Annotated in this window: 52 protein-coding genes and 1 pseudogene (1 of these 53 running past the window's edge); 22 read left to right on the forward strand and 31 right to left on the reverse strand. The window is 72.7% G+C overall.

Annotated elements, in window-relative coordinates:
• Both ADK64_RS43000 and ADK64_RS15850 read right to left on the reverse strand, forming a co-directional pair.
• Positions 1-1,726, reverse strand: a 1,726-nt coding sequence (locus ADK64_RS43000; RefSeq protein ID WP_053659350.1) for an RICIN domain-containing protein, incomplete at its 3' end; no start/stop codon positions are given.
• 292 nt (positions 1,727-2,018) lie between these two features.
• Positions 2,019-2,918 (reverse strand): helix-turn-helix domain-containing protein, encoded by a 900-nt coding sequence (locus ADK64_RS15850; RefSeq protein ID WP_053659352.1) that lies wholly within the window; start codon positions 2,916-2,918, stop codon positions 2,019-2,021.
• A gap of 87 nt (positions 2,919-3,005) precedes the next feature.
• Here ADK64_RS15850 and ADK64_RS15855 point away from each other — a divergent pair, with 87 nt between their 5' ends.
• A complete protein-coding gene (locus ADK64_RS15855; protein WP_053659355.1) occupies positions 3,006-3,821 on the forward strand; it encodes a phytanoyl-CoA dioxygenase family protein in 816 nt (271 codons plus the stop codon).
• Positions 3,822-3,842: 21 nt separating this feature from the next.
• On the opposite strand, the gene ADK64_RS15860 is transcribed toward ADK64_RS15855, so the two are convergent.
• On the reverse strand, positions 3,843-4,811 hold the full coding sequence (locus tag ADK64_RS15860) for an aldo/keto reductase (RefSeq protein ID WP_053659357.1): 969 nt from the start codon (positions 4,809-4,811) through the stop codon (positions 3,843-3,845).
• A gap of 140 nt (positions 4,812-4,951) precedes the next feature.
• Between ADK64_RS15860 and ADK64_RS15865 the strand changes: the two genes are divergently transcribed.
• The gene (locus ADK64_RS15865) at positions 4,952-5,824 is read left to right on the forward strand and encodes an endo alpha-1,4 polygalactosaminidase (RefSeq protein ID WP_053659359.1); all 873 of its coding nucleotides are present in this window, start codon (positions 4,952-4,954) and stop codon (positions 5,822-5,824) included.
• Between the two features lie 157 nt (positions 5,825-5,981).
• The gene (locus ADK64_RS15870; RefSeq protein WP_053659361.1) at positions 5,982-6,833 is read left to right on the forward strand and encodes a hypothetical protein; all 852 of its coding nucleotides are present in this window, start codon (positions 5,982-5,984) and stop codon (positions 6,831-6,833) included.
• A 44-nt stretch (positions 6,834-6,877) separates the two neighbouring features.
• Here the strand turns inward: ADK64_RS15870 and ADK64_RS15875 are convergent, their stop codons facing one another.
• Both ADK64_RS15875 and ADK64_RS15880 read right to left on the reverse strand, forming a co-directional pair.
• On the reverse strand, positions 6,878-7,411 hold the full coding sequence (locus ADK64_RS15875; RefSeq protein WP_053659363.1) for a flavoprotein: 534 nt from the start codon (positions 7,409-7,411) through the stop codon (positions 6,878-6,880).
• 25 nt (positions 7,412-7,436) lie between these two features.
• Positions 7,437-7,895 carry a nuclear transport factor 2 family protein gene (locus tag ADK64_RS15880; protein ID WP_053659365.1) on the reverse strand — a complete coding sequence of 153 codons (459 nt, stop codon included), beginning with the start codon at positions 7,893-7,895 and terminating at the stop codon, positions 7,437-7,439.
• A gap of 94 nt (positions 7,896-7,989) precedes the next feature.
• Between ADK64_RS15880 and ADK64_RS15885 the strand changes: the two genes are divergently transcribed.
• On the forward strand, positions 7,990-8,586 hold the full coding sequence (locus tag ADK64_RS15885; RefSeq protein WP_053659367.1) for a TetR/AcrR family transcriptional regulator: 597 nt from the start codon (positions 7,990-7,992) through the stop codon (positions 8,584-8,586).
• Here the strand turns inward: ADK64_RS15885 and ADK64_RS15890 are convergent.
• From ADK64_RS15890 to ADK64_RS15900, 3 genes and pseudogenes are all read right to left on the reverse strand, one after another.
• On the reverse strand, positions 8,561-8,761 hold the full coding sequence (locus ADK64_RS15890; protein WP_053659369.1) for a ferredoxin: 201 nt from the start codon (positions 8,759-8,761) through the stop codon (positions 8,561-8,563). The two genes, ADK64_RS15885 and ADK64_RS15890, sit on opposite strands and share 26 nt — an antisense overlap.
• 12 nt (positions 8,762-8,773) lie before the next feature.
• Complete coding sequence (locus ADK64_RS15895; RefSeq protein WP_053659371.1) at positions 8,774-10,003, reverse strand: cytochrome P450; 1,230 nt, start codon at positions 10,001-10,003, stop codon at positions 8,774-8,776.
• A gap of 247 nt (positions 10,004-10,250) precedes the next feature.
• Positions 10,251-10,653, reverse strand: a pseudogene (locus ADK64_RS15900) (nuclear transport factor 2 family protein).
• 209 nt (positions 10,654-10,862) lie between these two features.
• On the opposite strand from ADK64_RS15900, the gene ADK64_RS15905 reads away from it, so the two are divergent.
• Both ADK64_RS15905 and ADK64_RS15910 read left to right on the forward strand, forming a co-directional pair.
• Complete coding sequence (locus tag ADK64_RS15905) at positions 10,863-11,312, forward strand: nitroreductase family deazaflavin-dependent oxidoreductase (protein WP_053659372.1); 450 nt, start codon at positions 10,863-10,865, stop codon at positions 11,310-11,312.
• 183 nt (positions 11,313-11,495) lie between these two features.
• On the forward strand, positions 11,496-11,798 hold the full coding sequence (locus ADK64_RS15910; protein WP_053659490.1) for a DUF4235 domain-containing protein: 303 nt from the start codon (positions 11,496-11,498) through the stop codon (positions 11,796-11,798).
• Positions 11,799-11,836: 38 nt separating this feature from the next.
• Here the strand turns inward: ADK64_RS15910 and ADK64_RS15915 are convergent, their stop codons facing one another.
• Positions 11,837-12,301 (reverse strand): pyridoxamine 5'-phosphate oxidase family protein, encoded by a 465-nt coding sequence (locus ADK64_RS15915; RefSeq protein WP_053659374.1) that lies wholly within the window; start codon positions 12,299-12,301, stop codon positions 11,837-11,839.
• A gap of 44 nt (positions 12,302-12,345) precedes the next feature.
• Entirely contained in the window at positions 12,346-13,065 is a 720-nt protein-coding gene (locus ADK64_RS15920) for a TetR/AcrR family transcriptional regulator (RefSeq protein ID WP_053659376.1), read from the reverse strand.
• Positions 13,066-13,190: 125 nt separating this feature from the next.
• Between ADK64_RS15920 and ADK64_RS15925 the strand changes: the two genes are divergently transcribed.
• Both ADK64_RS15925 and ADK64_RS15930 read left to right on the forward strand, forming a co-directional pair.
• Complete coding sequence (locus ADK64_RS15925; protein WP_053659378.1) at positions 13,191-14,693, forward strand: APC family permease; 1,503 nt, start codon at positions 13,191-13,193, stop codon at positions 14,691-14,693.
• Between the two features lie 33 nt (positions 14,694-14,726).
• Entirely contained in the window at positions 14,727-16,352 is a 1,626-nt protein-coding gene (locus ADK64_RS15930; protein ID WP_053659380.1) for an amidohydrolase, read from the forward strand.
• A 10-nt stretch (positions 16,353-16,362) separates the two neighbouring features.
• Here ADK64_RS15930 and ADK64_RS15935 read toward each other — a convergent pair whose 3' ends face one another.
• Positions 16,363-17,331, reverse strand: coding sequence for a GlxA family transcriptional regulator (locus ADK64_RS15935; RefSeq protein WP_053659382.1), 969 nt, complete (start codon positions 17,329-17,331; stop codon positions 16,363-16,365).
• Between the two features lie 71 nt (positions 17,332-17,402).
• Here ADK64_RS15935 and ADK64_RS15940 point away from each other — a divergent pair, with 71 nt between their 5' ends.
• Together ADK64_RS15940 and ADK64_RS15945 are read left to right on the forward strand one after the other, a co-directional pair.
• A complete protein-coding gene (locus tag ADK64_RS15940) occupies positions 17,403-18,353 on the forward strand; it encodes an NADP-dependent oxidoreductase (protein WP_199829628.1) in 951 nt (316 codons plus the stop codon).
• Positions 18,354-18,496: 143 nt separating this feature from the next.
• Positions 18,497-18,877 (forward strand): anti-sigma factor antagonist, encoded by a 381-nt coding sequence (locus ADK64_RS15945; protein ID WP_078992683.1) that lies wholly within the window; start codon positions 18,497-18,499, stop codon positions 18,875-18,877.
• A 109-nt stretch (positions 18,878-18,986) separates the two neighbouring features.
• Here the strand turns inward: ADK64_RS15945 and ADK64_RS15950 are convergent, their stop codons facing one another.
• Both ADK64_RS15950 and ADK64_RS15955 read right to left on the reverse strand, forming a co-directional pair.
• Complete coding sequence (locus tag ADK64_RS15950) at positions 18,987-19,925, reverse strand: ribose-phosphate diphosphokinase (RefSeq protein ID WP_053659388.1); 939 nt, start codon at positions 19,923-19,925, stop codon at positions 18,987-18,989.
• A gap of 42 nt (positions 19,926-19,967) precedes the next feature.
• Complete coding sequence (locus ADK64_RS15955) at positions 19,968-22,379, reverse strand: ArnT family glycosyltransferase (RefSeq protein WP_053659391.1); 2,412 nt, start codon at positions 22,377-22,379, stop codon at positions 19,968-19,970.
• A gap of 258 nt (positions 22,380-22,637) precedes the next feature.
• Here ADK64_RS15955 and ADK64_RS15960 point away from each other — a divergent pair, with 258 nt between their 5' ends.
• Positions 22,638-23,873, forward strand: coding sequence for an RICIN domain-containing protein (locus ADK64_RS15960; RefSeq protein ID WP_053659393.1), 1,236 nt, complete (start codon positions 22,638-22,640; stop codon positions 23,871-23,873).
• Positions 23,874-23,885: 12 nt separating this feature from the next.
• Here ADK64_RS15960 and ADK64_RS15965 read toward each other — a convergent pair whose 3' ends face one another.
• The gene (locus ADK64_RS15965) at positions 23,886-24,131 is read right to left on the reverse strand and encodes a hypothetical protein (RefSeq protein ID WP_053659394.1); all 246 of its coding nucleotides are present in this window, start codon (positions 24,129-24,131) and stop codon (positions 23,886-23,888) included.
• Positions 24,132-24,196: 65 nt separating this feature from the next.
• Here ADK64_RS15965 and ADK64_RS15970 point away from each other — a divergent pair, with 65 nt between their 5' ends.
• Positions 24,197-25,264, forward strand: a complete 1,068-nt coding sequence (locus ADK64_RS15970) for a PHP domain-containing protein (RefSeq protein ID WP_053659396.1) — start codon at positions 24,197-24,199, stop codon at positions 25,262-25,264.
• A gap of 133 nt (positions 25,265-25,397) precedes the next feature.
• Here the strand turns inward: ADK64_RS15970 and ADK64_RS15975 are convergent, their stop codons facing one another.
• The 4 genes from ADK64_RS15975 to ADK64_RS15990 all read right to left on the reverse strand — a co-directional run bounded on the left by ADK64_RS15975 (position 25,398) and on the right by ADK64_RS15990 (position 31,650).
• Entirely contained in the window at positions 25,398-26,276 is an 879-nt protein-coding gene (locus ADK64_RS15975; protein WP_053659398.1) for an alpha/beta fold hydrolase, read from the reverse strand.
• A 125-nt stretch (positions 26,277-26,401) separates the two neighbouring features.
• Positions 26,402-27,691 carry an ROK family transcriptional regulator gene (locus ADK64_RS15980; protein ID WP_053659399.1) on the reverse strand — a complete coding sequence of 430 codons (1,290 nt, stop codon included), beginning with the start codon at positions 27,689-27,691 and terminating at the stop codon, positions 26,402-26,404.
• A 75-nt stretch (positions 27,692-27,766) separates the two neighbouring features.
• Positions 27,767-28,213 carry a hypothetical protein gene (locus ADK64_RS48650; RefSeq protein WP_053659401.1) on the reverse strand — a complete coding sequence of 149 codons (447 nt, stop codon included), beginning with the start codon at positions 28,211-28,213 and terminating at the stop codon, positions 27,767-27,769.
• Between the two features lie 257 nt (positions 28,214-28,470).
• A complete protein-coding gene (locus ADK64_RS15990) occupies positions 28,471-31,650 on the reverse strand; it encodes a cytochrome P450 (protein ID WP_053659403.1) in 3,180 nt (1,059 codons plus the stop codon).
• A gap of 270 nt (positions 31,651-31,920) precedes the next feature.
• Between ADK64_RS15990 and ADK64_RS15995 the strand changes: the two genes are divergently transcribed.
• Positions 31,921-32,562: a PAS domain S-box protein gene (locus tag ADK64_RS15995; protein WP_053659405.1), complete on the forward strand. Its 642-nt coding sequence runs from the start codon at positions 31,921-31,923 to the stop codon at positions 32,560-32,562.
• 326 nt (positions 32,563-32,888) lie between these two features.
• A complete protein-coding gene (locus ADK64_RS16000; RefSeq protein WP_053659406.1) occupies positions 32,889-33,383 on the forward strand; it encodes an FBP domain-containing protein in 495 nt (164 codons plus the stop codon).
• Positions 33,384-33,629: 246 nt separating this feature from the next.
• Here the strand turns inward: ADK64_RS16000 and ADK64_RS47305 are convergent, their stop codons facing one another.
• A complete protein-coding gene (locus ADK64_RS47305; protein ID WP_053659408.1) occupies positions 33,630-34,007 on the reverse strand; it encodes an erythromycin esterase family protein in 378 nt (125 codons plus the stop codon).
• A gap of 206 nt (positions 34,008-34,213) precedes the next feature.
• Here ADK64_RS47305 and ADK64_RS47310 point away from each other — a divergent pair, with 206 nt between their 5' ends.
• The 4 genes from ADK64_RS47310 (at position 34,214) to ADK64_RS16025 (ending at position 38,317) form a co-directional block, all read left to right on the forward strand.
• Positions 34,214-34,384 carry a hypothetical protein gene (locus tag ADK64_RS47310; protein ID WP_234384596.1) on the forward strand — a complete coding sequence of 57 codons (171 nt, stop codon included), beginning with the start codon at positions 34,214-34,216 and terminating at the stop codon, positions 34,382-34,384.
• 284 nt (positions 34,385-34,668) lie between these two features.
• Positions 34,669-35,922, forward strand: coding sequence for an FUSC family protein (locus ADK64_RS16015; protein ID WP_199829629.1), 1,254 nt, complete (start codon positions 34,669-34,671; stop codon positions 35,920-35,922).
• Positions 35,923-35,967: 45 nt separating this feature from the next.
• Entirely contained in the window at positions 35,968-37,008 is a 1,041-nt protein-coding gene (locus ADK64_RS16020; protein ID WP_053659412.1) for a hypothetical protein, read from the forward strand.
• A gap of 106 nt (positions 37,009-37,114) precedes the next feature.
• The gene (locus ADK64_RS16025; protein ID WP_199829630.1) at positions 37,115-38,317 is read left to right on the forward strand and encodes a lactonase family protein; all 1,203 of its coding nucleotides are present in this window, start codon (positions 37,115-37,117) and stop codon (positions 38,315-38,317) included.
• On the opposite strand, the gene ADK64_RS16030 is transcribed toward ADK64_RS16025, so the two are convergent.
• Complete coding sequence (locus ADK64_RS16030) at positions 38,285-39,010, reverse strand: DUF2470 domain-containing protein (protein WP_053659414.1); 726 nt, start codon at positions 39,008-39,010, stop codon at positions 38,285-38,287. The two genes, ADK64_RS16025 and ADK64_RS16030, sit on opposite strands and share 33 nt — an antisense overlap.
• Positions 39,011-39,091: 81 nt before the next feature.
• Entirely contained in the window at positions 39,092-39,697 is a 606-nt protein-coding gene (locus tag ADK64_RS16035; protein WP_053659416.1) for a TetR/AcrR family transcriptional regulator, read from the reverse strand.
• 132 nt (positions 39,698-39,829) lie between these two features.
• On the opposite strand from ADK64_RS16035, the gene ADK64_RS16040 reads away from it, so the two are divergent.
• Complete coding sequence (locus tag ADK64_RS16040) at positions 39,830-41,401, forward strand: cytochrome P450 (protein WP_053659418.1); 1,572 nt, start codon at positions 39,830-39,832, stop codon at positions 41,399-41,401.
• Here ADK64_RS16040 and ADK64_RS16045 read toward each other — a convergent pair.
• From ADK64_RS16045 to ADK64_RS16085, 10 genes are all read right to left on the reverse strand, one after another.
• Positions 41,363-42,247 carry a pentapeptide repeat-containing protein gene (locus tag ADK64_RS16045; RefSeq protein ID WP_053659420.1) on the reverse strand — a complete coding sequence of 295 codons (885 nt, stop codon included), beginning with the start codon at positions 42,245-42,247 and terminating at the stop codon, positions 41,363-41,365. The two genes, ADK64_RS16040 and ADK64_RS16045, sit on opposite strands and share 39 nt — an antisense overlap.
• A gap of 10 nt (positions 42,248-42,257) precedes the next feature.
• Positions 42,258-42,392, reverse strand: a complete 135-nt coding sequence (locus tag ADK64_RS48430) for a hypothetical protein (RefSeq protein WP_267888551.1) — start codon at positions 42,390-42,392, stop codon at positions 42,258-42,260.
• Positions 42,389-43,690, reverse strand: coding sequence for an alpha/beta fold hydrolase (locus tag ADK64_RS16050; RefSeq protein ID WP_053659422.1), 1,302 nt, complete (start codon positions 43,688-43,690; stop codon positions 42,389-42,391). Before ADK64_RS16050 ends, ADK64_RS48430 begins: the two co-directional genes overlap by 4 nt.
• A 119-nt stretch (positions 43,691-43,809) precedes the next feature.
• Complete coding sequence (locus ADK64_RS16055; RefSeq protein ID WP_053659424.1) at positions 43,810-44,835, reverse strand: LacI family DNA-binding transcriptional regulator; 1,026 nt, start codon at positions 44,833-44,835, stop codon at positions 43,810-43,812.
• A 57-nt stretch (positions 44,836-44,892) separates the two neighbouring features.
• Positions 44,893-46,254 carry a BNR repeat-containing protein gene (locus ADK64_RS16060; RefSeq protein ID WP_053659426.1) on the reverse strand — a complete coding sequence of 454 codons (1,362 nt, stop codon included), beginning with the start codon at positions 46,252-46,254 and terminating at the stop codon, positions 44,893-44,895.
• Complete coding sequence (locus tag ADK64_RS16065; RefSeq protein WP_053659496.1) at positions 46,251-46,571, reverse strand: L-rhamnose mutarotase; 321 nt, start codon at positions 46,569-46,571, stop codon at positions 46,251-46,253. The genes ADK64_RS16060 and ADK64_RS16065 overlap by 4 nt, the downstream gene beginning before the upstream one ends.
• A gap of 17 nt (positions 46,572-46,588) precedes the next feature.
• On the reverse strand, positions 46,589-47,668 hold the full coding sequence (rhaS, locus tag ADK64_RS16070) for a rhamnose ABC transporter substrate-binding protein (RefSeq protein WP_053659428.1): 1,080 nt from the start codon (positions 47,666-47,668) through the stop codon (positions 46,589-46,591).
• A 50-nt stretch (positions 47,669-47,718) separates the two neighbouring features.
• A complete protein-coding gene (locus tag ADK64_RS16075) occupies positions 47,719-48,708 on the reverse strand; it encodes an ABC transporter permease (protein ID WP_053659430.1) in 990 nt (329 codons plus the stop codon).
• Entirely contained in the window at positions 48,701-49,771 is a 1,071-nt protein-coding gene (locus ADK64_RS16080; RefSeq protein WP_053659433.1) for an ABC transporter permease, read from the reverse strand. The genes ADK64_RS16075 and ADK64_RS16080 overlap by 8 nt, the downstream gene beginning before the upstream one ends.
• Positions 49,768-51,285 (reverse strand): sugar ABC transporter ATP-binding protein, encoded by a 1,518-nt coding sequence (locus tag ADK64_RS16085; protein ID WP_053659434.1) that lies wholly within the window; start codon positions 51,283-51,285, stop codon positions 49,768-49,770. Before ADK64_RS16085 ends, ADK64_RS16080 begins: the two co-directional genes overlap by 4 nt.
• A gap of 273 nt (positions 51,286-51,558) precedes the next feature.
• On the opposite strand from ADK64_RS16085, the gene rhaI reads away from it, so the two are divergent.
• The 3 genes from rhaI to ADK64_RS16100 all read left to right on the forward strand — a co-directional run.
• Positions 51,559-52,719 (forward strand): L-rhamnose isomerase, encoded by a 1,161-nt coding sequence (gene rhaI / locus ADK64_RS16090; protein WP_053659436.1) that lies wholly within the window; start codon positions 51,559-51,561, stop codon positions 52,717-52,719.
• A 133-nt stretch (positions 52,720-52,852) separates the two neighbouring features.
• Positions 52,853-54,892, forward strand: a complete 2,040-nt coding sequence (locus ADK64_RS16095) for a bifunctional rhamnulose-1-phosphate aldolase/short-chain dehydrogenase (RefSeq protein WP_053659438.1) — start codon at positions 52,853-52,855, stop codon at positions 54,890-54,892.
• On the forward strand, positions 54,889-55,784 hold the 5' portion of the coding sequence (locus ADK64_RS16100; protein ID WP_053659440.1) for a rhamnulokinase. Its footprint extends 553 nt past the window's final position; 896 of the gene's 1,449 nt are visible here — the first part of the coding sequence; it begins with the start codon at positions 54,889-54,891; its stop codon lies off the right edge, out of view. The genes ADK64_RS16095 and ADK64_RS16100 overlap by 4 nt, the downstream gene beginning before the upstream one ends.

Below are 55,784 nucleotides of genomic sequence, written 5' to 3' on the forward strand. Positions count from 1 at the left end.
CCTTGGGGGTGGGCGTCGCCCGGGGGGTCGCGGGCCGGGAGGTCGCGGCCGGCGAAGGGCCGCTGTCGCTGTCCCAGTTGACGTTCTGCATCTGCAGCTCGGGCCGGGCCGTGTCGACGGTCCAGCGCTGGTCGGTGCCGGTGGCGCGGTCCTTGAGCACCAGGGCGCCGGAGCCGTCGGTGGCGGCCGGGGTGAGCGCCAGCTCCTGGTTCCATCGGGGCACGAGGACACCCTGGAGGGTGAAGTCGTAGCGGATGTTCCGGGCGGCGGCGCCGGTGGCCGAGCAGGGCGCGAGCTGGACCGAGTAGCCGAGGTGCGAGTCGAGACACAGGTCGGGCGCGGCGGAGTTGCGCAGCAGTCCGTCGGTCTCGTACGTCCACTGCTGGCTCGGCGTCGCACCGCAGGTGGCGAGTTCGGTCTCGGCGCCCTTGACGGCCTTGCCGCCGACGACGCCGACGCACAGCCCGGAGGCGAGGTTGTGCAGCCGCCCGTGCAGCGCGCCCTGCCCGGCGGCGCTCGCACCGGCCCAGGACGCCCCGGGACTCGAACCGCCCCTGCCCGGCGCCCGGGAGGAGCTGCCGCCCCCGGCCGGGGCCGCGCCGCCGCCGGAGTCGAGCGCCGACCACACCACCAGGGGCAGGACGACCAGTGCGCTGACGGCCCCGACGGCCAGGGCGAGGTGACGGCGCCGGGCGCGGCGGGCGGCCCGGTGGGCCGAACGGCGGGAGGTGACGGGTACGGCGGTCGCGGTGGTGGCGTCGGGGCGGTGCGCGGACGCGGCGGGGCCGCGCCGGCGCGTGGACCGTGGGGAGGCTCTGCGGCCGGTGGGCGCGGCGCAGCCGTCGCCGTCGGCGGGCTCGGCGAAGGTGAAGGCCTCGCCGGACGGGGGTGCCACGGACGCGGGGTCCGGGGCGGGTGCGGGCGGTTCCTCGGTGCGGTTCGCCCGGGACTCCACATAGGCACGGGCGCCCCAGCCGAGGACCGCCTCGGCCAGCGTGAGCCCCAATCCGCCGTTGAACGCCGCGAGTTGGTCGGCGGTCCGGCGGCAGTGGGTGCAGCGGGCCAGATGCCGGCCCAGATCCGGGTCCAGGTCGACACCGTCGCGCCGGAACGTGACGTCGAGCATGCGCAGATAGCGCTGGCACTCGTCCTCGGGGGCGAGTTCGCGGTGGACCTGGAGACACTCCTCGCGCAGCCGCTCGCGGGCCCGGCGCAGTTCGACGCGGATGTCCTCCTCGTCCAGGCCGAGCAGGACCGCGGGTACGAGGAGCGGCTCGGCCTCGACCTCCGCGTGCCACAGCACGGCGCGGGAGGTCTGGGGCACCCGCTGGAAGGCGCGGGACAGCAGCCGTCGGCCGGGCGGCGGCAGCAGCCGGGCGGCGGCGCGCTCACCGGTGGCGGCGGACCGCAGCTCCGGGTGGAGGAGTTCCCGGCGGCCGTCGGTGTCCCACTCGGCCGCGATCCGGCGGACGGTGACCAGCACCTGCGGGCGCCAGGCGGCGCTCGGACCTGCCTGCCGGAGCGAGGCGCCGAAGAGCCGGGTGAAGGCGGCGGTCGTGAGCATGCCGGCGGCGCGCGTGCCGTCCGTGCACAACCGGGCGTAGGCGAAGGCCGATTCCCAGTGCCGGTCGAGGAGTTCACCGACGGGATGGAGCGCGGGAGTCACCCCGGTCCACTTCCTCAGTTCGGCACTCAGTCGCTCGTCCGACAGGCCTGCCTCATTCACGGCCGCATTCCTCCAGAAGCGATTCGGGATAGTCCATACCAACGAGTATGGGGAGGTGATGGGGCAGCTCGAACGTCCACCTGAGGCGGCTCTTTTGAAGCGTGAGGGGTGTACGGGGAGCGACCTGACGCATGCAGCGGGGAAAGTATTTGCCTGCACGCCGACAGCGCACACTTTTGCACAGCGCGGCACTTTGGAACAAGGGATCTCACGCTTTTCTGCATTCCGCACGGAAGGTCTTCTATTGACATTTCGTCAAAGAAAGCAGGCCGGGGTAAACCATTTCCTCCCCTTACCGCCGTCCACCCGCCCGGTAGGCGCCGGGCGGCACCCCGTAGCGCTCCCGGAAGACCCGGCTGAAGTGGTGGGGGCTCGGGAATCCGGATGCGGCCGCCACCCGCTCCACCGTCAGGTCGGTGGCCCGCAGGAGCCGGGCCGCTTGCCGCAGCCGGGCCTCGCGCAGGGCCCGCATCGGGGACCGGCCGGTGCGGAGGGTGAAGAGGTGCGCGAAGCGGGACGGTGACAGCGCGACGCTCTCGGCGAGCGAGCGCACGGTGTGCGGTGCGCCGGGGTCGACGGCGATCAGCTCCTCGGCACGGCGCACCCGGGCATCGGCCTCCGGTGCGCACACGGGAGTCCGGGCGCCGAGGACGGCGAGCAGGACGGCTTCCTCCAGCGCGCACAGCGCCAACTCCCGCTCCGGACCGCCCGCGGCCACGACCACCGGCTCCGGCTCGCGCGGCACGCCGGGAGCCGGTCCCCGGGCGCCGGCGAGCATCCGGTCGAAGGCCGCCGCGATCCGGTCGTGCAGGGCGCCGGAGACGGACGGCACGGCGTACAGACCGTCGCCCACGGCGTACGGGGCTAGCCAGGAAGTCCAGGACGGACGGGCCTGGCAGTGCGTCCACCAGAACCGCCAGCGCCCGGCGCCGGGCGCGACCGTGTAACGGTGGCCGGTGCCGGGCGCGAGGACCACCAGATCCCCGGCACCGGCCCGGGTGCCGGCGGTGCCCTGGCGGAGCAGGCCGTGCCCGCCCGTGGTGAACGTGAACAGCCAACTGGCCGACCCTCCGGGCCGGTTGACCGCATAGCCCGGACCCTGGTCGTAACGGCCGGTCACCACCAGTCCGGGCGGCGGGGAGGGATCACCGGCGGCAGCCGTCCCGGGCAGTTCCTCAGCACGCACAGGCATCCTCCCGCCGGACGCGCCACCCTAGCGTGGCGGACACGTGACCATCGGACTCCCGTCAGGCTTCCACCGAACATCAGGAGCGAACACATGACAGCCACGGACAACGGCGCCATCCCGCCCGGGACACTCCGGCAGCGGTTCGAGGAGGACGGATTCACCGTCGTACCCGGCCTGTTCACCCGGGTCGAGACCGAGCGGCTTTGTGCCGTCTTCGCGGCGCTGCACGCGGCCGGTCCGGTGCCGGGGCACTTCGCTCCCCGCCCGGCCGACCCGGACCCGCTGCACCGGTATCCCCGGGTGATGCAACCGCACGAATTCAGTGCCCCGGCACGGGAGTTCCTGCTGGACGCCCGGCTGCGGGCCGTACTGGAGACGCTGTTCGGCGAGGAGGTGCTGGCCGCACAGAGCATGTTCTACTTCAAGCCGCCCGGGGCACGCGGGCAGGCGCTGCACCAGGACAACTTCTATCTGCGCGTCGAGCCGGGGACGTGTGTGGCCGCGTGGGTGGCGTGCGAGCCGATCGACCGGGACAACGGCGGTCTCGAAGTCGTCCCGGGCACCCACCGCATGGACCTGTTCTGTCCGGAACTCGCCGACGAGGGGCGGTCGTTCGCCCGCGAGTACGTCCCGCCGCCGACCGGACTCGCGCCGGTGCCGGTGGACCTGGCGCCGGGGGACGTACTGTTCTTCAACGGCAGCCTGGTGCACGGCTCCGGGCCCAACCGCTCCGGCGACCGCTTCCGGCGCTCGTTCATCGGGCACTACGTGGGCCGCTCGGCCGAGCGGATCGGGGCCCACTACCGGACCGTGACGATGCGTGGCGAGCGGGTGCCGCTGCCGGTGAGCGAAGGGGCTGGACCGTGCGGTACCGAGTTCGTACCGCACGCGGGCTCCGCCGGTTAGGCCGTACCCCGTCGGGGCGCTTCAGTGACCGCTGATCGCCCGTGGCGTGTACGGCTGCTCCAGTTCAGCCAACTCCTTCTCGCTCAGCTCTAGTTCGACCGCCGCCACCGCGTCCTCGATGTGGTGCGGCTTGGCCGCGCCCACGATCGGGGCCGCCACCGTGCGCTGACGGAGCAGCCAGGCGAGGGCCACCTGGGCGCGGGGGACGCCGCGTGCCTGCGCGATCCGGGTGACGGCCTCGACGATCGAGCGGTCGCTGTCCAGGTACAGCCGGCCGCCGAAGTTGTCGTTGGCGCTGCGCCCGGTGACCGTGCCCCAGTCGCGGGTGAGCCGGCCACGGGCGAGCGGGCTCCACGGCAGCACACCGACACCCTGGTCCGCGCAGAGCGGCAGCATCTCCCGCTCCTCCTCGCGGTAGAGCAGGTTGTAGTGGTTCTGCATGGACACGAACTTCGTCCAGCCGTGCCGCTCGGCCGTGTACTGCGCCTTGGAGAACTCCCATGCGTACATCGAACTCGCCCCGATGTAGCGGACCTTGCCCGCCTTGACCAGGTCGTGCAGCGCCTCCATCGTCTCCTCGACGGGAGTCGCGTGGTCGTAGCGGTGGATCTGGTAGAGGTCCACGTAGTCGGTGCCGAGGCGGCGCAGGCTGTGGTCGATCTCGGTCATCACGGCCTTGCGGGACAGCCCGGCCCCGTTGGGACCCGGCCGCATCCGGCCGTTCAGCTTGGTGGCCAGCACGATCTCGTCGCGGTTCGCGAAGTCGCGCAGGGCCTTGCCGACGATCTCCTCGCTGGTGCCGTCGGAGTAGACGTTGGCGGTGTCGAAGAAGTTGATGCCCGCCTCCAGCGCCTGCCGGATGAGGGGACGGGACGCCTCCGCGTCGAGGGTCCACTCGTGGACACCGCGGTCGGGCAGACCGTAGGTCATGCAGCCCAGACAGATCCGCGACACGTCCAGGCCGGTGGAACCGAGCTTCACGTACTGCATCGTTGCTGCTCCCGCCGTCGGAAACGATGGTCACGAACGAGCCTACGACGTGACCGGGCACCGACTTGACGATGAGAACACGCGGGCGATTTGATCCTGACACGTGCCGCGCCGCCCGGCGTGGGCAGGATGGAGCGGACTTGCCCCCCACGGGTGTTCTCCGCGCCGCGGGCTCCCGAAGGACCGCCGGCGCCCTGGCAGCGACCCTGATCGTCACCGTGTCGGCCCTGGCCGGCTGCACCGCCGGCGGTTCCGGCGACGCACCCGGCAAGGACGCGGGCGGCTCGCCGACGCGGGGCACCGCGGTGCGGCTGCCGCCGCGCCATGCCGGGTTCGACTACCAGATCGGCGGCGCGTATCCGCCGCCGAAGGGGGTGCGGATCGTCAGCCGCGACCGCTCCGACTCCCCCGCACCGGGCCTGTACAACATCTGTTACGTCAACGCGTTCCAGGCCCAGCCCGACGAGCGCTCCGCCTGGCCGGCCGATCTGCTGCTGCGCGACGCGCACGGCAAGGCCGTCATCGACGAGGACTGGAACGAGCAGCTGCTCGACATCGGCACCCCGGCCGGACGGACGCGGGTGGCCGCGCGGGTGAACCGGTGGATCGACGGCTGCGCGCGCAAGGGCTTCGACGCCGTCGAGCCGGACAACTACGACAGCTACACCCGCTCCCACCACCTGCTGACCGCGTCCGACGCGACCGCGTTCATGACCCTGCTGTCCCGGCACGCGCACGCCCGGCACCTGGCCGTCGCGCAGAAGAACACCGCAGAACTGGCCGGTGCGCACGAGCGGGCCGGGCTGGACTTCGCGGTGGCGGAGGAGTGCGGCCAGTACGACGAGTGCGGGGTGTACGCGAAGGCGTTCGACGACCGGGTCCTGGACATCGAGTACACCGACAGCGGTCTGCGCTCGGCGCTCGCCCACTGGGGGAAGCGGCTGAGCATCGTGCGGCGGGACCGGGACGTCACCACTCCGGGCAGCGCGCACTACGTCCGAAAGGTGCGCTAGCCGGGGTCCCTCCGGGGAGCTGCCGAACGGGTCGGGGCGATTGCTGCCCTCAGGTGACCGTCCGGCGTGGGAGCCGACGGATCGTCGTACTGTCGGCTCATCCTCGGCGGCAGACGACCGGCATCCGGCCGGTCACGGCCGCCTCGGAGGAATCGCGGTGCCGACACGTTCCACCACGCTCAGAACACTGGCCGGGGCAGCGCTGCTGCCCCTGGCCCTCGTCACCCCCGCCTGGGGCCAGACCGCCGCCGCCTCGGCACCCGAGACACCGGGCACACTGTGCGCGGCCGCGGGCACCCTGCACGGCTCGCACGGTGAGCAGGCCCAGGTCAGCCTGTGCGCGGACAGCGGCTCCCCGCGGCTGAACATCACGGCCCCGGCGGTCTGCCAGGGCGCCGCCGCCAAGGTCCAGTACGTCTGCCGTACCGAGGGGACCTGGGAGGTGCACCGCGCCGGCAAGTCGCTGGGCACCGGGTCACTGCCCGGCTCACGGCTGTACGCGGGTCCGGGTGCGTACGAGATCTCCGCCACCGTTCGGGTGCGGTCGGTGCCCGCCGGGGTCGACCTGACGGGCAAGGTGCGGGCCACCGTGCCGCTGACCGCGCCCCTGACGAAGGCCACGCACGTCGTCACCGCCGACAACCCGGTGCTGCGCCGCAACGCCACGACGACGGTGACGTACACGATCCGCCGCGACAGTGACCAGGGCGACGGAAACGCGCGCCTGGGCATGATCGGCGAGGAGAAGAGCGGCGTGCAGATCCGCAGCGCCGACCGCCGCTGTGTGAACCCGCTGGTGGGCCGGTACCCGGCGAACACCCGGCTGGCGCACGCCCTGGACTGCACGGTGACCGAGCTCCAGCCCGGCCACCCGGAGAAGATCAAGGTCCGGGTCACCGTCGGGGCGAAGTGCTCCACGGTGGTGTCGAAGCTCGGCTACTGGGTGCCGCAGGGCCAGAGCATGTACACCGGGGCCATGCTGGAGGGTCCGAAGCTGACCTGCCGCTGAGCGCTCCCTGGGCAGTGCCGCGAGGCGAAGGGGCGCGGCACTGCTCAGAGCGGCCGGAGCAGGTCCAGTGCCCGCTCCCAGGCGAAGTCCGGCCGGCTGCCGTCCGGCCGGACTTCGCCGTTGTAGGGCTCACCGAAGCGGACGCCCATCGCGTGCAGGCGGGCCAGGCTGTCCCGGTAGGCGGGATGGGCGGCCAGGGCGTCCGCCACACAGGGCAGGACCGCCATGGGTATGCCCAGGCCCGTGGCCTCGCACAGGGTGCCGAGGGCGAGCGTGTCGGCGATGCCGGCCGCCCATTTGTTGACGGTGTTGAAGGTGGCGGGCGCGACCGCCACGGCGTCCGGCGGCGGGAACGGGCGCGGGTCGGCCGGGGAGCGCCAGGCCGACCGCACGGGACGGCCGGTCCGCGCCGCCACGGCCCCGGTGTCGAAGAAGCCGCCCATGGCGACCGGTGTCGCGATGACGCCGACCTCCCAGTTCCGCTCCTGCGCGGCGGTGATCAGCCGGTCGACGCCGGAGGCGATGCCTGCCGCGCAGACGACGACGTAGAGGAAGGGCTTCGCGGCCTGTCGAGTCATCCGGGAACCCTACTGAAGGCGATCCCTACCGAAGCGGGAAGGTCGCCCCTCGCTCGGCCTCGGGGCGGGGGCCGAAGATACGGCGCTCGCGCTCCTCGATGGCGACGTCGTTGATGCTGGCCTCGCGCCGGGTCATCAGGCCGTGCTCGTCGAACTCCCACAGCTCGTTGCCGTAGGAGCGCCACCACTGTCCGCCGGCGTCCCGGCACTCGTACTGGAAACGGACGGCGATGCGGTTGCCGTCGAAGGCCCAGAGGTCCTTGCGCAACGCGTACTCGTGCTCGCGCTGCCACTTGGCGGTCAGGAACGCGACGATCTCGGCGCGTCCGGTGACGAAGGTGTCGCGGTTGCGCCAGACCGAGTCCCCGGAATAGGCGAGCGCCACCCGGTGCGGGTCGCGGGTGTTCCAGGCGTCCTCGGCGGCCTGGACCTTCTGCGCGGCGGTCCCGCGGGTGAACGGCGGCAGGGGCGGGCGGTCGGCCATGATCTCCTCCTCGGCTGGACAACACTGGAGAACGAACGTTCTCCACCTGGCTGCTACGGTAGGAGAACGACCGTTCTCACGTCAAGGAGCAGAGATGCCGCCGAGGGACCCCGCGCTCGCCCGGGACAAGGCACTCGACGCCGCGGAGGAGCTGTTCTACGCCCGGGGTATCCAGTCCGTTGGCATGGACGAACTGCGCGGCGCCTCCGGGCTGTCACTCAAGCGGCTCTACCAGCTGTTCCCGACCAAGGAGCAGCTCGTCGCGGGCTATCTGGCCCGGCGGGACGAGCACTGGCGCCGGCGCCTCGCCGAGCACGTCGCACGGCAGCGGGACCCGCGGGAGCGGATCCCGGCCGTGTTCGACTGGTTGGAGGAATGGTTCGGCGAGGACGACTTCCGCGGCTGCGCCTGGATCAACGCCTACGGCGAACTGGGCGCCACGTCGGCCCTGGTGACGGAGCAGGTGCGCGCCCACAAGGAGGCGTTCCGGAGCTGGCTCGCCGCGCTCGTGGACGCCGCCGGGCTGCCCGCCGCGCTGACCGGCCCCCTGTTCCTGCTGGCCGAGGGGGCCATGGTCACGGCGGGCATCACCGGGGACACACGGCCGGCGGCCGAGGCCCGCGAGGCGGCGCGGGTACTGGTGACGGCCGCCGGACCGGACGGGATCAGCCGACCGTCTCCGACACCTTGATCGCGCCGACCGGACAGGCGCGGGCCGCCTCCTTGACCATCGGGTCGCCCGCACCGTCCTCCCGGCCGGGGAGCAGGGTGCTGAAGCCGTCGTCGTCCTGGGTGAAGACACCCGGAGCGGTGAGGGCGCACTGCCCCGCGCCGATACAGACGTCCCTGTCGATCTCGATGTGCATGAGCTGAGCCTCTTACCAGGTCACGGGGAGTTCCAGCATCCCCTGGATCGTGTCGCCCCGCTTGAAGGGGATCTCCTCGGCCGGCACGGCCAGCCGGAGGCCGGGCAGCCGGGACAGCAGGCTGCCGAGGGCGACCTCCAGCTCGGCGCGGGCCAGGTTCTGTCCCAGACACTGGTGAATACCGAAGCCGAACGCCACGTGGTGGCGGGCGGAGCGGTGGAAGTCCAGGCGGTCGGGGTCCTCGAACTGGGCCGGGTCGCGGTTGATCACCGAGGTCGAGAAGAGCACACCCTCCCCGGCCCGGATCGTATGGCCGGCGATCTCGATGTCCTCCAGCGCCACCCGTTGCAGCCCCTCCGCGATGGAGAGCATCCGCATCAGCTCCTCGACAGCGGCGGGCAGCAGTGCCGGGTCGGCGCGCAGCTCGGCCAGCCGGTCGGGGTGCTGGAGCAGCGTGAACGTGCCCAGCGAGATCATGTTGGCGGTCGTCTCGTGGCCCGCGACCAGCAGGATGACGGCCAGGGAGACGAGTTCGGCACGGTCCAGGGCGCCCTCGCGCAACTGGCGGTGGACGAGGCTGTCGAGGATGCCGTCGCCGGGCTCGGCCGCCTCCGCCTTGTCGTCGATCAGAGCGCCGAGGTACTCCTCCAGCCGCACGCGGGCGTCCTGGGTGACGGCGGCCGTCGGGCCGCGCAGCAGTCTGCGGGACTGCTCCTCGAAGAACTCGTGGTCGGCGTACGGCACGCCGAGCAGGCCGCAGATCACGGTCGACGGCACGGGCAGCGCGAACGCGGAGACCAGTTCGGCGGGCGGTCCCTGGGCGATCATCGCGTCCAGCAGCTCGTCCACGACCCGCTGGATCCAGGGCCGCAGCTCGGTGGCGCGCTTGACGGTGAACGGCGGGATCATCATCCGCCGCTGCTGGTTGTGTTCGGGGTCGTCCATCCCGAGCAGGGCCACCCGACGGTCCCGGACGCCCTGGAAGCGTTCGGTGGGTACGGGGAAGTCGGGACGACGGCGGTCGGCGGACAGCCGGGGGTCGGCGAGCAGGGCGCGCGCGGTGGCGTGCGCCGTGACCGCCCAGACCTCGCGGCCGTCGAAGAGAGTGATGCGGGACAGGGCTCGCCCGTCGCGCAGCGGCTCGTATCCGACAGGGGGGTGGTAGGGGCAGGTGCGGTCCTGCGGGAAGGCGACGGGTTCGGCCGGGGTCGCCGGGACGGTGGTGTCCGTCAGTTCCGTCATGGAATACCTCGCAGACGAAGAAGTGCGTGGTGCCGATCTTCATTAGATGCCCGAGGCACCTATAGGTCCACGCGAAGTTCGGCCACTTCGGTGATCCGTGGGATCTGGCCGAAGAAGAGGGGTGCGAGGGGCTGGAACCGGCCCGATCCGGCGGGACCGCGCCGCGGGCCACCGACGGTGGGTCGGCCCGGGTGGCCGGTCATGACTCCAGAGTACGACTCCGCTCCGGCGTGAAGGCGCGGGCAACTCAGAGGCTGTCCTCGTCCACGTGGTGTCGTACGACCAGGCCGTCCCGTACGGCGAGGTGCGGGGCGAACCGGGCCCTGCAGGCGCGTCCCGTGGGTGCCGCCGTCCGCCGGCCGACGCCGAGGAGCACCGCGTCCTCGCCGTCGGCCGGGATCCGCTCGACGCTCGCGCCCACCCGCTCCGGGCCGTGGTGGGCGGCCGGTTCCCGGTAGTGGGCGGCGGCGTCGGCGCGGGTGGCGGTGCCGGAGCCATGGGACGCCGGGGCGGTTGTGCTCGTCTTCCGGCCGGTCCAGCCGCCGGTCGCAGCCCTGTGCGTACGGCTCGGCGATCCGCTCCGGGTCGCCGGCGGTGATCCCGCGGAGCGGCTGTGCAACGACGGAGCGGGTCGTGTGGGTGACGGACACGGGTGTACTCCTCCCCGACCGGTGCGTGACCGGGGCGGTGCGTGACCGGGGCGTGGTGACCACGGTGCCGTCGGGTGGCGGTGGAGTGCGATGACCTGTGAGGCAAGGGCCGTCCGGGGGAAGGAATCCGCGGTACGGATGATCCGTGCGGCCGCCGGTGTTGGATCCGGTGGCAGACAGACGTTGGACCGACGAAGGGGACGGATCCCATGCCTCTCGAGGGTGAGTACGAGCCCAGCCCGGCGCAGTGGGTGCGCGAGCAGGTCGAGCTGTACGAGAGCTCCGGCGGGACGAAGGGCACCACGCTGATGGACACCGGGATGCCGGTGATCCTCCTGACGACCCGGGGCGCGAAGAGCGGGAAGATCCGCAAGACGCCGTTGATGCGGGTGGAGCACGACGGGGCGTACGCGGTGGTCGCCTCACAGGGCGGCGCGCCCAAGCACCCCGTCTGGTACTTCAACATCACGTCCGATCCGCACGTCGAGCTGCAGGACGGGCCGGTCAGGCAGGACATGCGGGCCCGTGAGGTCACCGGCGAGGAGAAGGCCCGCTGGTGGGAGCGGGCCGTGGCCGCGTACCCGCCGTACGCCGACTACCAGCAGAAGACCTCGCGTGAGATCCCGGTCTTCGTGCTGGAGCCCTTCGACGAGAGCTGATTCGCGCCGGGCACCGGCGGAATTCAGAAAAATCCACGTCGGACACGTGTGAACCCGTTTCCGGGCGGGCACCCGTGCCACAGGCCCCGCCGCGTTCCCCCGTCGCGGCGGGGCCCCTTGGCGAACGGGTGGCCCCGAAGGGCGGCCCGCTGGGCGGGTGGCCCGGCGAGGAAGAAGTCCCCCCTGGCCAAGAACAAGAAGAAGCTGCCCTTCGTCTACCAGCCCATCGGCCTCGCGCTCAGCTGGGTGAGCGGCGCCGTGGCCGGTCTCGCCTTCCACCAGGCGTGGAAGGCGTTCCGGCACGAGGACGTCGCGCCCGACGCCCTGGACCAGGACCGCGGCTGGGGCGAGATCCTGCTGGCCGCGGCGGTGCAGGGCGCGATCTTCGCTGTGGTGCGCAGCGCCGTGGACCGTACGGGCGCGAAGGCCATCGCGCGGTCCACGGGGGTGTGGCCGGTGGCCGGCGAGGGGGCGGGACGGGGGTGAGCCCGCGCGGCAGCCGCACCTCGGCACAGCCCGCGCCCCTACGGGGCGCTGATCCACTCCCCGTCCCTCATCAGCTCCCGCCCCTCCAGCTCGTTCGCCTCGCGCCAGGCCTGGACGCGTCGCGGCAGGATTCTGAAGTAGAGGTAGCGGGTGGCGAGTTGGCGGGGGTCGAAGCCCGTCTTGCCGGCGAAGACCTCCGCGTCCTCCTCGGGGAGGTCCTGCGGGGTCACCGCCTGGGCGGTGCCCTCGATCATGACGACGTCCCGGGTCGGGCCGAGGCCGAGGCGGGCCCGGCCGGTGGCCACGAGATTGCGGCCGGTGGGGCTCCCGGCCGGGGTGGCGATCAGCAAAGTGGCGCCGTCCCACACGAAGGACAGCGGCACGAGATGGGGAGCGCCGGCGTCGGGGGCGGCGCTGGCCACCCAGACGTCGACGTCGTGCTCCAGCCGGTGCAGGGTGTCCTTCGTGCGCTCCGCGGCGGTGCGGGCGGGCGGTGGGGTCATCGCGTACGGCCTCCTCGGGATACGGATCCCGTCCAGTGTGACCGTCAGCCGACCCCGTCCGCACGGAATTGATCAAGGCGTGTCCGCGCGGCCGTCAGGAGCAGGTCGAGGGCGGCCGGGTAGGAACTGGCGCGCATGGTGGACACCAGATGGCGGGAGGTGGCCGCGATGTGCGGATGGGTGCCGGCGGGCAGCCGGCCGTAGGTGCCGCGCCACACCTCCGCCTCGGCCTCGCGCGCGGGCCGGGGCAGGGACGTGCCCGCCGAGTCCAGGGCGCCGAAGGCGAGGGCCTGGTCGATGAACGCGTGGTAGATCCGCGCCGCCTCCGGGTCCGGGAACCCGGCCTCCCGCAGCACCCCGAGACCGGCCTCCACGGCCTGGATCTCGTGCGCCCGGCCGGTGACGCGATGGGCGCTGAGCATGGCGGCCCGGGGGTGCGCGAGGGCGCCGGCGTGCATCCGCAGACCGAGTTCGCGCAGGTCGGCCAGCCAGTCCCCGGTCGGCCGCCAGGAGCGCAGGGTGCGGCCGATCAGTTCGTCGGCGACGGCCAGCATCAGATCGTCGGTGTGCCGGAAGTACCGGTACAGCGAGCTGGGATCGGCTCCCAGGGCCCGGCCGAGGCGGCGCACGGACAGGGCGTCGGCGCCGTGCTCCTCGATCAGCCGCAGCGCGGTGGCGACGATCAGCTCCTCGGACAGGACGACACCCTGCTTGGTGGGGCGCCGGCGCTGCCGGTCGGCGGCCGGTACGACGCGTTCGCTCATGGCGGTCCTCCCTCGGACGTGCCCGGCACCTTATGACAACACCGTTGACCTGTGAAGTGCACGGGCGGTTTCATCTGCGGTCACCGGGGCCGACCAGGCCCCCCGGTGCGAGCGGAGAGCCGGCGATGAGCGAGACCCCCTTCGGTGTGGATCCCCCCGCGCAGCCCGAGCTGCGCAAGTCCCTGAGTGTGCGGGACGGCGTCGCCGTGGCCGCGTCCAGCACGGCCGCGACCACGAGCATCGGCATCGGTCTCGGGGTGACGGCCGGGGTCGTAGGCCTGCATCTGCCGGCGATCATGCTGCTGGCGTTCCTGCCGGTGCTCGGCATCGCGGGCGCCTACTCCCGGCTCAACCGGGTGGAGCCGAACGCGGGCAACGGCTACGTGTGGGTGGGCCGTTCGCTCGGCCCCTGGCTCGGCTTCACGGTCGGCTGGGTCAACTGCGTGGCGAGCGTCGCCTTCCTCGCCTACACCACCGCGGTCACCGGCTCGGCGCTGCTCCAGCTGGCCGGGGAGGCGGGGGTGCACCGGATCGGCTCGCTCGCGCTCGATCCGGGCTCGACGGCGCAGACGACGGCGCTGGGCATCGTGGTGCTGGTCGCCGTCACCCTGACCGCCGTGACCGGCGTACGGACGGCGGCCCGGCTGCAGACCGGGCTGCTGGCCTTCGAGTACGCCGTCCTGCTCGCGTTCTGCGGCTACGGCATCGCCATGGGCCCGCACCCGTTCCGGCTCGCCTGGTTCGACCCCTTCGCGATCCCCTCCGCGTCCGCCCTGGCGCAGGGGCTGCTGCTGTCGGTGTTCTGCTACTGGGGGTTCGAGGCCGCGTTCACCGTCAACGAGGAGGTGCGCGACCCGCGCGACGCCTCGCGGGCCGGGACGATCACCCTGGTGACCATGCTCGGGGTGTTCCTGCTGGGCTCCGTCGCCTTCCAACGGGTGCTGTCCGAACCGGAGTTGGCCGATCATGGCGCGCAGGGGCTGGCGTACTTCGGGGACCGGCTGGCGAGTCAGCCGTGGGCCGTGCTGCCGCTGGTGGCGCTGATGTTCTCGGCGGTGGCCTCGCTCCAGGCGGGGGTCATCCCGACGGCCCGCGGGATGTTCGCGATGAGCCGGGACCGTACCCTCGGGCCGGTGTGGTCCAAGGTCAGCCCCCGGTACGGGACACCGGCCGCCGGGACGCTGCTGATCGGGGCGCTGTCCGTGGCGGTGGCGGTGCTCTCCCTGGTGATCCCGCGCCTGTCCGACATGATCACGGCGACGGTGAACGCGGTCGGGATCGTCGTCTCGCTGTCGTACGCGCTGACCGCGCTCGCCGCCGCCGTGCGCTTCCGTTCCGCGCTGCGCGAGGACTGGCGGCTGGGCGTGCGGGCGGTGGTGCTGCCCACGCTGAGCGCGGCCGCGCTGCTCGGGCTCGGCGGGTATCTCGGCTGGTCCTTCTACAGCTCCGCCGACCATCTGGAGGTCAGCGCCGACAACGGCTGGTTCCTGCTGCTCATGCCGCTGCTGATGATCGCCTCCGGGTTCGTCGTGGCCGCGTGGGCGAAGTGGGTACGCAGGTCGCCGTACTTCCGCACCGGCGAGGGCACCGACGCCGACTCCCGCCAGCTGCTCTCCTCCCCCAACTGACCCACCGAGAAAGCTGATTCCAGGAAAGGCATCATGCACGCTGATCTCCTCTTCACGGGCGGCCCCGTCCTCACCCCGAAGGGCACGGCGGCGACCGCCGTGGCCGTCACGGGTGACCGGATCACCGCCGTCGGACACTCCGAGCTGCACGAGCTCGCCGGGCCGCGCACCGAGGTGGTGGACCTCGCCGGGCGGCTGCTGCTGCCGGGCTTCCAGGACGCGCACGTCCATCCGGTGCCGGCCGGGCTGGAGCTGAGCCAGTGCGATCTCACCGGCGCGAAGACGGCCGGGGAGTCCGTGGCCGCCGTACGCGCCTATGCGGACGCGCATCCCGACCGCACGTGGATCCTCGGCGGCGGCTGGTCGATGGAGGCGTTCGCGGGCGGAACGCCGACGAAGGAGCTGCTGGACGCGGCCGTACCGGACCGGCCGGTGTATCTGCCCAACCGGGACCACCACGGCGCCTGGGTCAACAGCCGGGCACTGGAACTGGCCGGTATCCGCCGGGACACGCCCGACCCGGCCGACGGGCGGATCGAGCGGGACGCCTCCGGTGAACCGAGCGGCACCCTGCAGGAGGGCGCGATGCAGCTGGTCGGCCGGCTGGCCCCGCCCGCCACCGCGGCCGACCGGCTGGCCGCGCTGCTGCACGCGCAGCGGCATCTGCACGCACTCGGCATCACCGCCTGGCAGGACGCGCTGGTCGGGGACTTCCTCGGCATGGACGACCCGGCGGTCGCGTACCGCACGGCCGCCCAGGAGGGGACGCTCACCGCACGGGTGCGCGGCGCGCTGTGGTGGGACCGGGAGCGCGGCGCCGAGCAGATCCCCGAACTCGTGGAGAAGCGACGCGAGTTGAGCGAGGGACGGTTCCGGGCGGGCTCGGTGAAGCTGATGCTGGACGGGGTCGCCGAGAACGGTACGGCCGCGCTGCTCGACCCCTATCTCGACACCTGCGGCTGCGCCACCGCCAATCGCGGCAAGAGCTTCATCGATCCGGCCCGGCTCCCCCAGTACGTCAGCGAGCTGGACGCGCTCGGCTTCCAGTGTCACTTCCACGCGCTGGGCGACCGGGCCGTACGTGACGCGCTGGACGCGGTCGAGGCGGCGCGGGCCGCGAACGGGCCGAGCGACACCCGGCCGCATCTCGCACACCTCCAGGTCGTGCACCCGGACGACGTGCCGCGGTTCGCGCGGCTCGGCGCGACCGCGAACATCCAGCCGCTGTGGGCCGCGCACGAGCCGCAGATGGACGAGCTGACGATCCCGTTCCTCGGCGCCGAACGGGCCGCCCGGCAGTACCCGTTCGGGGCCCTGCTGCGCTCCGGGGCGCGCCTCGCGGCGGGCAGCGACTGGCCGGTGAGCAGCCCCGATCCGCTCCAGGGGATCCATGTCGCGGTGAACCGGGTCGAGCCCGGGGGCGACGGACCGGTCTTCCTGCCCGGGGAGCGGCTGGATCTGGCGGACGCGCTGACGGCGTACACGGCCGGGTCGGCATATGTGAACCATCTGGACGACACCGGCCGGGTGGCCGTCGGGGCGCTCGCCGATCTGGTGGTGCTGGACCGGGATCCGTTCGCCGGTCCGCCGGAGGCGCTGGCCGACACGTCCGTGGCGCTCACCTACGTCGGCGGGCAGCGGGTGTACGCGGCGCGGTGAGCGCGCCGGCTCAGCGGGCCTGCTGGAACGTCCTGCGGTAGGCCTGCGGGGACACCCCGATCGCCGCGTGCAGGTGCTGGCGCAGCGAGGCACCGGTGGCGAAGCCGACCTCGGCGGCGATCCGGTCCACCGGCAGATCGCTGGACTCCAGCAGCTGCCGGGCGCGGACGACGCGCTGCTGGATCAGCCAGCGGCCGGGGCTGAGGCCGACCTCGTCGTGGAACCGGCGGGCGAAGGTCCGCAGGCTCATCCGGGCGTGGCCGGCGAGGTCGGTCAGGGTGAGCGGCTCGTCGAGGCGCCCCAGGGCCCACAGGCGGGTCCCGGCCGTGCTCGCCGCGCCGCTGTCGGGGACCGGCTGCTCGATGTACTGGGCCTGGCCGCCGTCCCGGAACGGCGGGACGACACAGCGGCGGGCGACGGAGTTGGCCAGCTCGCCGCCGTGGTCGGTGCGCACGATGTGCAGGCAGATGTCGACACCGGAGGCGGCGCCGGCCGAGGTGAGCATGCGGCCGTCGGCGACGAAGAGGACGTCCGGGTCGAGGTCCACCCGCGGGAAGCGGCGGCGGAACTCCTCGGCCACCTGCCAGTGCGTGGTCGCCCGGCGGCCGTCGAGCAGACCGGCCTGGGCGAGGACGAAGGCGGCCGTGCAGATCGAGACGATCCGGGCGTCCGGGCGGATGCGGGCGAGGGCCGCCGCGACCTCCTCGGGCAGCTCGGCGGGGATGTGCGCGGGCGGCATCGAGGTGACCACCACCGTGTCCGCCGTCGCGAGGATCTCGGGGCCGTGCTCGACACCGATCGTGAAGTCGGCGTTGGTGCGCACCGGCCGGCCGTCGACCGTACAGGTGAGCACCTCGTAGTGGCCGTCGGCGGCACCGAAGATCCGGCTCGGAATGCCCAGCTCGAAGGGGTAGACGCCGTCCAGGGCCAGGACGACCACCCGCTCGGGGCGCCGGGTGCGCAACTGAAGATCGGACATGGCACGATTCTATCGAAGGTTGGCCATTCTGCCATTTCCCAGCCGCGCGAACCCCGGCAGGCTCGGTGACCATGAGCACTGTGAACACGATGCGAGCCATCAGTCAGGACATCCTCGGCGGTCCCGAGGTACTGAAGGAAGTACAACTGGAGCGGCCCGTGCCGGGCCCCAACCAGGTGCTGGTCCGGGTGCGGGCCGCCGGGGTCAACCCCACCGACTGGAAGCACCGTTCCGGCGGACTGTTCCTGGGCGAGCCGCCGTTCGTCCTCGGCTGGGACGTCTCCGGCGAGGTGGCCGAGACCGGGATCGGCGTGGCCGCCTTCCGGCCCGGGGACGAGGTCTTCGGCATGTTGCCCTATCCCTACGGCGCCGGCTCCCACGCCGAGTACGTGATCGCCCCGGTCCGCGCCCTGACGCACAAGCCGGCCTCGATCGACCACGTCCAGGCGGGCGCGCTGCCGCTGGTGTCCCTCACCGCCTGGCAGGCGCTGACCGAGCACGCGGACGTCCGGCCGGGACAGCGGGTGCTGATCCACGCGGCGGCCGGCGGGGTCGGGCACGTGGCCGTACAGATCGCCAAGGCGCGCGGCGCGTATGTGATCGGGACGGCGAGCGCGGGCAAGCACGACTTCCTGCGGGAGATCGGCGTGGACGAGCCGGTCGACTACCGGACGACCGACGTCACCGAGACGGTCCGGGACGTCGACGTGGTCCTGGACACGCTCGGCGGTGACACCTCCGTCGCGTCCCTGCGGATGCTGCGGCCGGGCGGTGTCGTGGTGTCGATCCTGCCCGGGGGCTCCCCGGAGTTCTTCGACGAGGCCGAGCGGCTCGGCGTACGGGCCGTGGCCATGCTGGTGGACGCCGACCGGTCAGGGATGCGTGCGATCGCGGAGCTGGCGGAGTCGGGAAAGCTGAAGGCGACGATCGCCGGCACGTTCCCGCTGGCCGACGCGGCGAAGGCGCACGCGCTGGGCGAGACCGGCCGGACGACGGGGAAGCTGGTGCTGCTGGCCGACTGAGGATCGTCGCGAAGTCTCCGACCGACAAGCGCCAAACTCGATGACATATGTCAATCGAACATGCTCAAATTCCTTCTATCGAGGGTAGCTTGACGGTCGGGGACTGACCCGGCGGCCGGGCCCGGGTGGGAGGTGAAGCGGTGGTGCCGGACGAGCGTGCACCGTTCCACCGTCACCTGCGCGTGTACGAGCACCGGGCGCACACGGTGCTGGAGCTGCGGGGCGAGATCGATCTCGCCTCGGCGACCGAGATCGGACCGCTGCTGGACCGGTTCACCGGCCGTCCCGGCGTCCGGGTCGTGATCGACCTGCGGCCGGTGGAGTTCTTCGACTGCTCGGGGCTACGGCTGCTGCACCGGGCCCGCACCCGGGTGCTGGGCGGCGGCGGGCAGCTGCACCTGGTGTGCGCACATCCGCTGACCCTGCGGGTCCTCAGGGTCACCGGGCTGTCCCGGCTGCTGCCCGCGCACCCGAGTCTGGACGCGGCCCTGGCCCGGCCCGAGGCCGCGTCCGGCTCGCTGTGATCAACAGCCCGCACCCGGTGGCCACTTGACGATCCGGCTCCGCCGCTGCCGGCCCTCCAGGTCGGGTGGGTGCCGCCGGGTGCCGCGCACTCCTTCCCTTCCAGGCACCCTACGCGTGCTCGAACAGGGCGCTCACCGACTCACCGTTGTGAATGCGCCGCACCGCCTCGGCCAGAGCGGGGGCGATGGACAACACCCTGAGTTTGTCGGTGTGTTCGGCCACCGGCACGGTGTTGGTGCAGACGATCTCCAGGACGTCCGGCTGTTCGCTCAGCCGCTTGAGGGCGCCGGCCGCGAACACCCCGTGCGTGCACGCCACCCGGACCGAGCGCGGCTCCGACTCCCTGAGCCGGTGGAGGAGTTCGAGCACGGTGCTGCCCTTGGCGATCTCGTCGTCCAGCACGATGACGTCCCGGTCGGTGACGTCGCCGATGACGGAGCTGATGCTCACCCGGTCGTCCGCGTAGCGCTGTTTGGCGCCGGCCGCCACCTGCGCCCCGATCAGCCGGGCGAAGGCGGCGGCCTGCTTGGCGTTGCCGAGGTCCGGCGAGACGACCGTGGTGTGGCTCAGGTCGTACCGCCTGAAGTGCGCGGCCAGTTCGCGCAGCGCGTGCAGATGGTCCACCGGCACCGAGAAGAAGCCGTGCACCTGTGGGGAGTGCAGGGTCATGGCGAGGACCCGGCCGGCGCCGGCCGCCACCAGCAGGTCGGCGACCAGGCGCCCACCCAGCGAGATGCGCGGCGCGTCCTTCTTGTCGGAGCGGGCGTAGGAGTAGTGCGGCATGACGACCGTGATCCGGGCCGCCGAGGCGCCCCGGGCGGCGTCGATCATCAGCAACAGCTCCACCAGGTGCTCCTGCACCGGCCGCACCAGCGGCTGGATCAGGAAGACGTCCCGTTCCCGGCAGTTGGCCTGGAGCTGCACCTCCAGGCAGTCGTTGGCGAACCGGCTGACCCGGGCCGGGCTGAGCGGCACCCCGAGATGGGCGCACACCTCCCGGGCCAGCTCGGGATGGGCACTGCCGCTGAAGACGGCGATGTCTCGCACGATCCGCTCCTCGCATGATCGGCACGGGCTGCCGGACTCATGCTACTGGCCCGGTCCGCACCGGTAGAGCGTCTGTGCGGGCGCCGTGTCCCCGGAGCGCCCCGGCAGGGACGCGACCGTGGCGGCGGTGTCCGTGCCGCCGTAGGCCGAGGCCGGGACCTTGGTGCAGGTGGCCTGCACCCAGCCGGTGACCTGCGCGGTGGCCGTCGTCGCCGAGGTCGTCTGCCCGGTGACCGCCTTGCCGCCGCCTGCGGCCCTGCTCCCGCTGTGGCCCGCCGCCCCGGTGGCAACGGGCTGGGCGCCGAAGCCGCGACCGCCGCCCAGCAGCACGTACCGCACCTTGCCGGTGGCGACCAGCCGCTGGAACTGGGCCTCGGTCGGGAACGGCACCCGGCCGCTGAAGCCGCCGAGCGCCATGACGTGGGCGCCGGTCGCCAGGATGTACGGCGCCGCCGTGCTCCAGCCGCTGGTGACGAACACGTATGCGGCGGAGCCCTGGTGCGCGCGGGTGTAGTCGAGCAGCCGGCGCTGGGCCGCGGTCAGCGCGCCGCCCGTGGCGGAGCCGCCGAATCCACCGCCGCCGGCGGACCCGCCCCGGCTCATGCCGCGGGTGCCGCTGCGGCTCGCCCGCCCGAACGTCCCGCCGCCGGCCCACGCCGTCTGCCCGAACCGTCCGGACCCGGTGTGCGCCGTCCCGAGGCCACGGCTCGGACCGGACGGGCCGACCGTGCCCATGACGTTGGTGCGGTAGGAGGGAGTGAAGACCTGCACCGCCCACGCGCTCGGCGCGATGAGCAGGGCCGCCAGGGAGGCGGCGAGTCCGGCGAGCGCGAGCCGGCCGGCGGCGCGCGGCCGTCCCGGCCGGGCGAGGAAGAGCAGCACCAGGCCGGCGAGGCCGAGCACGGCCACGGCGGGCGGCAGCCACGGCACGAACGACGGGAACTGGCCGGCGAGGTACGCGGCCCAGGCCGCCGTCGCCGCCACCGCGCCCGGCAGGACCCAGGCGCGGGGCCCGCCGGCCCGGTAGGCGCGCCACAGCAGCACGGTCCCGGCGCCGGTGAGCGCGGCGAGCGGCACCGCGATCACGCCCATGTAGTACGTGTGCCCGGCGACGCTGCCGGCGCTGAAGACCAGGAAGTACAGGGCGAGCCAGGTGCTCCACAGGATGTACCCGGCGCGCTGCCGGTCGGTGCGCGGCCGTCCCCGGCACCACAGCAGTCCGCACACCGCGACGATGGCGGCGATCGGGTAGAACCAGCCGGTCTGGGAGGCCAGCGACGTACCGAACATCTTCGACCAGCCGTTCTGGTCACCGCCGAACCCGCCGGCGGCCTGGTACCGGGCGCCCGCCCGGGCCGCCGTGGCCCCGGCGGCCGTCGCGCCCCGCGGCTCCCGGGCCGCCCCGGCGCCGTGCGCACTGCGCGCACCGCCCGCGCCGACCGCACCGGCACCGCCGAACGCACCCGCACCCCGGGATCCCGCGCCCCCGGCGCCCATGCCCTCCGCCCGGCCGGCTGTACGACCGGATGCCGGTGCCGCGCCGCCGTGGCCGCCTCCGCCGCCCTGGGTCGCGCTGACGCTGCCCGTGGAGGCCGCGCTGATGCCGAGCGAGGAGAAGCGGGTCAGGAAGTTGTAGCCGACCACCATGCTGAACGCCGAGTTGTTGGTGGTGCCATCCACATAGGGCCGGTCCTTGGCCGGGGTGAGGGTCACGGCGAGCATCCACGACGCCGACACGGCGGTCATCACCACGGCGGAGACGCCGATGTGGGCCAGCCGCCGGCGCAGCGTGAGCGGTGCCGAGATCAGGTAGACCAGCGCGAGCGCGGGCAGGATCACCCACGCCTCCAGCATCTTGGCCTGGAAGCCGATGCCGACCCACACGCCGGCCATGACCAGCGGTCGCAGCCGGCCGGCGTGGGCGGCGCGCTGGGTCGCCTCGGCGGCCAGCAGCACGCAGAGCGTGAACGCGGGGTCCTCGACCGAGGTGCGGAACAGCCCGACCGCGACGGGGGTCGCGAGGAACGCCGTGCCGGCGATCAGGCCCGCGTGCACCCCGGCCCAGCGGCGCACCAGTCGGTACAGCACCAGCAGGCTCGCCACGCCTTCCAGGACCTGGGGCAGGGTCAGCGACCACGGATGGAATCCGAAGAGCCGCGCGGACAGCGCCTGCGGCCACAGGAATCCCGGCAATTTGTCGAGAGTGATGGAATTTCCGGGATCGAAAGAGCCGTAGAAGAAAGCCTTCCAGCTCGTGGTCATGCTGCGGGCCGCACTCGCGTAGAACGTGTGGTATTCGCTGCGGTCGATGCCCCAGGTGAAGAGCGCGGCGGCCAGCACCACGAGGACCAGCAGCGCAGGGCGGGCGTACGCAGGCTCGCCCTGGGGTGATCGCCATGGCGGGCGACGATCGGCACCGGTGGGGGCGGTTGCGTCGAGGACGTTCGTAGCCATGCGCAGCAGTCTTCGGCACGCGACACGCCCACAACGCCGGTAGAGCCCCCTTTCAAGGAAACTCTCACCGCTCCCAGGGTAATTCTTTAACCGCATAACATCGCAATTACGCCGGTCAAGTGAATCCCTTACCCGTTGCGTGACCGATGCATAGCTGACGGGTCGTCAGAAACAGGTCCGTACCGGGGTGTTGACGCCTCCTTATCTCACGCCTTGAATCAAGAGGCGTCGCACACCCCCCACGTCGAACGGAGAGTCATGGCCTCCCCACGCCTGCTCCGCAGATGCCTCCTCGCCGCCCTGTCCGCCGCCCTGGTGGGCTCCGCCGCCGTCGGTCCGGCGCACGCCCGGGACGCCGCTCCGGCGGCAGCGGCCGTCACCACCTTCTCGGACACCTTCGACGGGCCCGCGGGCTCCCCGGTCGACCCCTCGAAGTGGACGACGGAGACCGGCGACAACGTCAACAACCACGAGCGGGAGTACTACACGTCGGGGACGGACAACGCGGCCCTGGACGGCCAGGGCCATCTGGTGATCACGGCCCGGAAGGAGAACCCGGCCGGATACCAGTGCTGGTACGGCACCTGCCAGTACACCTCGGCCCGGCTGAACACGGCCGGGAAGTTCAACGCCCAGTACGGGCACGTCGAGGCGCGGATGAAGATCCCGCGCGGACAGGGCATGTGGCCGGCCTTCTGGATGCTCGGCACCCCGGTCAACTGGCCGGACTCGGGCGAGATCGACGTGATGGAGAACGTCGGGTTCGAGCCCTCGACCGTGCACGGCACCATCCACGGCCCCGGCTACTCCGGCTCCGGCGGCATAGGCGCGGCCTACACCCTGGCGAACGGGCAGGCCTTCGCGGACTCCTTCCACACCTTCGCCGTGGACTGGGCGCCCGGCTCGATCACCTGGTCGGTGGACGGGACCGTCTACGAGCGCCGGACGCCCGCCGATCTGGGCGGGAAGACCTGGGTGTTCGACAACAAGCCGTTCTTCCTGATCCTGAACCTGGCGGTCGGCGGCTACTGGCCCGGCGACCCGGACGGCTCCACCCAGTTCCCGCAGCAGCTGGTGGTGGACTCGGTGTCGGTGACGACGAGCGACAGCGCGGCCGGGCTCCCGATCCGGGGCCTGGCCGGCAAGTGCGCGGACGTCGCGGGCGCGAACCCGGCGAACGGCACCCCGGTCCAGCTCTACGCCTGCAACGGCACGGCCGCGCAGCAGTGGACGGTCGGCTCGGACGGCACGATCCGGGCGCTCGGCAAGTGCCTGGACGTCACGGGCAACGGCACGGCGGACGGCTCGACCGTCCAGCTGTGGGACTGCACCGGCGGCCCGAACCAGAAGTGGACCGTCACCGGGGCGCACGACATCGTCAACCCGCAGGCGGACAAGTGCCTCGACGTCACCGGGAACGACGCGGCCGACGGCACGCGCCTGCAGATCTGGACGTGCTCGGGCGGGGCGAACCAGAAGTGGACGGTCGGCTGAGCCGCGCCGGGCTCAGCGCGGCGTCCAGGTGTACTTGTCCCCGCCGACCCAGCGGACCATGTCGGGGTCGTCCAGGTCGTGGATGACGATGCCGTACGAGGCGGCGATCTCCAGTACGTCGGTGACGGCCCTGACCTCACCGATCACCTGTCCGTCGATCTCCATGATCCGGAAGGGCGGGTGCCCGGGCCTGCCCGGGCACACCCCGAGCACCAGGACCCGCGGATGGGAGATGTAGGGAGCCGATTGTTCGGTCATGCAATAGAGCCTAGGACCGTGCCGTTCCCCGCGCCCCTCGCGCTCCCCTGGTCCAACCTGGGTACATGGATCCCGTCGCCGCCCTCGACCGGATCGCCTTCCTGCTGGAGCGGTCGCTCGCGCCCGCCTACCGGGTGCGAGCCTTCCGTACCGCCGCCCGGACGCTGGCCGCGCTGCCCCGGGGCGAGGTCGCCGAGCGGGCGGCGGCGGGGACGCTGCAGGCGGTGAAGGGGGTCGGGCCGAAGACCGCGCAGGTGGTGCGGGAGGCGCTGGCCGGTGAGGTGCCCGGTTATCTGCGCGGGCTGGAGGAGGAGAGCGGGATCGCGCTCGACCCGGACGCCGGGGCCGGGCTGCGGGCGCTGATCCGGGGGGACTGCCACACCCACTCGGACTGGTCCGACGGAGGCAGTCCGATCGAGGAGATGGGACGGGCCGCGGCCGCGCTCGGGCACCAGTGGACCGCCCTGACCGACCACTCCCCTCGGCTGACCGTGGCCCGCGGTCTGTCGCCGGAGCGGCTGCGCGAGCAGCTGGCGGCGGTGGCCGGGCTGAACGAGCGCTGGGCCCCGTTCCGGCTGCTCACCGGCATCGAGTGCGACATCCTGGAGGACGGCTCGCTGGACCAGGAGCCGGAACTGCTGGAGCGGCTGGACGTGGTCGTGGTGTCCGTGCACTCCAAGCTGCGCATGGACGCCCGCTCGATGACCCGGCGGATGGTGGCCGCCGTCCGCGATCCGCACGCCGACGTCCTCGGGCACTGCACGGGCCGGTTGGTGACGGGACGCGGGCGGCCGGAGTCGGAGTTCGACGCGGACGCGGTGTTCGCCGCCTGCGCCGAGTCCGGTACGGCCGTGGAGATCAACAGCCGTCCCGAGCGGCTGGACCCGCCCCGGCGGCTGCTGCGCAAGGCGGTGGCCGCGCAGGTGCTGTTCTCGGTCGACACCGACGCGCACGCACCGGGCCAGCTGGACTGGCAGATCCTCGGCTGCGCCCGGGCCGAGGAGTGCGGCGTGCCCGCCGAGCGGGTGGTGACGACCTGGTCCGCCGACGAGCTGCTGGCCTGGACCCATGAGGGCCGCGTGCCGGCGCGGGTGCCGGGTTACCGACCCGTCCAGCGGGGAACCGGCGGGTGACACAGGTCACGTACAGTGACGGAACACCACCGAGTAGTTGCCCGTTGAACCAATCGTGGATGCGGCCGCGGGCCCCCACCCTCTGACCGCCCCGGTCGTGATTCCCCCGTCACGGCCGGGGCTTTCGCCCGGCTCACCGCGCGGCCGCGCCCGCTCCGGCCGGCTCGGCCGTCCGCACGGCCCCGGCCTCCAGGAATTCCCGCAGGTCGGCCGTGAGCCGTTCCCCGTGGGTCGCGAACAGTCCGTGGCCGGCGTTCTCGTACACCTTCAGGGTTGCGTCCGGCACCAGCCGGGCCACGCGCTCACCGGTGAGTGCCAGGGGTGCGGAGGTGTCGTGCGTGCCGTGCACGACCAGCACCGGCAGGTCGAGGCCGGGCAGCTCGTCGGCGACGTCCAGGCTCGCGACGACCGCCCGGACCCCGGTGGCGGCGCGCGGCTCGGCGACCAGGCAGCGGTCGATCAGATGGCGGACGTAGGCCGGGGAGACGTCGTTGGCGGGGAACTGGACGGCGAAGAAGTCGTCGGCGAGAAGGGTGTAATAGGCCGCCCGGTCGCGCCGGAACAGCTCCTCGTCGGCGCGGACGGCCGCCTCGTCGATGCCCTCCGGGAGGTTCGGCGAGCGGACGATCCCGGGACTGACCCCGGCGACGAGGACGGCGCGGTCCACGCGTGCGCTGCCGTGCCGGGTCAGGCAGCGGATCACTTCGGCGGTGCCGACGGAGTGCCCCACGAGGGTGACCCCGCGCAGGTCGAGGTGGTCGAGCAGGCCGTGGAGATCGTCGGCGAGGGTGTCCAGGTCGTAGCCGGACCAGGTGTCCTCGGAACGTCCGTGGCCCCGCCGGTCCAGCGCCACGCAGCGGAATCCGGCCTCGGCGAGCGGCAGCGTCTGGTACTCCCACATCTCGTGGCCGAGATAGGCGCTCGCGACGAAGACGGCGACGGGGCCGGTCGCGGGGCCGTGGTCGATGTAGTGCAGTCGGGTACCGTCGACGGGGCTGTCGAAGTACGGCATGGGGTGCCTCCTCGGCTGTCCGGACCAGGTGCGACCCTGCTCGGTCGCGCTGACATCACCGATGCTCCCCGGATCCCGCGCACGGGTCGATTACCTGCGACGTCATGGCCGGCGCGGTCGGCCGCTCAGCGCGGGGCGCGTTCACGCAGGGCGGCGCGCCAGGGCGGCAGCCGGTCCTCGGCGACCGGTTCGGGGCGCCGGCCGCCGCGGGCGAAGAAGTCGGCCAGCGGCAGGATCGCGGCGCCCACGGTGACGGCGTCGGGGCCGAGCCGGCCGAGGTCGATGGTGACCTCGTCGGCCGGATGGCGCAGCGCGTACGTCGTCGCGTGGCGGCGTACGGCGGGCAGGAAGCGGGTGCCGAGCTGGAGCCCGGCCCAGCCGCCCACGATGATCCGCTCGGGCTGGAAGAGGTTGATCAGGTCGGACAGGCCCGCGCCGAGATACTCGGCGGTCTCCTCCAGGACGGCCAGCGCCACCGGGTCGGGCGTGGTGCCCTCGGGCGGATAGGCGGCGGCGAGCATCGCGGTGAGCCGGGTCTCCTCGTCGGTGCCCTCGGGCGGCCGCCCGCCCTCCTCGCGCCAGCGGGCGAGCAGCGACTCGGCGCCCGCGTAGGCCTCCAGGCAGCCGGGGGCCCCGCACCGGCAGCGGCGCCCGCGCACCCGCACGGTCAGATGCCCCCACTCGACGGCCCGCCCGTGCTCCGCCTCGGGGGTGACCAGGCAGGCACCGACGCCCGAGCCGAAGAGCACCACGACGGCGTTGCGAGCGCCGCGGCCCGCGCCGAACCACATCTCGGCCTGCCCCAGGGTCTTGGCGCCGTTGTCGATGAAGTACGGGACCTCGTCGGGGAGCGGGGAGTCCGCGCGCAGCAACCGCTCCAGCGGGACGGCGTCCCAGCCGATGGTCTGCCCGTGGACGACGGCGCCCCGGTCCGGGGTGTGCTCGACGATGCCGGGGACGCCGACACCGACGCCCAGCAGCAGCTCGGGCGCGGCCTGTTCGGCGCCGAGGACCTCGGCGACACCGTCGCGGATATGGCCGGTGATCACGTCCACGTCGTAGCACTGCGGGTTCAACGGGCGTTCGGTGCGCGCGAGTTCGGTCAGCGCGAGGTCGAACAGCTCGACGCGGACGCGGGTTTCGCCGACGTCGACGCCGATCATCTGTCCGCTGTGCGGACGGACGCGCATGAGGGTGCGCGGCCGGCCGCCGTCGGAGTCGACGCTGCCGGCCTCCTCGACCAGGCCGTCGGCGATCAGGTCGGCGACCACGTTGCTGACCGAGCCGGAGCTGAGGCCCGTCGCCGGGCCCAGTTCGAACCGGCTCAGGGGACCGTCGAAGTACAGCTTCTGCAGCACGGCCGTGCGGTTGCCCCGCCTGAGGTCGCGTACCGTGCGCCCGTTCCGCCCCGCCATGCGGCTCCCTTCACGAACCCTGCCCGACCTGCAACATACCCCTTCGGGCAGCTGGAACGCGACTTTCCGCCACCCTTAGTTCACGCTGTGAGCTAAGAGGAGGGCCCGCTGGGGCGCACGTGAGCCGTGAGATCCCGTCCAGCGCCGCGACGAGTTCCGGCGCCACCGTCTCGCGCACTCGGCGCGCCGCACCTCCCCGGCCTGCCGCGGAACCGTGCCGATCAGCACGATCAGGTAGGGACAGGCACGGTACGGGGCGAGCCGGATGCGCTCCGAGCGGGCGAAGACGACCCGGCCGTCGGCCTCCCGGCAGCCGGCGAGGAAGTCCCGGTCCTGCTCGACGTCGTCCCGCAGGACCGGGGAGCCGGAGTCGGCGACGGAACCGCCCCGGAACACGCGCGCGCCGTCGATGAGCGCGCCGATGCGGGGGCCGTCGGGCGTGCGGTGGACCAGGATGCCGCCCTGCCGCAGGCCGAAGTGGACCGGGCGCGGGACCGGTGACGGTGCACGGCGCGGGGACACCGGCCTCGGCGGCGGTGCGGCAGAACTCCGTCCCCGCGGCGAGGAGGAGCCGGGACTCGTAGCCCGGCCCCGGCGCGGTCGGCGCGGTCTTCAGGACAGAGCGGCCTGCGTCGGTGAGCCGCGGATCGTCGACGGTGCTGTAGGTGCCGCCGCCGAGCGGGCGCACCCCGGGCGGCCGGGCGGGCGGCGGGGCCGCCGCCGCCAGGCTGCGCCGGGCCCGTTGTCCGCAGGCCCCCACCGCGCCCCTCCCCCGCGACTCAGCCGGCCGCGTACACGTCCTCGACGTAACGCCCGTCCGCCACCAGCGAGTTCAGCCAGCTTTCGGCCGCCGCCCCGTCGGCGCCGGGGGAGCGTTCCCGGTACAGGGTACGGAACGCCTCGCGGACACCGGGTGCCATCCGGGAACCGTCGCCGCAGACGTACACCCGGGCGCCGGCGGTCAGCAGGTCCCAGACCTCGTCGGCCTCCGCGGCGATACGGTGCTGCACGAAGGCGGCGCCGTCCTCGGGGGCGGCGCTGAACGCCGGGCGCAGCGAGACGGCGCCGGCGGTCTCGGCGGCCCGCAGCTCCTCGGCGTGCAGGAAGTCGGCGTCGGGGGCGTCGCAGCCGAAGTACAGCAGCGCAGGCGGGAGTTCGACACCCGTGGCGAGGGCCGTCGCCCGGTCGGCGACGGCGCCGCGGAACGGGGCGAGTCCGGTGCCGGCCGCGATCATCACGACCGGCGCCGAGCCGTCGATCCGGAAGACCTCGCGGCAGGGCTGGACGCGGGCGAACACGGTGTCGCCGGGCTTCAGGGCGGCGAGGTGGCCGGAGCCGGTGCCCCGGTAGCGGCCGCGGCCGGAGCGGGCGGGGGCGTCGAGCACGGAGACCATGAGGTCCACATGGCCCGCGTCGACGGCCGGCGAGGAGGAGACGGAGTAGTGGCGGGGCTTGAGCGGGGTCAGCAGGTCCAGCAGCAGCGGCCAGTCGAGGGCTCCGCGCAGGGCGGGGTGGTCCTCGGCCAGCTCCACCAGGGTGCGCGGATCGTCGTCGCCCAGGGCGGCGAGGGCGGCACGCTCGGGCGGGCAGGGGTTGGCCTCGGCCAGCAGGGCCCGCTGCCGGGCGGTCGGCCGCTCCTGCAACTCGACGTGGTGTGACAGAAGTTGACGTACCGTCAGCGGCCGGTCCACGGCGAGGCCGTCGCGGCGCGGGCGGGTGGCCCTGATGTCCAGCACGGCGTGGGGGTCGAGGCCGAACGCGTTGACGGCGCGGTCCACCAGCTCCGGGTCCTGGGCGGGCAGCACGGTCAGATGGTCGGCGGTGCGGTACGTGACGCCCTCGGGCAGGGCGATGCGCACGAGCCGCTTCGCGCGCGGATACCGCGGCGCGGTGAGGTCGTACGCCTCGGTCACCGTCATCGGGACCAGTGCGTGCCGCTCGGCGAGGGCGTCCAGCGGTCCCCCGGCCAGGGTACGTACCTCGTAGGCGTGGTCGGGTTCGTCCGCCGCCCGGTGGGTGGCGTCCGGGTCGCCGTACTCGGTCAGCAGGGCGGTGCGCAGGCGGGCGGTGAACTCCCGGACGGTGCCGGTGAGATCGCCGGAGGCGTCGGCGGCGGCCCGGTCGGTCAGCCGGGTGGCGCCGAGTTCGGCGAGCCGGGCGTCGACGCGGGTGGGGACCTGCTGGTAGGTGGCGGCCCAGTTGCGGTCGCCGACGCCGAGGACGGCGTAGGTCACCCCGGTCAGGTCGGGTGCGCCCTCCAGCCAGGCGGTGAAGGCACCGGCGTCGTCGGTGGGGCGGCCGTTGTAGGAGGCGGCGGTGACGACGACGGGCCGGTCGGCGGGCAGCCCGTCGGCGTACGCGTCGAGGGCGGCGACCTCGGTGGCGCAGCCCACGGCGGCGGCCTCGTCGGCGAGCTGGGCGGCGAAGGCCCGGCAGGTGCCGTAGTTGCTGCCGTGCAGGAACAGGGCGCCGGTGCCGGGCCGGACGCGGGCCGGGAGGCCGTCCGGGGCCGGGACACCGTCCTCCTGCGGGCGGGCGGAGCCCGGCAGCGGGGCGTGGACGCGGTCGGCGTCGGTGCGCGGGGTGAGCGTGAGGGTGAAACCCTCGGGCTTGAGGGTGAGGGTCTCCTTGACGTGGAGACGGTAGTCGGCGTGGTCGTGCAGCCGGTAGCGGTGGACCAGCATGGCGAGCAGCATGGTGGCCTCGTGCAGCGCGAACTGCCGCCCGATGCAGGCGCGTTCACCGGTACCGAAGGGCTTGAAGGCGTGCACCGGGCGGCCCGCCTCCGCCTCGGCGGTGAACCGCTCGGGGTCGAAGTGCTCCGGGTTGTCGCCCCACACCGGCTGCCGGTGCAGCATCGGGGCGAGCACGGTGACGGACTGCCCGGCCGTCAGCGGGATCCGGCCGCCGAGCAGGGTGTCCTCGCGGGCGTGCCGGCTGAAGGCGGCGGCCGTCGGCCACAGCCGCAGGGCCTCGTTGAGGACCTGCCGGGTGTAGGTGAGCCGGCCGATCTCGTCGTACGTCGGCTCCGGGTCGGCGTCGTCGCCCCACAGCGCGTCGGCCTCGCGCTGCACCAGCCGGAGCACGGCCGGGTGCTTGGCGAGGTAGTACAGGGCGAAGGACATCGCGCCGGAGGTCGTCTCGTGGCCGGCGATCAGGAAGGTGATGACCTGGTTGCGGATGTTGGCCGCGTCCAGGGTGGTGCCGTCGGCGGGGTGCTGGGCACTGAGCATCAGCCCGAGCAGGTCCTCGGCGCCGCTCTGGTCGGTGCCGGAACGGGAGGCGATGACGTCGTCCACGACCTGGGCGAGGTAGTCGGCATCGGCCCGGAAGGCCGCGTCGGCGGCGGAGTGGTCCTGGCCCGGGGTGCGGGCCAGCTGGTTCATGCTCCACTCCAGGCAGCGGACCATCGACTCCACGAACGGATGCGGCTCGCTGCGCTCGAAGGAGCCGAAGTCGTAGTCGAACCCGGCGAGCCCGATGGTGTCGAGGGTCATCCGGGTCATGTCGTCGGGCACGTTCACCGCCCGTCCGTCCCGGGCCGCGCGGTCCCAGGAGGTGATGAGCCGGCGGGCCACCTTGAGCATGACCGGGTGGTAGGTGCGCATCGAGCCGAGCGCGAAGGCGGGCATCAGGATGTCGTGCGCCTTGGCCCAGTTGGGCTCGTCGTTGTAGGCGGTGAACAGGCCGTCGGCGGCGAAGGAGCGCACGTTCTCCAGCGCGGGCCCGATGTGCTTGGCGAAGCGGTCCTCGTCGGCGAGGTCCGCGACCAGGTCGGCGTCGGCGACGAACATCGCCTCCCGGCCGTGCAGCCGGCGCACGAGCACCGGGCCGTGGGTGCGCATCAGCTCCATGACCTGCTGGATGGGGGTGCGGCCGGGACCGGTGGCGGTGATGTCGACGACGGGGACGCCGGTCAGGGTGCCGGCCGGGTCGGGGTGCGGTGCGGGGCGGGGCATGGCGCGACAACTGCCTTTCGCGGTAACGGTGTACTCGGGGTAACGGAGTACTGAGTTCCAGGGTGGGCGACCAGGGGCGCGGGCCCGGTCCACGGCACTACACGATCGCGCAGTCAAAACTTGGTTACGGGGCTTGCGCCGGCCACGCGTCCGGCACTCGACGGCCCGCCGCCGGCCGGTACTCGGTTTGGCACAGGCCCCGGTCGTCGTCTTGGATGAACCGAGACGGGCTCGGGTGGGCTCGGACGCTCGGTATGTCGGGAGGCAGGCGTGGACGCGGGGCGGTCCGACGGGGTCGTGTGGCGCAACCGCGCCCTGACGCTGTTCGACCGGGTGTCGGTGCCGGTCGCGGTGTGCGACGTGTACGGCCAGGTGGTGCTGGCGAATCCCGCGATGGCCGCCGAGTGCGGTACGACGCCGGGGCGGCTGCGCGGCCGGGATGTGCTGGAGCTGTTCCGCCCGCAGGAGGCCGGACAGGTGGAGCGGATCGCCGAGGCGCTGCGGCTGCGGCACCGCTCGCGTTACCAGGTGTCGGTGCGCTGGCGCGCGCCCGACGGGGTGGAGCGGTTCGGGGAGCTGACGGCGGATCCGGTCAGCGACAGCGTGGACGCGACACCGACCCTGCTGGTGATGTTGCAGGTGCGGGGCGAGTGCGGGCCACCGGAGCCGGAGCCGGCCGTGGTCACCGCGATGGAGGGCCGGGTGCTGGCCCTGCTGGCGAGCGGCGCCGACACGGCCACCGCCGCCCGCGAACTGGGCCTCAGCAAGGACGGCGTCACGTACCACCTACGCCGCCTGTCGGCCCGCTGGGACGCCGCGAACCGCACCGAACTGGTCGCCCGGGCCTACGCCTTGGGCGTCCTCACCCCCGGCGCGTGGCCTCCGCGGGCCAGGACCCGAGGGGCGGAGTAGTACGTACCCGGGCCCGCCGGAAAACTCGGGCCGCCAACGGGCATGGCGACGTACTGCGAGCGGTACGCGCCGCCCCGGGCCCGCGCCGCCAGGATCAGCGGCCCGGCCGGGACCCGGTCCGGGTGGAGGTTCACGGTGATGCGCGGACGTGGGTCGAGCGACGGGTCGAAGACTCCGGCGGCGACAGGTCCGCCGCCCGCCGGGTGCGGCGGCAGACCCTGCCGGAAATCCATTGGCCCTTCCTCCACTGGCTACATAAGCTAGCGGCGAACCTAGACCTCCTAGGTTGTGGCGACGGATCCACGCACGCGAAAGAAGGCCCCGTCATGAGATCACTCACCGAGCAGGACATCCGCGACTCCTTCGTCAACTGCTCCAAGGGAGAGGCCAAGCGGCTGGCGGTGCCGCGGGATCTGGACGAACGCCCCTGGGAGCACCTGGACTTCCTCGGCTGGCGGGATCCGGGCGCACCGGACCGCAGCTATCTGGTCACCGAACGGGACGACCGGCTCGTGGGTGTCACCCTGCGCTTCCAGACTTCGCAACGCGGCTTCCTGCACCGCAGCATGTGCTCGGTGTGCCTGACCACGCATCCCGGTGGCGGGGTGACCTTGATGACCGCGCGGAAGGCGGGTCCGGCGGGCCGCGAGGGCAACTCGGTCGGCCTGTACATGTGCACCGACCTGGCGTGTTCGCTGTACCTGCGGGGCCGGAAGATCCCGGAGTCCGGGATCCGGATCGAGGAGAGTCTGACGTCGGAGGAACAGATCGCCCGCGCCACGGGCAACCTGCACGCGTTCCTCGACAAGCTGTACGTCTGACGACCCGTGTCCGACCACGCCGTTCACTCGCTGCCTCGGCCGGGCCGAGGCCGCCGGGGGCGCGACCCCCTGCCGGACCGGCACCGCGGCCGACTCTGCGTAGCGGCAAGGTGATGCGGCGGCACCGGCCGACGAGGTCGCGGCCCGGGCCGCCGCGGTGCAGGTGGATCAGCACGTCGTGGCCCGGGCCGCCGCGGTGCAGGTGGATCAGCACGTCGTGGCCCGGGCCGCCGCGGTGCAGGTGGATCAGCACGTCGTGGCTCGGGGCGAGCGCGATGTCGTGCGGCCCGTCGGGGTGGTCGGTGCCGATGCCGCGGGCCGGCCGGGCCCGCTCCAGCCAGGCGCGGGCGGTGGGCGCGGGGTGCGCAGGCCGACCAGGCAGTCGCGGTCGCGCACCCGGTCCAGGGTGGCCTCGTCGCTGCCCGGACGCGCCGGACCCAGCGTGAACCGGTGGATCGCACCGTCCGTGCCGGTCGCGTTGAACGAGCCTCGGTCGAAGGTCGTGCCCACGCTCACATGACCGGCCCCGAACCGGTCCCGCCGGAAGGCGCCCCGCACCTTCGGGCAGTGCGCCGGGTCCGACGACACATGGGCGACGTGCGCGTCGTGCGCGGACAGCAGCACCTTGCTGCCGGTGCGCCGCTGACACCGCCGCCACGTTCGCGGCCATCGTCTCGCCGCGACAGCGCATGCCGGCGGCGAGCTGCGCGGGGTCGTCGAAGTCGGAGCCGTCCTGGCGGGGTGCTCCACGGGGCCTCCAGGGCGAAGGCGCCGAAGCCCTCGGCCTCGACCAGGTGGCGGAACACCCGGTCCTTGAGGGCGAAGAAGTCGTGCGAACCGTGGGTGGCCTCGCCGAGCCCCACCACCTCGGCGCCGGCGGCCATCCGGTCCAGGGCGCGCAGGTCGCCGTCGGGGCCGCCGGGTTCGACGGTCCGCAGGGGTGGGCGGCCCGGTCGAGGGCGGTGACCACCGGTCCTTCGCCCCCGCTGAGCCGGCGCTGAGCCGGCCGCTGAGCCAGCCGTTGAGGCCGAGGCGGTCGCCGACAAGGCCGCGGTGCCGGTGGCGAGCGGCCCGGTGAGCGGGGCGAGGACGGTTCCGATGCGCTGTCGTGTCATGGCCTCCAGGCTGCCGACCGGGTTCCCTCGGTCACCATCCGGCCGCCCTCCGTACCGGCCTCGCGGACAGCCCCGGTCCCGCCGCCGGGGTGCCCCTGCCGTCCCCGCGGACCGTGCCGCCCCCGACCGGCCGCGTTCGACTCGCCCGGGGAACGGGAACAGCCGAAGGGATGCACGACGTACGGAAGTGGTCCGAGAGGCCGCTGCGCCTGCTGGAGCGCCGCCGGGAGCCGGTGGTCGTCCAGACGCTGCGGTCGGCGACGGCGGCGACGATCGCCTACGTCGTCGCCCTCCGGCTGAGCCCCGAGCCGGCCCCGCTGACCGCTCCCCTGACCGCGCTGCTCGTCGTCCAGGTGACCTTCTACGCGACCCTCACCAACGGCATCCGGCGGGTGAACTCGGTGGTGGCCGGGGTACTGGTCGCCATCGCCTTCAGCGTGCTGGTGGGCCTGACCTGGTGGAGCCTGGCACTGCTGATCGTGGCCGCGCTGGCCGTCGGGCACCTGGTGCGGGTCGACGAGTACGTGGCCGAGGTGGCGATCAGCGCGATGCTGGTGCTCGGGGTCACCACCGTCGGGTTCACCGCCTGGGCGCGCATCGTGGAGACGCTGATCGGCGCGGTCGTGGGCACGGCCTGCAATCTGCTGCTGCCGCCCCCGGTGTGGGTCGACGAGGCGGGCCGGTCGATCGAGGACCTGGCACGTCGGCTGCGCCAGTTGATGCTGCGGATCGGCGAGGAGGCCGCCGACGGGATCTCCTGGCAGCGGGCGGCCGAGCGGCTGCACGAGGCCCGGCGTCTCGACCAGCACATCGCCCAGGTGGACGCGTCGCTGCGGCAGGCCGAGGACAGTCTGCGGCTCAACCCGCGCGTCAAGGAGGGGCTGCTGCACCGGGTGGTGCTGCGCACCGGCCTCGACACGCTGGAGATCTGCACGGTGGTGCTGCGGGTGCTGGCCCGTTCCTTCACGGATCTGGCGAAGGCCCGCGGGTCCGAGGAACTGTTCCCGCCCGGCGTCGGGGCGACCGTGGAGCAGTTGCTGTCCGAGATCGGCGACGCGGTGGTCAGCTTCGCGGTGCTGGTCACCACGCATCTGAGCGAGAACGCCGAGTCTGCGGAGGCGCGTCTGACGGCCGAGTTGCACACCGTGGCCGGCACCCGGGACCGGCTGGCCGAGCTGCTGAGGGAGGAGGTCCGCAGGGACTGGGCGAACTGGCAGCTGCTGGGTGCCGTGCTGGCCGAGGCGAACCGGATCATCGACGAGCTGAACACCGAGCACCGCACCCGCCGCCTGCTGGAGGAACTGGACCGCGTCTCCCGCGAGCAGCGGGCCAAGCTGCCCCGCATGAGCCGGCTGCGCGAGCGTCTCGGCGTGCAGGAGGAGCTGTGGCGGAACCGGGCGGGGTTCGGCGAACGTTCTCTGTGAAGGAGAGCGATCCCAGGCGGAGAGCCGAGGCAAGGGGGCGAGCGGATGGCCGGTGCAGAGGTGCGGATCGTCGGGAACGGGCTGCGTCTGCCGGGCGGGGCGGCGGTGCGGTTCATCCGCACGCTGCGGCTGCCCGAGACGGGCACGCATCCCCTGCCGCCGGGGCTGGGCGGGTTCCCGGTCCGGCGGGTCGCCGACTACGGCGACCGGGTGCCCGAGCAGTGGCGGGCGCGTGGAGGCGTGATGCTGCCGGTGTACCTGCGCGAGGCGATGTGGCTGAGCTTCTCCGGCACGACGGAACCGGCCGCGCTCCAGGTCGGCGCCGGCAAGGTGTGCGCGGTGTCCGGCAAGGCCTGGAGCGACCGGCTCGCCCGCGATCCGCAGAACTACGTGGTGCTGCCCCGCCAGCCCTGGCTGGACGGCGTCAACTCCGGCAAGGGGACCGTCCGGCAGTTCGTCGCCGTGCCCCTGGGGCTCGGCGCGACGGTGGAGGGGCAGGTCACCGGCGAGGAGGTGTGGGGCGGGGTCCAGCTGCAGTCGTTCGCGCTGCGGGACGGTCCGCTCGGCGAGTGGCGGCGGCGCGAGCAGGAAGGGGCTCGGGCCCGGCGCAGGGCTTTCGCGGACGCTCCGCCGGGCGGGTACGGCGCCGCGATGATGGCGTCCGCACCGCGGGCGGCACGCCCCGGCGGTGCGGCGCCCCGGGCCGCCGCCCTCGGGCTCGGCGTCGGCGGCTCGATGCGCCAGGAGGTGTACGGCGACGACCGGCCGCTCACCGACTGGTCCGAGGAGCCCGCCGGGCGCGTGTTCGTGCACCTGGTCACACCGCCGGACTGGCGGCGCATCACCGGCGAGGCGCCCCCGCCGTCGCCGGTGGACCGGGCGGCGTACACGAGCGCGGGACTGCCCTGGTACGACTACTACGACGCGGACGCCGAGGATCTCGCCCCGACCGGCACCCTCCAGGAGGTCAAGCCGGTCGGCGACTGGCTCGGCGACGATCCGGACCCCTGGCAGGAACCGTCCCCCGGCCAGGTGACCCCGCTGAAGGACGCCCCGGGCAAGCCGGTCGAGGACGGCGAGTGGTAGATCGCGTTGCATCCTGTGCAACCTCCGTTGCCCCACTTGCCCTTGACGGCCGGCAGGGGCCAAGGTGGCTGTCACGACCGAGGCGACCGACGACCCGAGGTGCGGCATGGACACGCAGGCAGCGGCGGTGAGCGGGCGCTGGAGCAGACGCCGGTTCGTCGGGGCCGTGGCGGGCACGGCGGCCGTCGTGGCGGTGCCCTCCCCGGCGGCCCCGCCGGGCGGCCCGGCGCCCACGGCCGAGGCGCCGCGGGCCGCCGCGCCGCCTCGTGGGGAGCCCGGCCCCCGCCCGCTCCACGTCGGCACCTACACCTCCGTCGACGGCGGCGGCACCGGTATCGGGCTGGCCTCGTACGACCCGGCGACCGGCCGGATCTCCGGTTCCGGCACGTTGACCGGGGTCCCCGACCCGTCGTATCTCGCCGTGCACCCGGACGGCCGCACGCTGTACGCGGTGGACGAGCGCGACGACGGCGCCGTGACTGCCGTGCGCCTGGCGGACCGGCGGATCCTCGGCACCCGGAGCACGGGCGGCGCGGGCCCCTGTCATCTGTCGGTGCATCCCTCCGGTCGCTGGCTGCTGAGCGCCAACTACGGGTCGGGCAGTGTGGCCGTGCACCCGCTCGACGCCTCGGGCGCCCCCGGTGAGCGCACGGACCTGGTCACGCACACCACCCCGGCCCCGGGACCGGGCCAACAGGGGCCGCACGCGCACCAGTTCATCACCAGCCCGGACGGCGGCCACGTCCTCGCGGTCGACCTCGGCACCGACACCGTCTACACCTACCGGCTGGACGGGGCGAAGGGCACGCTGACCGAGGTGGCGCAGGCGCACACCCGGCCCGGAGCGGGCCCGCGCCATCTGACCTTCCATCCGGGCGGCCGGTACGCGTATCTGGCCAACGAGGTGGACGACACGGCCGCCGTCTGCGCCTACGACCCGGATTCCGGCCGTCTGACGATCGGCGCCCCGCAGCCCACGGGGTCGGACGCCGGCACCACCAACTACCCGGCGCAGTTCCGGGTGACGGCGAACGGCCGGTACGCGTTCCTGGCCAACCGGGGCCACAACAGCCTCGCACGGTACGCGGTCGAGGCGGCCGGGTCCCGGCTGCGGCTGCTCGGCACGGTGCCGGTGGGCGGGGACTTCCCGCGGCAGATCGCCCTCTCCCCGGACGGTGGCCTGCTGTTCGCGGCGAACCAGCGCTCGGGGACGGTCACGGTCTTCCACGTCGACTCCTCGACCGGTGAACTCGCCCCCGCCGGCGGGCCGTTCGCCTCACCCGTCGCCGTCTCCGCGCTGCCGCTGTAGCGCGCGCGGGCAACCGGCGGCGCTCGCCTGCGCGAGCAGGGCGTGCATGCGCTCGGTCAGCTGGGCGACGTCGTCGGCAGGCGTGTGGAAGGGCAGGCGCACGTCGCCGTGCGCGCGGGTGCGCTCGATGCGCAGGGTCAGTCCGTGCCGGTCGACGGCGAGGGGCAGCACCCGGGTCACGGCGTGCAGGCTCTCGGGCCGCACGAGGCGGGTGAGCCGCTCGACGGCGTCCGGGTGGGCGTCGGCGAGATGGGTCAGCAGCCGGGCCTCGGCGGTGGCGAGCGGGTCGGGCCGGGCGGCGGCGAACTCGTCGAGGCCGATCACCACAGCCCCCACGGACTGCCGCAACACCACCCGGGTGGGCTGGAACAGCAGGTCACCGGCGTCCGGCACGAACCAGCCGGCGAGGTAGAGCCGGGCCCTGATCCGGCTGCGCACCGGCACGGGGGCCACGTCGGCGAACTCCAGCACTGCGGAGGGCTCTTGGCGCGGCGCGCAGATGGCCGCGGTGAGCAGGGCGCTGTCGTCGGGCACCGCGAGGCGCACCGTGCCCTCGTCGGTCACGGTGTGCGCGCCGACGTACTCCTCGCGCGTACCGTCCGCGGTCACCGCGCACGACCAGGCGGCGGCGAGCACCGACCGTGCCCGTTCCGCCGCACCGGGTTCGGCCGTCCAGTCCTGCGTGTCACCCATCCCGAGACCTCCTTAGGTAAGCCTTGCCTAACCTAGCGGAGATCGGGGCGCACGCCAACCACGCCCCACCGGCGGACGGGCTCAGGAGATGACGCCCAACAGCGCCCGCGCACACAGGTCCCGCACCTGCTCCTGGGTCAACTCCCCCTCGCGCAGCCACTCCAGGCACACGGCGGTGGTGAAGGCGAGCCAGCCGCGCACGGCCAGCCGCACCTGGGCAGAGCCCTCGAAGACGGGCCCGAACTCGGGGTCGGCGGACAGTGCGGCAACGATCTGCTGCTCCTGGGCGGCCAGCGCCCGCTGGTAGACCCGGCGCACGGCCTGGTCGCCGGCCGCGTCGGCGCGGTGGAAGGCACGGAAACCGTGGGCGTGGGCCCGGACGTATCCGAGATAGGCGTCGAGACCGGCGGCGAGCTGCTCGCGCACCGGCACGCCCGGCACGGCCGCCGTCATACGCAGCATCCGCTCGCTCTCGCGCTCCACGACCGCCGCGAAGAAGTCCCGTTTGGTCGGGAAGTAGTGGTACAGCAGCCCGCGGGAGACCCCGGCGATCTCGGCGACCTGCTCGATCCACACCTCGTCGTAGGGGCTCTCCGAGAACAGCTTCGCGCCGACCGACAGCAGTTGCTCACGACGTTCCGCGGTGCTGAGTCTCCGCCTGGCTCGCTCCCCCTGGTTCGCGGACATGGCGTCACTTTACTTGACGTCGGTTCAACAAGCGGATCAGACTGGGCGCGGTTATTGAACTCACGTACAACACGTGCACGGATGTGCGTGGCACGGGTTCAACGGTCCGCTGGATCAAGGGAGATCGGCGTCATGGCGGAGACGATGGGGACGACGGAGTCGACGCGGGCCGGGCTGCCGAAGGGGTTCCGCAGCGCCGAGCTGGGCTGGCCCGAGCTGGACCGCATCCCGCATCCGCCGCGCCGGGTGCCGTTGCTCGGCGACGTGCTCGGCGCGGACCGGCGCACGCCCGTGCAGGACTCGGTCCGCATCGGGCGCGCGCTGGGGCCGGTCTTCCGGCGGCGGGCCTTCGGCAAGGAGTTCGTGTTCGTGTGGGGGGCGCCGCTCGTCGCCGACCTCGCCGACGAGTCCCGGTTCGCCAAGCACGTCGGGCTCGGGGTGGCCAATCTGCGGCCGGTCGCCGGGGACGGGCTGTTCACCGCCTACAACCACGAGCCCAACTGGCAGCTGGCGCACGACGTCCTGGCGCCCGGCTTCAGCCGGGAGGCCATGGAGGGCTACCACGGGATGATGCTGGCGGTCGCCGACCGGCTGACCGGCCACTGGGACCGTCAGGCGGCGGCCGGGCGCGCGGTGGACGTGCCCGGGGACATGACCAAACTGACCCTGGAGACCATCGCGCGCACCGGCTTCGGGCACGACTTCGACTCCTTCGAGCGGGACCGGCCGCACCCCTTCGTCACCGCGATGATCGGCACCCTCACCTACGCGCAGCGCCTGAACAGCGTTCCCGGACCGCTCGCCCCGCTGCTGCTGCGCGCCGCCGCCCGGCGCAACGCGGCCGACATGGCCCATCTCAACCGCACGGTCGACGACCTGGTCGCGGCCCGGAGCCGGTCCGGCCGCGGGGAGGGGGACCTGCTGGACCGGATGCTGGAGACCGCGCACCCGCAGACCGGCGAGAGGCTGTCGGCCGAGAACGTCCGCAAGCAGGTGATCACGTTCCTGGTGGCGGGCCACGAGACCACCTCGGGTGCGCTCTCCTTCGCCCTGTACTACCTCGCCCGGCACCCGGAGATCGCCGCCCGGGCGCGCGCCGAGGTGGACCGCGTCTGGGGCGACGCCGAGCGGCCCGGCTACGACCAGGTCGCCAAGCTGCGCCAGGTGCGCCGGGTGCTGGACGAGTCACTGCGGCTGTGGCCGACCGCGCCCGCCTTCGCCCGTGAGGCCCGGCAGGACACGGTCCTCGCCGGCGAGCATCCGATGCGCCGGGGCGCGTGGGCACTGGTGCTGACGCCGATGCTGCACCGCGATCCGCAGGTGTGGGGCGAGGACGCGGAACGGTTCGACCCGGAACGGTTCGACGCCCAGGCCGTACGGGCCCGGCCGCCGCACACCTTCAAGCCGTTCGGGACCGGGGCCCGGGCCTGCATCGGCCGCCAGTTCGCGCTGCACGAGGCGACCCTCGTCCTCGGCCTGCTGCTGCGCCGCTACGACCTGCGGGCCGACCCCGGCTACCGGCTGGCCGTCACCGAGCGGCTGACCCTGATGCCGGAGGGACTGCGGCTGGGGCTGGAGCGGCGTTCCGAAACGGCGCGGGGCACCGTGCCCGCCGGCACGACGGGCCCGCGGGGAAACGGCGACACCTCACGGCACTTCGAGACGTCAGCGGCCCGCTGTCCAGTGCGCCGGCCTGCTGACTGACCCCGGCAGCCGGGTACCGGCGCTGCCACGGGCCGCGTTCAGCTGCGGCTGGGTGAGGAAGAAGGCGCCGGTGAGGTCCGCGTCGGTCAGGTCGGCGTCGCGCAGGTCGGCGCCGATCATGTCCGCGTCGCGCAGATCGGCACCGGTGAGGTCGGCGGCGATCAGGTACGCGCCGCGCAGACTCGCCCCGCGCAGGTCGGCGCCCCGGAGCCGGGCCCCGATGAGATCCGCGCCCCGCCGGTCCTTCCCGTTGCCCTTCTGCCTCCCCTTGCCCCTGCCCTTCGCAGCGCCCTTGTCGCCCTGGCCCTCGGCGGCGCCGGCGCGGGCCAGTTCGCTGGTGCGCAGCAGGAGCACGTTGACCTGCTGCCGGTGCGCGGCCACGTCCAGCGCGGCGAGCTCCCCGGGGCTCTGCCGGGTCAGCCGTTCGGTCTCCTCCAGCGCCTCGCGCAACTCGGGGTGGACGGGCCGGGCGGCGGGCAGGCCGAGCGCCTCGGTCAGGTACCACAGCAGCTCGTGCAGCTGCCGCACGACCGGGAACACGTCGAACATGCGGCGCGCATGCTCCTTGGACGCGGTACGCCAGTCCTGTCCGCCGAAGGTGACCCGCGAGACCTTCTGGCCGGCCCCGAAGCAGTCGTAGACCGTACAGCCGGTGAAGCCCTTCTCGCGCAGATCGACGTGGATGCCGCAGCGGTGATCGCCCTGGAGGTTCGGGCACGGCTTCCCGGCGGGCTTGTCCAGCGCGAAGTCGGCGGAGCGCGCGAAGGGCAGGGAGACACAGCACAGCCCGAAGCACTGTGCGCAGTCGCCCCGCAGGTCGGCGAGGTCGGTTCTGGGTTCTGGCATGGTGTCCAGCCTACTGACCTGCGAAGGCGCTGCCCCGGGCCACCCGGTCGACCGCGTCGGGGAGGCGGTCGGCGGGCAGCGGCCGCAGCTCGGTGGTCTTCGGTTCGGGCAGGGGCCCGGGTGGGCGGGCGCGCCGCCGGCTCACGCCTCGTCCCGGGTGAGAGCCAGCAGCCGGTCCAGCACCCGGGGCGCGCCCGCGCGCAGGCCGTCGTGTTCGAACTCGTCCGTGACCCAGGTACGCAGACCGCGGATGGTGCGGGCGGTCTCCAGGGAGTGGGTGGTGTCGACGTACATGTCGTCGTGGTAGATCGCCGCGGCGACCGGTACCTCGTTGGCGGAGAGCCGGGCCGGGTCGTACAGCGGCTCCCATTCGGTGCGGGCGGCGAGCAGTTCGGCCGTCTCGCGCAGCGGGCGCAGGGCGGGGTCGGCGTCGAACATCCAGGGGTGCACGGTCTCACCGGTGAAGAGCACCGGGGCGTCACCCGCGAGCGCCTTCGCCGCGTCGAACTGCGGGAACTCGGCGCGGACCCGCTCGGCGGCCCAGGCGGTGGGGCGGGCGCCCTGGCCGTAGATGGTCTCGTGGACGAGGGCGTACAGCGGGTACTGGGCGTACGACAGCAGGTTCTGGGCCTGCTCCTGGAAGGCGTCCGAGAGCTCCGGGCCGCCCGGTGTGCGCACGAAGGCGTCCGCCAGGAGGTGGTGCAGCCGGTGACTGCCGTCGCTCGCGCCGAGCATCAGGCCGAGTGACTGGAAGGCCTCGGCGGTGAACCGGTAGCCGTTCGGGAGGACCACGTCGTGGGTCAGCAGGTGGTCGGCGATCCGGCGGGCCCGTTCGACGTCCTGCGGGTAGCGGGCGTAGTGCGCGGTGACCTTGCGTTCGATGCGCGGGTAGGCGGCACGGTAGACGTCGTCGGCGTGGGCGTGCAGGGAGGGCAGGCCGCCGGTGATGACGGCCGTGCTGAGGCCTTCGGGGGCGAGGGAGAGGTACGACACCGTGCAGAAGCCGCCGAAGCTCTGGCCCAGCACGGTCCACGGGGCGCCGCCGGTGACCTCGGGGCGGATGGCCTCGCAGTCCCGGACGATGGAGTCGGCACGGAACCGGGTGAGGTGGTCGGCCTGCGCCGCGGGGCCGCCGCGCAGCGGGAGCGTCTGCCGGGTGGCGGGCGTGGAGCTGCCGGTGCCGCGCTGGTCGAGCAGCAGGACGCGATGGTCCTGCAGAGCCCGGTCGAGCCAGGCCTGACGTCCGACGAAACGATTCGCCCCAAAGCCGGGGCCGCCCTGGAGGTAGAGCAGCCACGGCAGGTCCTGCCCGGCCTTGTCGCTCGCGGCCACTTCGCGGGCGTACAGCTCGATGGTCTCGCCGCCGGGGTCGGCGTGGTCGAGCGGCACGGTGAAGCGGCGGTCGGTGAGGACGACACCAGGCTGGCGGTAGCTGAGGCTCAACGGGGCTCCCCGGGCGGATGGGACGGATGGGCCGGATGTGACCCAGTTCAGCACATGACCGGGCGTGGGCCGAGCCCCGGGATCATGGTTTGTTACTGAACTTCGGGTCAGCGGCAGGCTCAGCGCGCGGCAAGGCTGGAGCGGCGCACCACCAGCTCCGGCTGGAGCACCACCCGGCGGTGCTCGTGCGGCCGCCGTCCCTCGCCCTGCTCGGTCTCCTCGAGGAGCAGCTCGGCGGCGAGCGCGCCCATGGTGACGGCCGGCTGGCGTACGGAGGTCAGCGGTACGGCGGCCGCCGCCGCGAACTCGATGTCGTCGTAGCCGACGATCGCCAGGTCCTCCGGGACCCTCACGCCCGCCGCGTACATGGCCTGGAGCACCCCGAGGGCGAGGAGGTCGTTGGCGCAGAACACGGCGGTGGGGCGGTCGGCGAGGCCGAGCAGCCGGGCGCCCGCGTCCCGGCCGGCGGCCACGTCGAGGCGCTCGGTGGGCAGTTCGCGCAGCGCGTCGGGGCCGAGTCCGGCCTCGGCGAGCGCGCTCAGCGCGCCGGTGCGGCGGTCGCGGACCTGGTTGAGTGCGGGCGGCCCGCTGACGTAGGCGAGCAAACGATGCCCGGCGTCGACCAGATGGCGTACGGCGAGGGCTCCGCCGGCGACGTCGTCCACGGAGACGGAGCACTCGGTGGTGCCCTCGGCGACCCGGTCGACCAGCACGAACGGGATGCCGTGCCGGCGGAAGGTCTCGATGTTGCGGCCGGTGGCGTCGGCCGGGGTCAGCAGCACGCCCCGGACCCGCTGCTCGGCGAACAGGGCCAGGTAATCGGCCTCCTCGGCGGCGTTCTGCGCGCTGTTGCAGACCATCACGCCGAGCCCCGCCTCCCGGGCCGCCCGCTCGGCACCGCGCGCCACGTCCACGAAGAACGGGTTGCCCATGTCGAGCACGAGCAGGCCCATGATCCGGCTGCGGCCCGCCCGCAGCTGACGCGCCGACTCGCTGCGGACGTAGCCGAGCCGGTCGATCGCGGACAGCACCCGGGCCCGGGTCTCACTGGCGACCGTGTCCGGGCGGTTGATGACGTTCGACACCGTGCCCACCGACACTCCGGCGGCGCGGGCGACATCCTTGATACCCACCGACTGGGTCATCGGGCGAAGACCTCCAGGAGACGAGAACGGGACGGCAGGCGGTCCTTCACATTACCGTCAGGCCGGCAGGGCGAAGTCGGCCACGAACAGGGGTGAGGGCGTCGTACCGGTCGACTTCTCCTGGTACAGGAACGACAGGACGGCGTCCGCCCCGGCCCGCGTCTCGTCGATCACCACCTCACCGAAGGCGTTCAGGTCGCCGCCGTCGTACAGCAGCGTCCAGTCGGTGTACCCGGAGGCCTTCGAGGCTCCGGCGATACGGCCGTACGGGAAGACCGCGTAGGCGTTGTCGTACCGGTCGAGGACGAGCCTGGTGCGCTGGCTGGAGTTCGGCGCCACGGGTATCTCGGTCTTCCGCCACGTCCCGGACGGGCTCTTGCGGAGGTGGAAGGCGCGTCCGTGGGCGATGCGGTCGGCGACGTAGTCCGTCGTGCACGGCCCGAAGCGGCCCGGTACGTAGCTGATGATCGCGTGCGGCAGCCCGGCGGAGTCGGTGGTCTGGCTCTCCTGGTTCATCAGGCACTGGTCGGGCCCGAGCGGGTCCACGACCAGACCGGGCGTGGTGACGGCGACCGGGTTTGGGCCGCCGGTGGTCCCCACGACCGCACCGGCGTCGTTGCGCCAGGTCCGGCCGCGATCGGTGGAGTGGACGTAACCGGTGTCGTGATTGGTCAGTCCGCCTTCGTCGCACAGCACGGACGCGTTCTGCTCGCGCCAGGTGAACAGGGCGTGCAGCCGGCCGTGCACGTCGTAGTCGATGCCGTGCAGATACATGTTCCGGGCGGTGCTGGAGCCGTGCGCGCTCGTGTAGGTGCCCGCCGAACCGCTCCACTCCCCCAGCGCCGTCCACCTCGAACCGTCGTATTCGGCAAGGGCGTTGCGGCCGTCGCCGGAGATGCCGACGCGGTAGCTGAGCTGGAGCCCGCCCTCGGGTGTCGCGACGAACTGCGGATAGGTGAACCGCGAGGTGAGGGCGAGCCCGTCGAGGGTGGTCCGTACGGCGCCGAGGACGGACGGGGTCCAGGGCATGGACTCGGGACGGTCGAGCAGCCCGGCGACGGACTTCACGTAGCAGAAGCCGTCGCTGTGCGCGTCCATGACCAGGTGCAGCCGGCCGTCGGCCCGCGACACGCCCATCGAGATCACGTTGTGGGAGTCGTCGCTCTTGAGCCGGTGGTCGAGGGCCAGCGTCGACCAGTGGTCCGCACCCGGTGCACGGCGGGCGACGGTCGCGCTGCGGTCGGCGGAGTACCAGGCCGTGTACTGTCGGCCCCGGTAGGTGAACAGGCCGTTCTTCTGGAACGCGTTGGTGTTGACGAGGCCGTCGTACGACACGAAGTACAGGGCCCGGGGGTCGAGGAGGGTGCGGCCGAGAGGGGTGAGCCGGGGGGCCGCGAGCCCGCTTCCGGAGGCGGTCATGACAGGTGGAACACCTCCGTCAGCGGCTTCATGGCCTCGTCCGGCCGGGCGCCGCCCGGTGACTCGAAGAACGGCGCCATCTGCGCCTGCCAGCGGGCGTTGACGCCGGTGGCCGCCATGCCGGCCCGGGCGGCGGCGAAGTCCTCGGTCTCCAGGTAGCCGACGAGCAGGCCGTCCTCGCGCAGGAAGAGCGAGTAGTTGTGCCAGCCGGTCGCCTTCAGGGCGTCGAGCATCTCCGGCCACACGGCGGCGTGCCGCTCCCGGTACTCGTCGAGCCGTTCCGCCCGGACCTTCAGCAGGAAACAGACGCGCTGCACCAACATCCCCCTCGTTTCTAGAAGTTGAACCGATCGATGTTCCTGGCGTCGAACACGGTCGGCTTGCCCAGGTCGATCACGCCGTCCTTGCCGAGGGTGTACGTCGTCCCGCCGGCCCGGAAGGTCTCGCCCTCCGTGCCGGTGATCTGCCCCGAGGCCAGCGCGACCGTGGTCCGTGCGGTCAGGTCGCCGAGCTTGGCCGGGTCCCACAGCTCGAAGGCGTCGACGGTGCCGTTCTTGACGTACTTGCGCATGTCGTTCGGCGTGCCGAGCCCGGTCAGCTTCACCTTGCCCTTGTACTTGGAGCCCGACAGATACTGGGCGGCCGCCTTGATGCCGACGGTGGTCGGGGAGACGATCCCCTTCAGGTCCGGGTGCTCCTGGAGCAGGCCCTGGGTCTGCTGGAAGGACTGCTGGGCGTCGTCGTTGCCGTAGGCGATCTTGACGAGCTTGACGTTCTTGTACTCGGGGTCCTTCAGCTCGTCCTTCATGTAGCCGATCCAGGTGTTCTGGTTCGTCGCGGTCTGCGCGGCCGACAGGATCGCGATCTCGCCCTTGTACCCGATCTGCCGCGCGATCAACTGCACCTCGGTACGGCCCAGGTCCTCGGCGGACGCCTGCGAGACGAAGGCGTTGCGGCAGCCGGGGTTGGTGTCGGAGTCGTAGGTGACGACCTTGACGCCGTTCTTCATGGCCTGCTTCAGCGCGGTGCACAGCGCCCCCGGATCCTGCGCGGACACGGCGATGCCGTTCACCTGCTGCTGGGTGAGCGTATTGACGTAACTCACCTGCCCGGCGGTGTCGGTGGCGCTGGACGGACCGACTTCCTTGTACGTCGAGCCCAGTTCGGCGAGGGCCTTCTCGCCGCCCTTGTCGGCGGTGGTGAAGTACGGGTTGTTCACCTGCTTGGGGAGAAAGCCGACGGTGAGTCCCTTCTTGGTGGCGGCATTCGGATCGGCCTTGCCGGCGGAGGCGGCGGCGGTGTTGTCGTCCTTGACGTCGTTCTTGGTGGTGCCGCTGCAGGCGGTGAGGGCGAGGGCGAGCGAGGTACCGGCGGCGAGGGCGGCGCAGGTGCGGCGGAGGGACTGCTCGGGCATGGCGGAGGGTCCTTTGCGGGGGTTGAGGGGGTGACGGAGAAGGGGACGGGCTACGCGGTCGGGACCGAGGCGGCTCTGCGGCCGGCCCTCGCGACGGAGATCTGACGCGCGACCCGGGGGCCGAGCACGGAGACGACCAGCAGCACACCGGTGACGACGATCTGCGACTGCGCGGACACGTTCAGCAGACTCATCACGTTCTGTGCCGCGCCCAGCAGGAACACACCGGCGATCGCACCGCCCAACGTCCCCTTGCCGCCGTCGAAATCGATCCCGCCGAGCAACACGGCGGCGACGACGGACAGTTCGAGCCCGGTGGCGTTGTCATAGCGGGCGCTGGCGTAGTGCAGCGCCCAGAACACCCCGGTCAGCGCCGACATGAACCCGGTGGCCACGAAGAGCAGGAGCCTAGTCCGCTTCACCCGGATTCCCGCGAACCGCGCCGCCTCCTCGTTCGCGCCGACCGCGAACAGCGAGCGGCCGAACGCGGTGGCGTGCAGGACGACCACGGCGATGGCGAGCAGCACCAGGAAGGGCACGAAGGCCTGCGGCAGGAAGGTGTTCCCGAGCCGGCCGGCCGCGAAGTCCAGGTACTGGGAGGGGAAGTCGGTGACCGCGTCGGAGCCCAGCACGATCTGGGCGAGTCCCCGGTAGGCGGCGAGCGTGCCGATGGTGACGGCCAGCGACGGCAGTCCGAGCCGGGTGACGAGCAGACCGTTGACCAGCCCGCACACCACGCCCAGCAGCAGACACAACGGGATGATCGTCTCGATGGCCATGCCGACGTTCCAGAGCCTGCCCATCACCGCCCCGGACAGCCCGGCCGTGGAGGCCACCGACAGGTCGATCTCGCCGGAGACCACCAGCAGGGTCATCGGCAGGGCGATCAGCGCGATCGGGAGGGTGTTGCCGATGAGGAACGACACGTTGAGCGCGTTGCCGAAGCCGTCCACGCATCCGAACGACAGCAGCAACAGGACGACGAGGAGGGCGCCGACGACCGTGTCCCAGCGGACGGCGCGGGTCAGTGACTCAGGCACCGGCGTGCTCCTTCGGCATGGCGGTCTTCCTCCGGTCCGGCCTCTTCTTCAGGGCGGCGGCCACCCGCAGCGCGACGACGCGGTCGACGGCGATCGCGAGGAGCAGCAGGACGCCGTTGATGGCGAGCACCCACACGGAGCTGACGCCGAGCGCGGGCAGCACACTGTTGACCGAGGTGAGCAGCAGGGCGCCGAGCGCCGCTCCGTAGACGCTGCCCGAGCCGCCGGTGAAGACGACACCGCCGACCACGACCGCGCTGACGACGGTGAGTTCGTAGCCGTTCCCGGTACCGGAGTCGACGTTGCCGAACCGGGCCAGGTACATCGCGCCCGCGAGTCCGGCCAGAGCGCCGCAGAAGGTGTAGGCGGCCAGGATCCGCCGGCGCACGGGGATGCCGGCCAGCCGGGCTGCCTCGGGGTTGGATCCGAGGGCGTACAACTCCCGTCCGCTGCCGAAGTGTTTGAGGTAGTAGGCGGTCGCGACGAGCACGGCGAGGGCGATGGCGGCGAGCCAGGGGATCGCGGAGACGCCGCCGGAGCCGAAGTCGACGAAGCCGCCCGGCAGGTCGGCCGCCGTGATCTGCCGGGAGCCGACCCAGATGGAGTCGACGCCCCGGATGATGTACAGGGTGCCGAGCGTGACGACCAGCGCGGGCACCTGGCCGAGGCTGACCAGCAGTCCGTTGAGCAGCCCGAGGCCGATGCCCACGGCCACGGCGAGCAGGATCGCGACGACGGCGTTTCCGCCGCCCTGCAGACAGGTACCGGTGGCGAAGGCGCTGATGCCGAGGGTGGAACCGACGGACAGGTCGACGTTGCGGGTGATGACGACGAGGGACTGGCCGGTGGCGACCAGCACCAGGATCGTGGCGTTGAGCAGCAGGTCCTTGATGCCCTGCGCGGACAGGAACTGGCTGTTGCCGGCCTGGGTGACCGCGATCATCACCAGGAAGACGACGAGGATGGCGAGTTCACGCATCTTGAAGACGCGGTCGACCAGCCGGGTACCCCTCGACGGGGGCACGTCGACGGCGGGGGACTGCTTCGGGGTGGTCACCGTCATGCGGCGGCCCTCCCGGTGGCTGCGGCCATCACGGTCTCCTCGGTGGCGTCGGAGCGGGGGATCTCGGCGGTGATCCGGCCCTCGTGCATCACCAGCACCCGGTCGGCCATACCGAGGATCTCGGGCAGGTCGGAGGAGATCATCAGCACCGCCACGCCGTCGGCGGCGAGCTGGGACAGCAGCCGGTGCACCTCCGCCTTGGTGCCGACGTCGATGCCCCGGGTCGGCTCGTCGACGATGAGCACCTTCGGGCGGGTGGCGAGCCACTTGGCGAGGACGACCTTCTGCTGGTTGCCGCCGGAGAGCGTGGAGACGGCGTCCGCGATCCGGGCGTACTTCACCTGGAGCCGCACCGCCCAGTCCAGGGCGCGGCTGCGTTCGCCGCCCCGGTCGACCAGTCCGGCCCGCGCGGTCGTACGCAGCCCGGTCAGGCCGATGTTCCGCTCGATGGACATGTCCATCACCAGGCCCTGCGCACGCCGGTCCTCGGGGACGAGCGCGAGCCCTGCCGCCATCGCCGTGGAGGGCGCGCCGTTGGTGAGTCTGCGGCCGTCGACCTCGACCTCGCCCGCGTCCCACCGGTCGACGCCGAACACGGCGCGGGCCACCTCGGTACGGCCGGCACCCACCAGCCCCGCGAGACCGACGATCTCACCGCGCCGCACCTCGAAGGAGACGTCGATGAAGACGCCCTCGCGGGTCAGCCGGCGCACGCTGAGCGCGGGCTCGCCCGGGGTGACGTCCTGCTTCGGGTACAGCTCGGCCAGATCGCGGCCGACCATCCGGCGGACCAGGTCGTCCTCGGTCAGGCCGGCCAGCGGCTCGCTGGCGATCCGGGCGCCGTCCCGCAGGGTGGTGACCTGCCGGCAGATCCGGAAGATCTCCTCCAGCCGGTGGGAGACGAACAGGACGGCGGCGCCCTGCTCGCTCAGGGTGCGTACGACGCCGAAGAGCCGGGCGACCTCGCTGCCGGTCAGAGCGGCCGTCGGCTCGTCCATGATCAGGACCCGGGCGTCGAAGGAGAGCGCCTTGGCGATCTCCACGAGCTGCTGGTCGGCGATGGACAGTCCCCGGGCGGGCCGGTCGGGATCGAGGGCGACACCGAGCCGCTTCATCAGGGCGGCCGTGGCCGCGCGGGTGGCCCTGTGGTCGATCCGGCCGAGGGCCCGCTCGGGCTGACGGCCCATGAAGATGTTCTCGGCGATCGACAGATCGGGAAAGAGCGTGGGTTCCTGGTAGATGACGGCGATCCCGGCGTCGCGGGCGTCGCCCGGGCCGTGGAAGACGACCGGCTCGCCGTCCAGCAGCAGCTGGCCGGCATCCGGCCGGTGCACCCCGGCGAGGGTCTTGATCAGCGTCGACTTGCCCGCGCCGTTCTCGCCGGCAAGCGCGTGCACCTCGCCGGGCAGCAGCTCCAGGGAGACGTCCCTGAGGGCACGTACGGCGCCGAAGGACTTGGAGACGCCCTTCAGTGCCAGCACCGGCGCCGGTCCCGGGTCAGGCGGGAGGGTCATGTCAGGCTCCTCGACGACACCGGCGGGATGGCCGCGAGGCCGCCACAGGGGCCGTGAAAGGTTTCAACTGGATTGCCGGGACCGTAGGCACCGCAGCCATGTCACGTCAATGGGTCCGTATCGAAAAAATTTCGATAGCCCAAGGCCACGTCAGAGTCACGGAAAACAGGCTCGGTCGGAGTGCTTGACAGCCCTTCGAGGGGCCCCTAGCTTGCGCTTCTGAATCGTTTCACACGCATCGCCGTTCCGACCGACACCACCAGGAGCCCTGCAGTGACCGACCTCGCCGCGGTGAAGGCCGCGCTCAAGACCCAGGCCGTCGAGACGCCGTCGTGGGCGTACGGGAACTCGGGGACCCGTTTCAAGGTGTTCGCCCAGTCCGGCGTACCCCGCGACCCCTGGGAGAAGCTCCAGGACGCGGCCAAGGTGCATGAGTTCACCGGCGTGGCCCCGACCGTCGCACTGCACATCCCCTGGGACACGGTCGAGGACTACGCGACCCTGGCGAAGTACGCCGAGGAGCGCGGACTGAGGCTGGGCGCGATCAACTCCAACACCTTCCAGGACGACGACTACAGGCTCGGCAGCATCTGTCATCCGGATCCGGCGGTGCGACGCAAGGCGGTCGGTCATCTGCTCCGGTGCGTCGACATCATGGACGCGACGGGCTCCGCCGATCTGAAGCTGTGGTTCGCGGACGGCACGAACTATCCCGGGCAGGACGACGTCCGCGCCCGGCAGGACCGGCTGGCCGAGGGGCTGGCCGAGGTGTACGAGCGGCTCGGCGAGGGGCAGCGGATGCTGCTGGAGTACAAGCTGTTCGAGCCCGCGTTCTACACGACCGACGTGCCGGACTGGGGCACCGCCTACGCCCACTGCCTCAAGCTCGGCGACAAGGCCCAGGTGGTCGTCGACACCGGGCACCATGCGCCGGGGACCAACATCGAGTTCATCGTGGCAACGCTGTTGCGGGAGGGCAGGCTCGGGGGGTTCGACTTCAACTCCCGGTTCTACGCCGACGACGACCTGATGGTGGGGGCGGCCGATCCGTTCCAGCTGTTCCGGATCATGCACGAGGTGGTGGGCGGGGGCGGCTTCTCGGCCGAGGTCGCGTTCATGCTCGATCAGTGTCACAACATCGAGGCGAAGATTCCGGCGATCATCCGGTCGGTGATGAACGTCCAGGAGGCCACGGCGAAGGCTCTGCTGGTGGACCGGGGGGCGTTGGCCGGCGCCCAGGCCTCCGGGGATGTGCTGGGGGCGAACGGCGTGTTGATGGATGCGTACAACACGGATGTGCGGCCCCTGCTTCGGGAGGTGCGGGAGGACATGGGGTTGGACGCGGATCCGCTTGCCGCGTACGCCCGGTGCGGGTGGGCTCAGAGGATCGTCGCCGAGCGGGTCGGTGGCCGGCAGGCCGGTTGGGGCGCGTGAGCGTCTGCCGGGATCCGTTGTCCGCGGGGCGCGGGGCCGTTGCGGCCGGCCGCGCCCACGCGACGCGGCCGCATATCGACACAGCCCCGCGCCCCTTGCTCACGCATCCCTTGCCTGGAAAGGAACCGTTCTCATGTCCGCCCATCCCGAAGCCTCCGCCCTCCTCGCCCGATCGCACCGACTCGGCGCCGATCCCCGCAACACCAACTACGCCGGTGGGAACGCCTCCGCGAAAGGCACTGCCACCGATCCCGTGACCGGTGGTGACGTCGACCTGATGTGGGTCAAGGGCTCCGGCGGCGACCTCGGCACCCTCACCGGATCCGGGCTCGCGGTGTTGCGGCTCGACCGGCTGCGGGCGCTCGTGGACGTGTACCCCGGGGTCGAGCGGGAGGACGAGATGGTCGCCGCGTTCGACTACTGTCTGCACGGCAAGGGCGGGGCGGCGCCGTCCATCGACACCGCGATGCACGGGCTGGTGGACGCCCCGCACGTCGATCATCTGCATCCGGACTCCGGTATCGCGCTCGCCTGTGCGGCCGACGGGGAGAAGCTGACCGCCGAGTGTTTCGGGGACCGTGTGGTGTGGGTGCCGTGGCGGCGGCCCGGGTTCCAGCTGGGGCTCGACATCGCCGCGATCAAGGCCGCCCGTCCGCGGGCCGTCGGATGCGTGCTCGGCGGTCATGGCATCACCGCCTGGGGCGCCACCTCCGAGGAGTGCGAACGCAACTCGCTGCACATCATCCGGACCGCCGAGGCGTTCCTTGCCGAGCGCGGGAAGGCGGAGCCCTTCGGGCCGGTGATCGAGGGGTACGAGGCGCTCCCCGAGCCCGAGCGGCGCGAGCGGGCCGCAGCCCTCGCCCCGTACGTGCGGGCCCTCGCCTCCCAGGACCGGCCGCAGATCGGTCACTTCGAGGACGCCGAGGTGGTGCTGGACTTCGTCTCCAGGGCCGAGCATCCCCGGCTCGCCGCCCTCGGCACCTCCTGCCCCGATCACTTCCTGCGGACGAAGGTACGGCCCCTGGTGCTGGACCTGCCGCCGTCCGCACCGCTGGAGGAGGTCGCCGGCAGGCTCCGGGAGCTGCACGCCGCCTACCGGGAGGAGTACGCCGCCTACTACCGGCGGCACGCTCTGCCCGACTCCCCCGCCATGCGCGGGGCCGATCCGGCGATCGTGCTGATCCCGGGCGTGGGCATGTTCTCCTTCGGCAAGGACAAGCAGACCGCCCGCGTCGCAGGCGAGTTCTACGTCAACGCCATCCAGGTGATGCGGGGTGCGGAGGCGGTGTCGGCCTATGCGCCGATCGAGGAGGCCGAGAAGTTCCGCATCGAGTACTGGGCGCTGGAGGAGGCCAAGCTCCGGCGGATGCCCCGGCCCAGGCCACTGGCCGCGCGCGTCGCGCTCGTCACCGGCGCCGGCAGCGGGATCGGGAAGGCGATCGCACACCGGCTCGTCGCCGAGGGGGCCTGTGTCGTGGTCGCCGATCTCGACGGTGAGAGCGCCGCCGCCGTGGCCGAGGAGCTGGGCGGGCCGGACAAGGCCGTCGCCGTCACCGTCGACGTGACCCGCGAGGAGGAGATCGCCGAAGCCTTCAAGGCCGGCGTGCTCGCCTTCGGCGGGGTCGACCTCGTCGTCAACAACGCCGGTATCTCCATCTCCAAGCCGCTGCTGGAGACGTCGGCGCGGGACTGGGATCTTCAGCACGCCGTCATGGCGCGCGGTTCGTTCCTGGTCTCGCGGGAGGCTGCACGGGTGATGATCGCGCAGGGGCTGGGCGGTGACATAGTCTACATCGCCTCCAAGAACGCCGTTCTCGCCGGACCCGACAACATCGCCTACTCCGCCACCAAGGCCGACCAGGCCCATCAAGTACGGCTGCTGGCCGCCGAGTTGGGCGCGCACGGCATCCGGGTCAACGGGGTCAACCCGGACGGGGTGGTGCGCGGCTCGGGCATCTTCGCGGGCGGCTGGGGCGCGCAGCGGGCGGCGGTGTACGGGGTGCCCGAGGAGAAGCTGGGCGAGTTCTACGCACAGCGGACCCTTCTCAAGCGGGAGGTGCTGCCCGAGCACGTCGCCAGTGCCGTCTTCGCGCTCACCGGCGGCGAGCTGACCCACACCACCGGGCTGCACATCCCGGTCGACGCGGGTGTGGCGGCCGCGTTCCTGCGATGAGCGCGGGGGTGAAGTCGTACGCCGCGGTCGATCTGGGCGCGTCCAGCGGGCGGGTGATGGCCGGCCGGGTGGGGCCGGACTCGCTGGAGCTGAGCGAGGCGCACCGGTTCCCGAACCGGCCGGTACGCGTCCCGGAGGGGCTGCGCTGGGACGTGCTCGCGCTGTACGGCGGTGTCCTGGACGGGCTGCGCGCGGCCGGCCAGGTGGATTCCGTGGGCATCGACAGCTGGGCCGTCGACCACGGTCTGCTGGACGCCGACGGGGCCCTGCTGGGCAACCCGGTGCATTACCGCGACGCCCGCACGGAGGGCGCCGCCGAGAAGGTGTGGGCGAGGGTGCCGGCCGAGGAGCTGTACGCGGCGACCGGGTTGCAGTACGCGCCGTTCAACACCCTGTACCAGCTCACCGCCGCCCGGGCGTCGGCGCAGTTCGCCCGCGCCGAGCGGCTGTTGCTCATTCCGGACCTGCTGACGTACTGGCTGACCGGCGAGCAGGGCACCGAGCTGACCAACGCCTCCACCACCCAGCTGATCGATCCGCGGACCCGGGACTGGGCCCGCGAGGTCGCCGAGCGGCTGGGCATCGACCTCGGGCTGTTCGCGCCACTGCGGCAACCGGGGGATCCGGCCGGGGTGTTGCGGCCCGAGGTGCTGGCGGAGACGGGGCTGGCCGGGCCCGTCCCGGTGACGGCCGTCGCCTCGCACGACACGGCCTCGGCCGTGGCCGCCGTCCCGGCGACCGGTGACCACTTCGCCTACATCTGCACCGGCACCTGGTCCCTGGCGGGACTGGAGCTGACCGCCCCGGTGCTCACCGAGGAGAGCCGGGCCGCGAACTTCACCAATGAGCTGGGGCTGGACGGCACCGTCCGGTATCTGCGCAACATCATGGG

The organism is Streptomyces sp. MMG1121, assembly GCF_001280015.1.
Classification (GTDB): Bacteria; Actinomycetota; Actinomycetes; order Streptomycetales; family Streptomycetaceae; genus Streptomyces.

Bases quoted from the DNA above. Each gene is read 5' to 3' on its own strand.
- ADK64_RS15860 (WP_053659357.1), bottom strand. From the start codon at position 4,811: ATGCAGTACGTGAAGCTCGGTTCCACCGGCCTGGACGTGTCGCGGATC.
- ADK64_RS16060 (WP_053659426.1), bottom strand. From the start codon at position 46,254: ATGACCGCCTCCGGAAGCGGGCTCGCGGCCCCCCGGCTCACCCCTCTC.
- ADK64_RS15940 (WP_199829628.1), top strand. From the start codon at position 17,403: ATGAGCACTGTGAACACGATGCGAGCCATCAGTCAGGACATCCTCGGC.
- ADK64_RS15885 (WP_053659367.1), top strand. From the start codon at position 7,990: ATGCCGCCGAGGGACCCCGCGCTCGCCCGGGACAAGGCACTCGACGCC.
- ADK64_RS15975 (WP_053659398.1), bottom strand. From the start codon at position 26,276: ATGCCGTACTTCGACAGCCCCGTCGACGGTACCCGACTGCACTACATC.
- ADK64_RS16095 (WP_053659438.1), top strand. From the start codon at position 52,853: ATGTCCGCCCATCCCGAAGCCTCCGCCCTCCTCGCCCGATCGCACCGA.
- ADK64_RS16025 (WP_199829630.1), top strand. From the start codon at position 37,115: ATGGACACGCAGGCAGCGGCGGTGAGCGGGCGCTGGAGCAGACGCCGG.
- ADK64_RS15855 (WP_053659355.1), top strand. From the start codon at position 3,006: ATGACAGCCACGGACAACGGCGCCATCCCGCCCGGGACACTCCGGCAG.
- ADK64_RS16040 (WP_053659418.1), top strand. From the start codon at position 39,830: ATGGCGGAGACGATGGGGACGACGGAGTCGACGCGGGCCGGGCTGCCG.
- ADK64_RS15925 (WP_053659378.1), top strand. From the start codon at position 13,191: ATGAGCGAGACCCCCTTCGGTGTGGATCCCCCCGCGCAGCCCGAGCTG.
- ADK64_RS15915 (WP_053659374.1), bottom strand. From the start codon at position 12,301: ATGACCCCACCGCCCGCCCGCACCGCCGCGGAGCGCACGAAGGACACC.
- ADK64_RS16035 (WP_053659416.1), bottom strand. From the start codon at position 39,697: ATGTCCGCGAACCAGGGGGAGCGAGCCAGGCGGAGACTCAGCACCGCG.
- ADK64_RS15960 (WP_053659393.1), top strand. From the start codon at position 22,638: ATGGCCTCCCCACGCCTGCTCCGCAGATGCCTCCTCGCCGCCCTGTCC.
- ADK64_RS16085 (WP_053659434.1), bottom strand. From the start codon at position 51,285: ATGACCCTCCCGCCTGACCCGGGACCGGCGCCGGTGCTGGCACTGAAG.
- ADK64_RS15875 (WP_053659363.1), bottom strand. From the start codon at position 7,411: ATGACTCGACAGGCCGCGAAGCCCTTCCTCTACGTCGTCGTCTGCGCG.
- ADK64_RS15990 (WP_053659403.1), bottom strand. From the start codon at position 31,650: ATGCCCCGCCCCGCACCGCACCCCGACCCGGCCGGCACCCTGACCGGC.
- ADK64_RS15980 (WP_053659399.1), bottom strand. From the start codon at position 27,691: ATGGCGGGGCGGAACGGGCGCACGGTACGCGACCTCAGGCGGGGCAAC.
- ADK64_RS15930 (WP_053659380.1), top strand. From the start codon at position 14,727: ATGCACGCTGATCTCCTCTTCACGGGCGGCCCCGTCCTCACCCCGAAG.
- ADK64_RS16045 (WP_053659420.1), bottom strand. From the start codon at position 42,247: ATGCCAGAACCCAGAACCGACCTCGCCGACCTGCGGGGCGACTGCGCA.
- ADK64_RS15935 (WP_053659382.1), bottom strand. From the start codon at position 17,331: ATGTCCGATCTTCAGTTGCGCACCCGGCGCCCCGAGCGGGTGGTCGTC.
- ADK64_RS16020 (WP_053659412.1), top strand. From the start codon at position 35,968: ATGGCCGGTGCAGAGGTGCGGATCGTCGGGAACGGGCTGCGTCTGCCG.
- ADK64_RS16080 (WP_053659433.1), bottom strand. From the start codon at position 49,771: ATGACGGTGACCACCCCGAAGCAGTCCCCCGCCGTCGACGTGCCCCCG.
- ADK64_RS15850 (WP_053659352.1), bottom strand. From the start codon at position 2,918: ATGCCTGTGCGTGCTGAGGAACTGCCCGGGACGGCTGCCGCCGGTGAT.
- ADK64_RS16015 (WP_199829629.1), top strand. From the start codon at position 34,669: ATGCACGACGTACGGAAGTGGTCCGAGAGGCCGCTGCGCCTGCTGGAG.
- ADK64_RS15970 (WP_053659396.1), top strand. From the start codon at position 24,197: ATGGATCCCGTCGCCGCCCTCGACCGGATCGCCTTCCTGCTGGAGCGG.
- ADK64_RS16055 (WP_053659424.1), bottom strand. From the start codon at position 44,835: ATGACCCAGTCGGTGGGTATCAAGGATGTCGCCCGCGCCGCCGGAGTG.
- ADK64_RS15895 (WP_053659371.1), bottom strand. From the start codon at position 10,003: ATGACGGAACTGACGGACACCACCGTCCCGGCGACCCCGGCCGAACCC.
- ADK64_RS15880 (WP_053659365.1), bottom strand. From the start codon at position 7,895: ATGGCCGACCGCCCGCCCCTGCCGCCGTTCACCCGCGGGACCGCCGCG.
- ADK64_RS15965 (WP_053659394.1), bottom strand. From the start codon at position 24,131: ATGACCGAACAATCGGCTCCCTACATCTCCCATCCGCGGGTCCTGGTG.
- ADK64_RS15905 (WP_053659372.1), top strand. From the start codon at position 10,863: ATGCCTCTCGAGGGTGAGTACGAGCCCAGCCCGGCGCAGTGGGTGCGC.
- rhaS (WP_053659428.1), bottom strand. From the start codon at position 47,668: ATGCCCGAGCAGTCCCTCCGCCGCACCTGCGCCGCCCTCGCCGCCGGT.
- ADK64_RS15955 (WP_053659391.1), bottom strand. From the start codon at position 22,379: ATGGCTACGAACGTCCTCGACGCAACCGCCCCCACCGGTGCCGATCGT.
- ADK64_RS15920 (WP_053659376.1), bottom strand. From the start codon at position 13,065: ATGAGCGAACGCGTCGTACCGGCCGCCGACCGGCAGCGCCGGCGCCCC.
- ADK64_RS16000 (WP_053659406.1), top strand. From the start codon at position 32,889: ATGAGATCACTCACCGAGCAGGACATCCGCGACTCCTTCGTCAACTGC.
- ADK64_RS15890 (WP_053659369.1), bottom strand. From the start codon at position 8,761: ATGCACATCGAGATCGACAGGGACGTCTGTATCGGCGCGGGGCAGTGC.
- ADK64_RS16030 (WP_053659414.1), bottom strand. From the start codon at position 39,010: ATGGGTGACACGCAGGACTGGACGGCCGAACCCGGTGCGGCGGAACGG.